The sequence below is a fragment of the Lysobacter sp. M2-1 genome, assembly GCF_022662495.1.
GTDB lineage: Bacteria > Pseudomonadota > Gammaproteobacteria > Xanthomonadales > Xanthomonadaceae > JAKPBU01.
On record NZ_JAKPBU010000012.1, the window covers coordinates 1 to 55316 of the forward strand.

The following is a 55316-nucleotide window of genomic DNA, read 5'->3' on the forward strand; positions in this document are numbered from 1 at the left end:
TTTCTTTTGGTTACTTTTCTTTACTCGCACCTGCGGTGCTCGCCCTTCGGGCCGGCTTCGCCGTTCGCGCCTTCGGCACAGTGCACCAGCAAAGAAAAGTAACTCGCCGGCAGGCGAAAGCTCTGCTTCTCTAGCGTCCGCGTTTCAGCATAAGTGCGGCTCGCAGCGTAATAACCATGCCGCGTAGGTAGCCTGGCGTGAAGTACTAACGTCCATGGGTCCCCGCCTCCGCGGGGATGACGGCTCTGGCAGCGCACTCCCTGGTTGCAATTGCCGGACAAGAGGTGATGGCCCTCCTATATGCCGCCCCCGGCCAAAGTAAGCAGGTAGCCTATTCCCATGACCCACTCCATCGACCACCTGCTCCAGATCATGGCCCGCCTGCGCGATCCCGAAGGCGGCTGCCCCTGGGATCTGCAGCAGACCTTCGCCAGCATCGCCCCGTACACCATCGAGGAAGCCTACGAGGTCGCCGACGCCATCGACCGCGGCGACCTGGAAGACCTGAAGGATGAACTCGGCGACCTGCTGCTGCAGGTCGTGTTCCATGCGCGCATGGCCGAGGAGCAGGGCGCGTTTGGATTCGGCGACGTGGTCGAGGCGATCGGCGACAAGATGACCCGCCGCCATCCGCACGTGTTCGCCGGCATGAGCGTGGCCGACAGCGATGCGCTCAACCGGATGTGGGATGCGGAAAAGAAGAAGGAGCGGATCGCCAAGCACGGCGACGCGCACGACAGTTCCGCGCTGGCCGGCATCGCGCGCGGCCTGCCCGAGTGGCAGCGCGCGGTGAAGCTGCAGAAGAAGGCGGCCACGGTCGGGTTCGACTGGCCATCGCACGCACAGGTGATCGACAAGCTGCACGAGGAAATCGAGGAAGTCCGCGCGGAATTCGCGACGCGTTCCGCTGCGCCGGACGACCCCGGCGTGCAGGAGCGGCTGGAAGAGGAGATTGGCGACCTGCTGTTCGTCGCCGCCAATCTGGCCCGCCATGCCAGGGTCGATCCCGGTGCGGCTCTGCGCCGCGCCAACCACAAGTTCGAGCGTCGCTTCCGTGCGATGGAGGCACTGGCCGCGGACGACGGCGTGCAGCTTGCCGACCTGGCGCTCGAGGCGCAGGATGGTTATTGGAACCGGGCCAAGGCCGCCGAATGCGATTGATGCTGGTCTGCAGAAGCGCCGCTTCGGCGCGACCGGCTTGTTCCCATTGGGATGACGTCGTAGCCAGGAGGCGCTCGCCGCGCGAGGAATTGCCATGAGCAGATTCGCCAGCTTCCGCGAGTTCTATCCCTTCTACCTGAGCGAGCATGCGAACCGGATCTCACGACGGCTGCATTTCATCGGCAGCTGCGGGGTGTTGCTATTGGTGGCACTGGCCATCGTGCGCGGCAATGCCTGGTGGCTGCTGGCGGCGCTGCTGTGCGGCTATGGGTTCGCTTGGGTGGGGCATTTCTTCTTCGAGAAGAACCGGCCGGCGACGTTCAAGCATCCGCTGTATTCGTTTATCGGGGACTGGGTGATGTTCAAGGACATCCTGCGCGGAAAGATTCCGTTCTAGCTGTCGAAGTTCGCAGGGCGCTCGCGCGGCATTGGGTGCGCCGCAGCGTGGCGATGATCGCGGGCGGGCGATCACCGGCGCCGGTGGCGCCGATACACCTACGAGCACGCGTGACTGGCGAATGTTATGGCCCCCCGTCTGGGGCCAAGGGCAGGAAAGCTGCGAACAAGCCCTCGTAAACCATGGGAAAGGCTCAGAAAACTGAACGCTCGGTGCCGCGCCCCTTCACGCAATTTCCACAGTTTCACCGGCACCCTTCACAAAGCTGAAGATTCTGGAAACTTCCATGCGCAATCCACAGGAGCCGGCGGGACTCGTCTTGATCGTCGAGGACAACCGCAACATCTCGGAAATGATCGGCGAATACCTCGAGAGCCGTGGCTTCGAGGTCGACTACGCTTCCGATGGCCTGGATGGCTACCGCCTCGCGTCGGAGAACACCTACGACGTGATCGTGCTGGACCTGATGCTGCCGCGGCTGGACGGCATCGAGGTCTGCAAGCGGCTGCGCGAGGAAGCGCGCAAATCCACGCCGGTGCTGATGCTCACCGCGCGCGACACGCTCGACGAAAAACTGACCGGGCTTTCGGCCGGCGCCGACGACTACCTGACCAAGCCCTTCGCGATCCAGGAACTCGAGGCGCGCTTGCGTGCGCTGATCCGTCGCGAACGTCGCCAGGTGGGCTCGGAAGTGCTGAAGGTCGCCGACCTGGTGCTGGATCCGGCGTCCTTGCGCGCCACCCGCGGCGGGACCGAGCTGCAGCTTTCGCCGATCGGGCTGAAGCTGCTGACCATCCTGATGCGCGAATCCCCGCGTGTGGTCAGCCGCCAGGAGATCGAGCGCGAGATCTGGGGCAACAGCCTGCCCGACTCGGACACCTTGCGCAGCCATCTGTACAACCTGCGCAAGACCATCGACAAGCCCTACGGCAAGCCACTGCTGCATACCGTGCAAAGTGCGGGCTATCGCATCGCCGACATCGAGCAGCCGCCCGCGTAGGGCGGCGGCGAAGGCGCAACTGCAATGGCCGGAGGTCTGTCGCGCAGGCTCAAGTCCGCCTTCATCCTGCAGGCGGTGATCGCGACCATCGTGATCGTGCTGGGCACCTTCGTGGCCGGTTCCATCGCGGTGGACCAGGTCACCCGGCGCTATATGCGCGAGGAAGCGGCCAGTTTCCTGCGCGAGCGCGCCGGGGATGCCAATGCGCAGTTGCCACACTCGACCATGCTCCAGGCCTACTGGACGGGCGATCCGCAATCGGCCGCGCGAGTGCCCGCCGAACTGCGCGCGCTGCAGCCCGGCCTGAGCATCGTGGGCGCCCAGCGCCAACACGTGCTGGTGCAGGACGGCCCCGGCGGGCGCCTGTATATCGTGTACCGGCATTCGCGGGTCGCCGGCTATGGTCTGTTGCTGGTGATCACCCCGCTGCTGCTGGCCGTGCTGGCCGTGGTACTGAGCACGCGCCTGACCTATCGCATCGCCAAGCGCGTGGTGGCGCCGGTCGACTGGCTGGCGCGCGAGGTCGCCCGCTGGGATCCGCGTGAGCCCGACACCCAGGCGCTGGCGCCGGACAAGCTGCCCGCTGATGCCGGACAGGAAACCCGGCAGCTCGCCGGCGCGTTGCAGCGCATGGCCGAGCGCACCCGCGCGTTCGTGCGCCGCGAGCGCGATTTCACCCGCGATGCCAGCCACGAGCTGCGCACGCCCCTGACGGTGATCCGCGTGGCCAGCGACATGCTGGCCGAAGATCCGGACCTTCCGACGCGCGCATCGCGCTCGCTGCAGCGGATCCAGCGCGCCGGTCGCGACATGGAGCAGGTGGTCGATGCGTTCCTGATCCTGGCCCGCGAATCCGAAGTGGAACCGCAGCGCGAGGATTTCGACGTGCGCGACGTGGTGTACGAGCAGGTCGAGCAGGTGCGTCCGCTGCTGGCCGGCAAGCCGGTGGAGCTGAGCGTGCTGGAATCCGCCTCGCCGCGTCTGCACGCATCGCCCCGGGTGCTCGGGGTGATGCTCGACAACCTGTTGCGCAACGCATGCACCTTCACCGAGCACGGCCGCATCGATGTGCGCATCGATCGTGATCGCGTCATCGTGCAGGACACCGGCATCGGCATGTCCGAGGAAACCCTGCGCCGCGCCTACGATCCGTTCTATCGTGCCGACTTGGAGAACCCGTCCGGCAAGGGCATGGGGCTGTCGATCGTGCGGCGCCTGGGCGAACGCTTCGACTGGCCGGTCAGCATCGAGAGCGAATCCGGACGCGGCACCACGGCGGTGATCCGGTTCGGCGGCTGAACCGACGCAGTATCCGGGCAGGTTCCGGCCGGATCGGTGTCAACGCCGCAAAGGGCGGTGCGTTAGCCTGCCTCGACCCCAGCCGCGCCTCCCACATGAGTACACCGCGATACCAGGGCCGCCGCGGCGGCATTCCACGCTTCGCACTCGCTCTGGCCGCAGTGGCAGTGGTAACCGCCGGTCTGTGGTGGTGGTCGAAGCGCGACGGGGCCGCTGCGGAAGGGCAGTACCGCACGGCTCGGGTCGAGCGCGGCGACATCCGCGTGGCGATCTCGTCGACCGGCACGCTGAGCGCGATTTCCACGGTCACCGTCGGCAGCCAGATCTCCGGCCAGGTCACCGAGGTGCGGGTCGACTTCAACACCCCGGTGAAGAAGGGCGAGGTGCTGGCGCGGATCGATCCGAGCACGTACGAGGCGCAGATCGCGCAAGGCTCGGCGCAGATCGCCGCCGCGCAGGCGACCCTGCGCCAGGCCCAGGCCACGCTGCGCAACGCGGATCTGGACTACCGGCGCAAGGCCGGCCTGGGCAGCCAGCAGCTGGTGTCGAAAGCGGACGTCGACCTTGCGCGCGCCGCGCGCGATCAGGCGCAGGCGCAGGTGAACTCGGCCCAGGCCCAGATCCGGCAGCAGACCGCTGCCACCCAGGGCACGCAGCTCAATCTCGAACGCACCGTGATCCGTTCGCCGGTGGACGGTGTCGTCCTCACCCGGACGATCGAACCCGGGCAAACGGTCGCCGCCAGCCTGCAGGCGCCGGAGCTGTTCACCATCGCCGAGGACCTGGCGAAGATGAAGATCGAGCTGGCGGTGGACGAGTCCGACATCGGCCAGATCAAGCAGGGACAGGCGGTGTCGTTCACCGCCGACGCCTTTCCCGACCGCCGGTTCCGCGGTGTCGTCGACCAGGTCCGGCTCTCGGCCACCACGACGAACAATGTGGTCACCTACCCGGTAGTGGTGACCGTCGACAACAGCGACGGCACGCTGCTGCCAGGGCTGACGGTCAATGCCGAGATCGAGGTCAGCAAGCGCAGCAACGTGTTGAAGGTCGCCAACGCTGCCCTGCGCTACAAGCCTGCCGACGACACGGTGGACGCGCAGGCCCAGCCGATAGGCCCCCCGGGAGGCGGCGGTGGCGGCATCACCGAAGACCTGGCGCGCGCGGCCGCAGGCATGCGGCTGACCGCGTCGCAGCAGGACGCCTTCGATGCCGCCGTCCAGGCCATCCAGCAGCGCCAGCTCGCCCGCCAAGGCCAGCCGCAGCAGGGCGGCAACGCGCTGTTCGGCGGCGGGCGCGGCATGGGCGGTCCACGCATCGTGATGGGTGAAAGTGGCGGCGACATGGCCGCGCAGATGCGGCAACGCATGGCCCAGCGCTTCCAGCAGGATTTCGCTGCGTTCCGCGCGTTGCTGGATGAAACCCAGCGCACGACCTGGGACGCCGCGCTCGGCGCTTTACTCAACGCGCGCCGGGCGCCCGTCTACAAGCTGGTCGACGGCACACCGCAGATGGCCATGGTGCGGATCGGCGCCTCGGACGGTACCGACACCGAAATCTCGGGCAATGTGCAGGAAGGCGACGAACTGGTGACGGGTGAGCGTGCTGCGCAGGCGGCCACGCCGGCAGCACCATGACGCGGGACGGCACGCCGGCCCCGGTCATCGAGACGCACGGCCTGGGCAAGGTCTACTCGGCGGGCACCCAGGCCGAGGTCGTGGCGCTCAGGGACGTGGACCTGCGCATCGCGCGTGGCGATTTCGTGGCGATCATGGGTCCGTCGGGCTCGGGAAAGTCGACGCTGATGAACCTCATCGGCTGTCTGGACACGCCCAGTTCCGGCAGCTACGCCTGCGACGGGATCGACGTGTCCACCCTGGATGCGGAAGCCCTGGCGCAGCTGCGCCGCGACAAGATCGGCTTCGTATTCCAGGGCTTCAACCTGCTGCCGCGCATGCATGCGCTGGACAACGTGGCGATGCCGCTGGGCTACGCGCGCATCCCGCCCGCGCAGCGCCAGGAACGCGCCCGCGCCGCGCTGGCATCGGTCGGACTGGCCGACCGCGCGACGCATCTGCCGAGCGAGCTGTCCGGCGGACAGCAGCAACGCGTGGCGATCGCGCGTGCACTGATCAACAACCCGCCGATCCTGCTGGCCGACGAGCCGACCGGGGCCTTGGACAGCAAGACGGGCGAGGAAATCCTGGCCCTGTTCAAGCGCCTGCGCGATGCGCAGCACACGGTGGTGATCATCACCCATGACAACGACGTGGCCGCGTATGCAGACCGGATTTTCGTGATGCGCGATGGCGAGTTGCATGCGCAGGAGGCGGGGTGATGTCTGCAGTCATTTGCGTGATAGGAAATCGGAAGCTTTCGCCTTTGGAAGCGGCGCCAGCGCATTCAACCGGACACCCGGAGGGCGGCCGGCATGGATGCCGGCCGTTTTCGGATCAAGCCATGGATGGCTTGTCCGAAAATGGCGACGGTACGACACGCGCCTTGAGCGATTTTGACTTCACGAGGAAGGTGCTTTCTTTTGGTTACTTTTCTTTGCACCAGCAAAGAAAAGTAACTCGCCGAAAGGCGAAAGCCTTTGACCTTCCTTCTGTCAGCGAACAAGATCAAACCCGTTTCGCCCTTGCGGGCGAGGTACTTTCTTTTGCTGGCCCAAAAGAAAGTACCCAAAGAAAACGGCCTTCCCCGACAGATCGCTCAAGGAGCGTGCGGTGCCGTCGCCATTTTCGGACTCGCCATCCATGGCTCGGTCCGAAAACGGCCGCCATCCATGGCGGCCGCCCTACGGGTGTCCGGGTGCAGCGGCGACTGCTGGTCTACGGAAAGTCAAGGTCAAGAGTGGCGGGCACGGCATGAGCTTCCTCGACATCCTCCGCACAGCCATCCTCGCCCTGCGCGGCAACTGGATGCGCAGCGCGCTGACCTCGCTGGGTGTGATCATCGGCATTGCCGCGGTGATCGTGATGGTGTCGGTCGGGCAGGGCACACAGGCCGAAATCGACAAGCTGGTCTCGGGGCTGGGCTCGCAGCGGCTCGACGTTTCGCCGGGCGGCGGTCGCGGGCCGGGCGGGGTGCGCATGAGTTCGAGCAGCTTCTTCACCCTGACCGAAGGCGATGCCGAGGCGATCCGCGAGGAAATCCCCGAAGTGCAGTACGTCGCCGGGGCGCTGCGCGGCAATACCCAGGTGGTGTACGCGGAGAACAATGCCTCGACCAGCTGGCAGGGCGTGGAGCCTGACTTCTTCGAGATCAACGGCTGGGTGCTGACCGATGGCGATGGGTTCGACGCACAGGATTACAGCAGCGCCGGCAAGGAAGTGATCCTCGGCGAGACGGTGCGGCGCACGCTGTTCGGCGATGAGAGCGGCGTCGGCCAGACGATCCGCCTGGGGCGCGTGCCCTTCACCGTAGTGGGGACGCTGGCGCCCAAGGGCCAGGGCGGCTTCGGCCAGGACCAGGACGACGTGGTGATGGTGCCTCTGGAGACCGCGCGCCGGCGCCTGCTCGGCGCCATGGGCCTGCCGCCGAGCACGGTGATGCAGATCGCGCTCACGGTGACCGACGCCAAGGACCTGGGCTATGTGCAGGGAGAGGTGGAAGCGCTGCTGCGCCAGCGGCACCGGATCAAGCCGGGCGAGGAGGACGACTTCAACGTGCGCAACATCAGCGAGATCGTCGCCACCCGCACCGCGACCACCAATCTGATGTCGAAGCTGCTGGGCGCGGTGGCGACCATCTGCCTGATCATCGGTGGCATCGGCATCATGAACATCATGCTGGTCTCGGTGACCGAGCGCATTCGCGAGATCGGCCTGCGCATGGCGGTGGGCGCGGGCCCGAACGATGTGCGCCGGCAGTTCCTGGCCGAGGCGATGCTGATTTCGCTGATCGGTGGCGTGATCGGCATCGGCATCGGCATCGTCGGTTCGTTGTTGGTCGGAAAGTTCAGCGAGCTGCCGATCGAGCTCAACGCACGCGTGGTCATGCTCGCCGCGGCCTTCTCGATCGGCACCGGGTTGTTCTTTGGGTATTACCCGGCGCGCAAGGCCTCGCTGCTCGACCCGATCGAGGCCCTGCGGCAGCAGTGACTTTGGGGGATGCGTCCCAAGGCCGCTGCGGCGGCTTGGGGGCGGTCGCCATGGAATGGCGTTCGCGGCGCGGTATCCTTGCGTTTTCCCGCGAGAAGCTCGCCATGCGCCTGATCGCTCTCTTTCTGCTGAGTCTCGCCATGACCACCGCAACCGCCCAGGACAAACCGACCGCGCTCGTCATCCATGGCGGGGCCGGCGTGATCGAGCGCGACGCGCTCAGCGACGCCGACGAAGCGGCGATCCGCGCCGATCTGGACCAGGCCCTGGATGCCGGCAACGCCATCCTCGCCAAGGGCGGCAGCGCGCTCGACGCGGTGACGGCGGCCGTGGTGGTGCTGGAGGAATCGCCGCGCTTCAATGCCGGCAAGGGCGCGGTGTTCAACGCCCAGGGCAGGCACGAGCTGGACGCTTCGATCATGGAAGGCCACACCCGCCGCGCGGGTGCGATCGCCAGCGTGCGCACGGTGCGCAACCCGATCCGCCTGGCGCGCAAGGTGATGGAGCAATCGCCGCACGTGATGCTGATCGAGGACGGCGCCGAGGCGTTCGCCGACGGCTTCAAGGACATCGAGCGCGTCGAGAACGGCTGGTTCGACACCGACAACCGGCGCGAGCAGCTGGAGCAGGCGCAAGCGCGCGAGAAGGCGGAAGCCGATGCGGGTACGCCCGCGGAAGACCTGCGCGGCAAGTATTTCGGCACGGTCGGTGCCGTCGCCCTGGATGCGCAGGGGCATATCGCGGTGGCCACGTCCACCGGCGGCATGACCAACAAGAAGTGGGGCCGGGTCGGCGATTCGCCGATCATCGGCGCCGGCACCTATGCCGACGCCAACTGCGGCGTGTCCGGCACCGGATGGGGCGAATACTTCATCCGCGCATCGGTCGCGCACGACATCTGCGCGCGCGTGGCGTACAAGGGCGACACCCTGCAACAGGCCGCCGACGAAGTGGTCATGAAGGTCGTGCCGGAGCTCGGCGGCGACGGTGGCGTGATCGCCCTCGATAAGGACGGCAATATCGCCATGCCGTTCAACACGTCCGGCATGTATCGCGGCTGGGTGAAGAAGGACGGCTCGCGCGGCACCGCGGTGTTCCTCGACGAGCAGTAGCCGGGTTGGGTCGTCACTCGCCGGCGCTTTCGACAATCCGCATGTCGCGCTCGGCGCTGTCGCCGAGGATCCGCAGGGCCTGCTGGTAGGCGGGGCTTTCGTAGGCCGAGACGGCCTGCGCGACGCTGTCGAACTCGATGATCGTGACCCGTTCGCGCAGCCCATGTTCGAACACGTGCGCGGGTAGGCCGCGGGCGAGGAAGCGGCCGCCGGCCGCGCGCATCGCCGGGCCGGCCATGGCCGCGTAGTCCTGCAGCTTCTGCGGGTCGTCGATGCGGCGGAAGCAGTTGATCCAGTAGGCCTTGGGCATGCGGCTCAGTCCAGGTAGGGCGCGACGATACCGCGCCAGAGTTGGTAGCCGGCGCGGTTCATGTGCAGCTGGTCTTCGATGAACAGTTCAGCGCGCGGCTGCCCATCCGCACCCAGCATGGGGGTGGCGACGTCGATGAATTCGACCTTGTGCAGCCGCGTCGCTTCGGCCCGCACCAGCGCATTGGCTTGCTGCTGTTTCGGCAATTGCTGCGCGCGCGACGGGCTGGGCTTGATCGCCAGGAAGGCGATCGGAGTGTCGGGCAGGTCGCGGCGCACGCGCGCGACGAACGCGCGGAAATCGTGCAGCACCTGCTGCGGGCTGCGTCCGGCGTTGATGTCGTTGTCGCCGGCATAGATCAGGATCATCCGCGGCTGGTAACGGACGGCGATCTGCTGCGCGTAATGCACCGAATCGCGCAACTGCGAGCCGCCGAACCCGCGATTGAGCAGGGGCTTGCCAGGGAAGTCCGTCGCCAGCGTGTCCCACATTCGCACCGATGAGCTGCCGGTGAAGACGAAGGCCTCCCGGGGCGGCTTCGAGGCGGCGTCCTTCGCATCGAAGCGCGCCATGTCCGTTGCCCATTCGGAAGAGGAGGGCGGATCGACTTGAACCGCAGCCTCCGCGGCCACACCGTTCGTGCTCGACGGTGCAGTGGCCGGATGTGGTGCGCTGGCACAGCTGAGGGTCAGCAACAGGATCAGGAAGCCAGGCAGCAGCGGGCGCAACGGCATCAGTGGCTCCTTGTTGGGTGTTCCGGGAGTGAACCAGCGCTTCCCGCGCATTGCAAATGCCTGGATTTGCCGCGTGCCGGGGAGAGTCGATGGCCGCGTGTGGCAAAATCACGGGGCTGCGGCCGCCGGCCGACCAGGGACTCCATGGCCAGACCCGACACCATCCGCATGTCCGTTTCGGTCCGGCCGACCCGTGCCGCCGTCATGGTCGCCGGACGCTGACATGGCCGATGAAATCGGACATCTGCCGCGTCGCCCCAGCCGCATTTTCAAAGCCACGATCTGGTCCCTGCAGGGCCTGCGTGCGGCCTGGCTGCATGAATCCTCGTTCCGCCTCGAGGTCTATCTGCTGATCGTACTGGCGCCCCTGGCGCTGTGGCTGGGACAGACCGGGGTGGAACGCGCGCTCCTGCTGGGCAGTTGCCTGCTGGTGCTGGGGATCGAATTGCTGAATTCGGCGATCGAAGCGGTGATCGAGCGTTACGGACCCGAGTTCCATGAACTCGCGGGGCGGGCCAAGGACATGGGCTCGGCCGCCGTGTTCGTGGTGATGTTGAACGTGCTGGTGGTGTGGGGCCTGATCCTCGTGCCGCGCTGGCTGTGACAAAGCGTGTATCTGACGAGACGAGAATCGAATGGACCTGAGTTTCCTGGCTTCCCCCGACGCGTGGCTCACCCTGGTCACCCTGAGTGCGCTGGAGATCGTGCTCGGCATTGACAACCTGGTGTTCATATCGATCGCGGTCGGACGGCTGCCAGAAGCCAGGCGCGCGGTCGCGCGCAAGATCGGCATCGCGGTGGCCTGCATCACCCGGATCGTGCTGCTGGTGATGCTGGCGTTCCTGGCGCGGATGGAACAGGACCTGTTCAGCGTCTTCGGCATGGGCATCTCGATCCGCGACCTGGTGCTGATCCTGGGCGGCATCTTCCTGCTGGTGAAGGGCACGCTGGAGATTCGCGAGCTGATTGGGGGCGGCGAGGATCACGATCCGCGGACCACCAAGAGTTCGCAGGTGTTCTGGGTGGTGATCGCGCAGATCGCGGTGATCGACATCGTGTTCTCGCTCGACTCGGTGATCACTGCGGTTGGAATCGCACAGCACATCCCGATCATGGTGTTCGCGATCCTGCTGGCGGTGGCGATCATGCTGCTGGCGGCCAATCCGCTGGGCAAGTTCATCGACGGCAACCCGACGGTGAAGATGCTGGCGCTGGCCTTCATCCTGCTGATCGGCGCGGTGCTGATCCTCGACGGCCTGAGCGTGCACGTGCCCAAGCCCTATATCTACTTCGCCATGGGCTTCTCGGTGCTGGTGGAATGGCTGAACCTGCTGATGCGCCGCAACGCGAGCAAGGCGCACATCCCCGGCGCCGGGGAGTGGTGAAATCCAGCGGTCTGCACATGCCGTTAACAGGGCGCTGCCGTCACAATGGCGCGTCCGTGTTCGCAAACCGTTTCCGGCCCGACTTCCAACCAGGAGTGCTTCCGATGCGCGCTTCAGTGATCTTGCGTGGCGCCGTGCTCGCGCTATTCGCGGTGCTGCTCAGCGGCTGTGGCTACAACCAGATCCAGCAGAAGGACGAGGCGGTCAAGGCCGGCTGGTCCGAGGTGCTCAACCAGTACAAGCGCCGCGCCGATCTGATCCCGAACCTGGTCAACACGGTCAAGGGCTACGCCGCGCACGAGGCGCAGGTGCTCACCGCCGTGACCGAGGCGCGCGCCAAGGTCAGCAATATCAACGTGAATGCCGACGATGCGGCCTCGCTCGCCCAGTACCAGGCCGCGCAGGGTGAGCTGAGCCAGGCGCTCGGGCGGCTGCTGATGGTCACGGAGAATTATCCGAACCTGAAGGCCGACGCCTCGTTCCTCAACCTGCAGACGCAGCTGGAAGGCACCGAGAACCGGATCACCGTGGCGCGCGGCCGCTATATCCAGCTGGTGCAGGACTACAACAGCTACATCCGCCAGTTCCCGGTGAATCTGACCGCGATGATGTTCGGCCACAAGCAGAAGCCGAACTTCACGGTCGAGAACGAAGCCCAGATCCAGGAAGCGCCGAACGTCGACTTCGGGACCACGCCGCCGCCGGCCGCGCAGCCCGAGCCGCAGCCCGAACCGCAGCCCGCGCCGGGCGGCTGACGCCGGTCCGCGGCATCGCTAAGGCCCCCTGGTGCGCCCGCCGATGCGCCGCTTGAGCCTGGCTGGAGCGTTCGCATGGTGCGTCCTGCTGTGTGCGGGCGTGTGGGTGCCGGCTTGGGCGCAACAGCTCGCGGCCATACCGCCGCTGGACTCGCCGGTGGTCGATACCACCGGCACGCTCGACGCGGCCAGCAAGCAACAGCTCGAGCAGCAGGCCCTGGCGCTGCAGCAGCGCAAGGGCAGCCAGTTGCAGATCCTGCTGGTGCCGAGCACCCAGCCCGAATCCATCGAGCAGTACACCCAGCGGGTATTCGACCAATGGAAGCTCGGCCGCAAGGGTGTGGATGACGCGGTGCTGCTGGTGGTGGCCAAGGACGATCGCGCGGTGCGGATCCAGCCCGGGTATGGGCTGGAAGGGGCGATACCGGATATCACGGCCGGTCGGGTCATCCGCGAATATCTGGCGCCGAAGTTCCGCCAGGGCGATTACGCCGGCGGCCTGATCGATGCCACCGCGCAGCTGGTGAAACTCATCGACGGCGAGCCGCTGCCCGAACCGATGACCCGGCAGGGTAGCGAGGGCGGTGAGGGCGGCGGCGAGGGCTGGCTGTTCGCGCTGTTCGCGGCTTTCATCGTGGCCCAGGTGGCGCGCGGCATCTTCGGGCGCCTGCCGGCGGGCTTGCGCGGGTTGCTCGGCGGCGGCGCCAGCGGTGCGATCGCCTGGCTGCTGTCGTCGGTGCTGCTGGTGGGTGGCCTGGGCGCGGTGATCGGCTTCCTGGTCGGCCTGATTTCGGGCGGAGGTGGCGGGCGCTACGCGCGTGATCGCGGCTGGGGCGGTTTCGGCAACGGCCCGTGGATCGGGACCGGCGGCGGGGGCGGTTGGGGCGGCGGTTCGTCGGGCGGCGGCTGGTCCGGCGGCGGCGGCATGAGCGGGGGCGGTGGCGCCTCCGGCAGCTGGTGAGGGCGTGGGAATGAGACTGCTGCGCCATCTGTTCGCGCGCCCGGCCCGGGCCACGTTCCCGGAAACCAGCCTGCAGCGCATTTCGGCCGCAGTCGCCGAGGGCGAGCTGCGGCATCGCGGCGAGGTGTGTTTCGCGGTGGAGGCTGCACTGGAGCTGCCTGCGCTCTGGGCCGGACGCGACGCCCGCGCCCGCGCTCATGAAGTTTTCGCCCAGCTGCGGGTCTGGGATACCGCCGCCAACAACGGGGTGCTGGTGTACCTGCTGCTGGCCGACCATCGCATCGAGATCGTCGCCGACCGCGGCCTGGATGGGCGGGTCAGCGACGAACAATGGCGCGGCGTGTGCCAGCTGATGGAGGAGCGGCTGCGCTCCGGCGATGCCGAAGACGCTGCGGTCGCCGGCATCGCGGCGGTCTCGGACCTGCTCGCGGAGCATTTCCCACGGGTCGCCGAAGACGTCGACCACAACGAGCTGCCCGATCTTCCGCACCTGCTGTAGGGCGGGCCCAGGCCCGCCTCGTCGGGACCGCGGCTTCGCCCTACGCAGCCGCCAGGCGTCGCTGCGCCGTCCTGCCCGACTTGCGTTGCGACCCGGCGTCGGTGCATCCATCGGCACGGCCGGAGCGGGGAATCCCGGTACACGGCGATGCCTTGAAACGGTGCGGATGCGCGAAGCAGTGCGCAGCACGGCACAATAGCGCGACGCATCCCATCGGCCCGGCCACGCATGATCCAGCTGCACCAGATCGACCCGATCGCCTTCCGCCTCGGGCCACTGCAAGTCCACTGGTACGGAATCATGTATCTGCTCGGCTTCGCCACCGCATGGTGGCTGGGGCGGCGCCGCATCCGCGCCGGCCGGCTGCCGGGCGTGGATGATCAGGGGTTCGGCGATCTGCTGTTCTACGGCATGCTCGGGGTGGTGCTGGGCGGACGGATCGGCTACGTCCTGTTCTACGCGTTCGGCGATTTCCTCGCCAATCCGCTGATGCTGTTCAAGGTGTGGGAAGGCGGCATGAGCTTCCACGGCGGCTTGCTGGGGGTGGCGGCGGCGGTGTTCTGGTGGGCGCGCAAGCGGCGATTGCACGTGTTCGACGTGATCGATTTCGTTGCGCCGCTGGTGCCGCCGGGCCTGGGTCTGGGCCGGCTCGGCAACTACATCGGCGGCGAGCTCTGGGGCAAGTACACCCAGGCCGGCTGGGGGGTAATCTTTCCGCGCGCGGAATCGACCCTGGCGGGCATGCCGCCAGCGCAGCTGCAGGCCCAGTACGCGAGCGGCGCGCTGGATGCGCTGGCGCGGCACCCCTCGCAGCTGTACCAGGCGGTGCTGGAAGGGCTGGTCATGTTCTGCGTGCTCTGGTGGTATTCGCGCAGGCCGCGCCCGCGCTATGCCGTCGCCGGCCTGTTCGCGCTGATGTACGGCTGCTTCCGCTTCCTGGTGGAATTCGTGCGCGTACCGGATGCGCAGCTGGGCGAGGGCGGTTACCTCGCCTTCGGCTGGCTGACCATGGGCCAGGTGCTGAGTACGCCGCTGATCCTGCTGGGACTGTACTGGCTGTGGCTGTCGCGGCGCTCACCCACGCTGCAACCAGCGGCGCCTTGACCGGAACCCGCGTGCGATGAAGCAGTACCTCGACCTGTTGCGTCACGTCCTCGAACACGGCACCGAGAAGGCCGACCGCACCGGCACCGGCACGCGCAGCGTGTTCGGATGGCAGATGCGTTTCGACCTCGAACAGGGTTTTCCGCTGGTCACGACCAAGAAGCTGCATCTGCGCTCGATCGTGCACGAGCTGCTGTGGTTCCTGAAGGGCGAAACCAACATCGCCTATCTCAGGGAACACAAGGTCGGTATCTGGGACGAGTGGGCGGATGCGGCCGGTGAGCTCGGCCCGGTGTACGGCAAGCAGTGGCGGCGCTGGGCGGCGGCCGACGGCACCGAGATCGACCAGATCCGGTGGGTGTTGGACGAAATCAGGCGCAATCCGGATTCGCGCCGGTTGATCGTGAGCGCCTGGAACGTAGCCGACCTGCCGCAGATGGCGCTGATGCCCTGCCATACGCTGTTCCAGTTCTATGTCGCCGACGGCCGGCTCAGCTGCCAGCTCTACCAGCGCAGCGGCGACATCTTCCTGGGCGTGCCGTTCAACATCGCCAGCTACGCGTTGCTGACGCATATGGTGGCGCAGGCCTGCGGGCTGCGAGTCGGCGATTTCGTGCACACGCTCGGCGACGCGCACCTGTATTCGAACCATTACAAACAGGCACGCGAACAGTTGTCGCGTGCACCGCGGGCGTTGCCGACGTTGCGGCTCAAGCCCGACGTGACCGACCTGTTCGCGTTCACCTACAACGACATCGCGTTCGAGGGCTACGATCCGCTGCCGGCGATCAAGGCGCCGGTCGCAGTGTGACCCCCGCATCCGCCAATCCTGCGCAGGCCGCGGCTTCGCTTTTGCTGAATGGTGGAAAAAGTCGCTGGACCCCCGCCTGCGCGGGGACGACGAATTCAGGATCCGGAGATCGTGGATGGCCGTCCGTTCGCTCGTATTGATCGCCGCACTCGATCGCGATTTCGCCATCGGCAGGGGCAACCAGCTTCCATGGCACCTGCCCGATGACCTGAAGCGCTTCAAGGCGCTCACGCTGGGCAGGCCGGTGCTGATGGGGCGCAAAACCGCCGAATCGCTTGGCCGGGCGCTGCCGAAACGCAGCAACCTGGTGCTGACCCGCTCGGGTCAGGTGCCGTTCGCGGGCATGCGCGCCGTCGCCTCGCTGGACGAGGCGCTCCGCTTCGCGGCCGACGAAGCCGGGGAGCTGTGCGTGATCGGCGGCGGCGACGTGTTCGCGCTGGCGCTGCCGATGGCCCTGCGCATGCACCTGACCCACGTCGACACGCGGGTGGATGGGGCCGACGCGTTCTTTCCGCGGTTCGATCCGGATGCGTGGATCGTCGAGGCGCGCGAACGCCACCCGGTGGATGCGGCGCATGCCTTTGCGTTCGAGTTCGTCGATTACGCGCGCGAGCCGTAGCCTGGACCACTTCCGGACCTCGCCGGCGGCGTAGCGCCGGCTCGGGATCAAGTCCGGGGACAGGTCTAGGTCGTGCGGCCGGGCACCTGGACGATGCGCAATTCTTCGCTGTCGAGCTGCAGCGCGGTGAGCTTGCCGCCCCACACCGCGCCGGTGTCGATCGCATGCACGCCATGGCCGATGAACAGGCCGAGCGTGCTCCAGTGGCCACAGACGATCTTCAGGTCGCGCTCGACCCGACCGGGGACTTCGTACCACGGGTACAGGCCGGGTTGCTGCGTTCCCGGCGCGCCTTTTTCCTCGAATGCGATGCGCCCTCGCGGGGAGCAGTAACGCAGCCGGGTGAAGATGTTGACGATCGCGCGCTCGCGATCGATTCCGGCCAGCTTGGGCGACCACGCCGGGCGGTCGCCGTACATGTTCTTGAGCAGGCGGCGATAGCCGTCGCCCTGCAACCGGGCTTCGATCTCGCGCGCATGCTTTTCGGCCAGCTGCGTCGTCCACTTCGGCGCCAGCCCGGCGTGGACCATCAGCCAGCCGAGCGCACGGTCGGCATGCGCCAGCTTCTGCATGCGCAGCCAGTCGAGCAGCTCGCGCGCATCCTCCGCGAACAGCACGCGCTGCAGGTCCGGATTGACCCGCTTCTGCTCCTCGGGCCTGCGCTCACCGATGGCGAGCAGCGACAGATCGTGGTTGCCGAGCACGACGATGCTGCGTTCGCGCAGCGAATGCACCAGGCGCAGCGTTTCCAGCGATTCGCCGCCACGGTTGACCAGATCGCCGCAGAACCACAGCTGATCGCGCGCCGGATCGAACGCAAGCCGCTCCAGCAGGCGCTGCGTCGCGCCGTAGCAGCCCTGGAGGTCACCGATTGCCCAGACAGCCACGTCAGGCCCAGTCCTAATGCAGCGTGCGCGGCACGGACAGGGTGAACGGCGGAATCGGCGCGTCGAAGCGGGTACCGTCGTCGCCGGCCATGTCGTAGCTCCCTTCCATGGTCCCGACCGATGTGCCCAGGACCGCGCCGGAGGTGTAGGTGAACTGCTCGCCCGGTTCCAGCCGCGGCTGTTCGCCGACCACGCCTTCGCCGCGCACTTCCTCGACCTTGCCGTTGGCGTCGGTGATGATCCAGTGCCGGTTCAGCAGCTGCGCGGGCAGCCGCCCGAGGTTGCGGATGCGGATGGTGTAGGCGAAGGCGTAGCGGTCCGCCTCCGGGTCGGACTGCTCGTCCAGGAATTGCGTGGCGATGCTGATCTCCAGCGCGTAGTCGGACTGCTCGTTCATGGGCACAGTGTATGCAATCGGTGTGAACTTCAGGCCAAGCCCGGCACTGCACGCACCGCATGGGGCGTGCATGTAGGACGCCTCAGGCGTGCGGTTCTGCGGGCTCCGGCTTCGGTGTGTCCGATAACCGCGCGAAATCCGTCACCGACAGCTGCTCGGCGCGCGCACCCGGATCGATACCGGCCCTTGCGAATCCGGCTTCGTCGCACACGCCCTTCAGCGCATTGCGCAGGGTCTTGCGCCGCTGGCCGAAACCCGCGCGGACGATGTCGGCGAAGCGTTTCGGGTCGGTGATCCCGGCCGCGTCCGGCGGACGCGGCACCAGCCGGACCACGGCCGAATCGACTTTCGGCGGCGGACGGAATGCGCCGGGAGGCACGTTCAACAAGGGCGTGACGCTGCAATATGCCTGCAGCATCACGCTCAGACGCCCGTAGATTTTGCTCCCGGGCGCGGCGGCCATGCGATCGACGACTTCCTTCTGCAGCATGAAATGCATGTCGCGGATCGTCGTCGCGTGATCGATCGCATGGAACAGAATCGGCGAGGACAGGTTGTAGGGCAGGTTGCCGACCAGTCGCAGCTTGCCGTCGGCGGGCGCCAGTTCGCGCGCCAGCGCGGTGAAATCCACGTCCAGCACGTCGGCGGAAATGATCCGCAGCCGGCCATGCGCGCGTGCCGCCTCGCTTAGCGGCGCGATCAGGTCGCGATCGAATTCGATGGCGGTCAGTTCGCCGTGGCGATCGAGCAGAGGAAACGTGATCGCGCCCTGGCCGGGCCCGATCTCGACCAGACAGTCGCCGGGCTGGGGATCCACCGCCTGCACGATCCTCGCGACGATGCCGCGCTCGTGCAGAAAGTGCTGGCCTAGCGACTTCTTGGCCGGTTCGGTGAACGCCATCGGTGGTCTCAGAGCAGCCGCGTGCCGAGCGGCACGTCTGCGTCGGGCACGCACAGCACCACCGCGTCGTTGGCGTCATGAAAACCTGTAATCAGGCATTCCGACATCACCGGACCGATCTGCTTGCGAGGAAAGTTGACGACGCCCACGACCAGGCGGCCGACCAATTCTTCGGCCGTATAGCGCGCCGTGATCTGCGCGCTCGACTTGCGCACACCGATGTCCGCGCCGAAATCTACCCGCAGCACATAGGCCGGCTTGCGGGCCTGGGGAAACGGCTCGGCCGACAGCACCCGGCCGACGCGCAGCTCCACCTTCATGAAATCGTCCCAGGCGATCTCCGGCATGTCATGGTCTCCGCTCATGCGCGCATCGAGGCGCGGGCGATGGCCATCCGCGCGCAGGTGTCGATAGCGGCGAACAGGCTGGAAGGATCGGCGGTCCCGCGGCCAGCGAGGTCCAACGCCGTGCCGTGATCGACCGCGACCCGCGGGTAGGGCAGGCCCAGGGTGATGTTCACCGCCTGCTCGAAGCCGCTGTACTTGAGCACCGGCAGGCCCTGGTCGTGGTACATCGCGAGCACCGCGTCGCATTCGCGCAGCTTCGCCGGGAGGAAGGCGGTATCCGCCGGAAGCGGGCCGAGCAATCGCATGCCGGCATCGCGCAGCGCGGCGATGACCGGTTCGATCACGTCGATCTCCTCACGGCCCAGATGCCCGGCTTCGCCCGCGTGCGGGTTAAGGCCCAGCACGGCGATGCGCGGGGTGTCGATGCCGAAGTCGTCGCGCAGTGCCGCGTGCACGATCTGCAGCGTGCGCCGCAGGGATGACGCGTCGATCGCGTCGGCTACTGCGCGCAGCGGCAGATGGGTCGTGGCCAGCGCGACGCGCACGATGTCGTTGGCCAGCATCATCACCACTTCGCAGCCGGCCTGCTCGGCCAGCAGCTCGGTGGTGCCGGTATAGGGGATGCCGCCCTGGTTGATGGTGGCCTTGTGCACCGGGCCGGTCACGAGGCCGTCGCAGATGCCGTCCAGGCAGGCCTGCGCGCCGGCGCGCAGCGCGGCGACCACGGACACCGCATTGGCAGGATCGGGCGCGCCGAAGGTGTGAACGCCCGGGTGCGGAAATGGGACTGCCTGGAAGGCCGGCAGCGCGACACCGATCGCATGCGCGGCGCGTTCGATCGCGCTGCCGTCGCCGTAGACGACCAGTTCGGCATCGACGTTGCGCGCCAGGGCGCGCGCGCAGAGTTCCGGACCGACGCCGGCCGGTTCGCCCGGCACCAGCGCCAGCCGCGGGCGTCGCATATCAGCCGCCGCTTGGGGGCGGAGCCGGGGCCGGTGCAGGAGGCGCGGCGGGCGCGGGAGCAGCAGGGGGAGCCGTGTTCGCCGGGGTGGCGCCGGCCCCGCTGCGGACGTCGACGAAGGCCTCGCCGCGCATCTCGCGCAGGAATCGCGTCCATTCTTCCTCGAGCTTGCGCTGGCCGATGGTCTCGCGGACCTGTGCCCGTCGATTCTCATCGCCGGTATTGGTCTGGCGTTCGGCTACCCGCTGCACGATGTGCCATCCGGCTTCGGTCTTGAACGGTGCCGACACCTGCCCGTCCTGAAGCCCTGCGACCTGGGTGCCGAACTCGGCCCCGAACTGGTCCTGGGTGAACCAGCCAAGATCGCCGCCCCGCGCCGCCGTCGCCTTGTCCTCGGAGTTCTCGGTTGCGATCGCGGTGAAGTCCGCACCGCCTTCGATCCGTGCACGCAGGGTATCGATCTTGGCCTTCGCGGCGCTTTCGTCCACGCCTTCGCCCGTTCGCACCAGGATGTGCCGCGCCTGGTACTGGGTGACCGTGGACGGCGCAGCCTGCGAGGCGTCACGGGTTTCGACCAGCTTGAGCAGCTGGAACCCGCTCGGCCCTCGTGTCGGGCCAATCACCTGGCCCGGCTGCATGCTGCTGATCGTGGCGGCGAATGCCGTCGGGATCTCGCTGAGGCTGCGCCAGCCCAGATCGCCGCCCTCCAGCGCATTCTGGCTGTCGGAATAGCGCACCGCGGCGGCCGCGAAGTCCATCTCGCCCTTGTCGATCAGCGCCTTGATGCCTTCGATCTTCTGTTGGCCTGTGGCGATCTGCTCGGGCGTAGCGTTCTCCGGCAGTGCGACCAGGATGTGGGCGAGGCGGTATTGGGCGCTGCCTGCTGCCTGCTGGCTGGAGAGCGCGGCGTCGACTTCGGCGTCGCTCACGCTGATCCGGCTCTGCGCGAAACTCTGGCGCAGACGCTGGATGACCAGTTCATCGCGCAGCGAGCTGCGGAAGTCGGCGAACGACCCACCCTCGCGCGCGACCTGCTGGCGCAGCTGGTCCAGGCTCATGTTGTTCTGCTGGGCGATCCTGTTGATCGCCGCGTCCACTTCCTCATCGCTGACGCGCAGGCCGGTTTCAGCCGCGCGCGCCACCTGCAGCCGGACCATGACCAGGCGCTCCAGGACTTGTCGTTCCAGGATATCGCGAGGCGGAAGCTGGTCCTGGCGATTCGCGTACTGGGTCAGGATATTGCGCGTGGCCCGGTCGAGTTCGCTCTGCAGGATCACGTCTTCATTGACCACCGCCGCGATCCGGTCGAGGGGCTGCGCCTGGACTGATGCGCAGAGCAGCACGCCGGAAACCAGCGCGGAGACAAGCAGTTTCTTCATAGGGTCGTGGGATCTTGCAGGCTGTCGTCGTCGCCGGCCCGCGCTTCGGGCGGCGGAACGAGGTAGAGGTCCTCGCGGTCGTAACCGAGGATAGCACGGCGCAGGCGGCCTTCCGTGTCGGGTCCGGCCGAGCCCAGGCCCTTGAGCTCGATCTCCAGCTGGATGGCATCGTTCAGTTCGCCGGTCCGGTTGCGCATGTAGCGACGTGCGACCAGGCGCGCTGCGAGGCAGCAGCTGTCCCACTGCACGCCGAAGATGCCTTCCAGCAGCGTTGGTTCGATGTCCCGCGCCGGATCGTCCAGAAGCGAATAGTAGTAACGGCCCACCAGACTCCAGGCCGGGGTCAGCGGGTAAAGGAACGACAGGTCCACCTGTTTGAGCAGGTCGACGCCGGTGGAAGGGTTTCTGCGATAACGATAGCCCAGGTTGACGATGCCCTCGTCCCCGATCAGATAGCGGGTGCGGATGCTGGCCAGGTTGCTGCGGCTGAACTGCGGATCCCACTGGTAGGAAGCGCCGATGGTCCAGCGGTCGTTCACCGCGTAGTTCGCATCGGCCACCCAGGCGGACTTGCCGCGCTCGATGCCCGGGTCCGCAAGGCTGAGCCCGACCCGCGAGTCGTCGAAGTACCTGATCTGGCCGATGCTGGCGGTCAGTTTCTCGCGTCCATCGGCCTGCCGGATCAGGCGGCTCGTCAGGGCCAGGGTGAGCTGGTTGGCGTCAGCCTGCCGGTCCGCGCCGCTGAAGCGGTTGTCCCGGAACAACTGTCCCCAGCTGAAGGTCATCCCGGAGGTATCGAACAGCGGCAACGCGTCCTGGTCGCGATAGGGTGCGTTGAGATAGAACAGGCGTGGTTCCAGCGTCTGCAGAAAACCGGTGCCGCCGATACTGGTCTCGCGATCGAAGAACAGACCGGCGTCGAGCGAGGCGATCGGCAAGCTCCGTGAAGGGCTGTCATCGCGGAGGCTGTCCACCAGCGCGCCGGTAATCGGAGTTGTCGTTCCCGCAACAGCATCGACCGCGCGGGCGTACGCGATAGAGTCGCTCATGCCGTCGTCCAGCTGGTAGCCGGTATAGCGCCAGGCCAGGGTCGGCTTGACGAACCAGCTCGCTCCTTCGAGCGGCATGCTGACGAAAGGCTTGAGGTCTATGCGGCTCCCACCCGGCCGCAGTTCGTAGTCGAGCACGGTGCCGTCCGCCAAGGTCTGCGCGATGCCTGTGTCGTCGATATGCTGGAAGCGCACGGCCTCGGCATCGACGCCCGCTGCGAACCAGCGACCCAGCGGTTGCTCCCAACGCGCAAATGCGCGCGGCAAACGGTCGTAGGGAAGCTGGTACTCGCGGATGGTGTAATCGGCGAGCTGCTTATGGTCGGCCATCAGTCCCGCACCCCAGTAACGGCCCCGTCCGTACACGCCGATGTCGCTGGAGATGGAATAGGACGTGACCCCGTCGAGCGTGCTGCTGAAATCCTCGAGGTAGCGGGGATCGCTGATCCAATTAAGGTTGGTGCGTGCCTGCCACGCTGGGCTGATGTTCTGGAATCCCCTGAAGCCGAATCTGCCGCGGTCGTCCTTGCGCCGGTTGTCCAGGTCGTAGCCGTGTTCCAGGAACTCAGCCAGTTCCTCGTCCTTCTTGTCGTCGGTCAATCCGTCCGAGGGCAGGTACGACAGATCCAGGGTTCCTCTGCCCGTGGGCGTGAGATAGCGGAATTCGTTGCTCAGCATGAGGCCGCGGTTGGTCATCAGCCGCGGCGAGAGCGTGTCGTCGTAGTTGGGCGCCAGGTTGAAGTAGATCGGCTGCCGCCAGTCGAATCCGTTGCGGCTGTTCATGCTGATGCTCGGGTAGAGCAGGCCCGTGCGGCGCCGGTCGTCCAGCGGGAAGGGAAACCACGGTACGTACAACACCGGCACCTTGCCCACCCGGAGCACGGCATTGCGCGCGACGCCTGTGCCTTCCGCGGTGTCGACGTCGATGCGGTCCGCCTGCAGCTCCCACATGCGCTGGCTCGGCGGGCAGGTCGAATAGGTCGAGTCGTAGAGGGATCCCTGCGTACCCTGCAGCTGGATCTGCTCGGCGCCGCCGTTACCGCGTTGCTCGGTCAGCTGGTAGCGCACGTTCTGGATGTTGTGGCTATCGGCTTCCTGGTCGCCTTCGGCGCTGTCGGCGACCAGCCGCATACCCGCGTCCTGGTAACGCACGTTGCCCTTGGCGGTGTACCGGTTGGTGGCGCTGTCGAAGGTCAGGTTGTCCGTGCCCAGGAACTGGTCGCCGCGGGTCAGCGCGACGTTGCCGCTGAAGGTGGTGGCCAGGCCTTCGGTGCCGGTGACCGCATCGCCCAGGATGTCGGTGGGCAGTTGAGCGCGCTGATCGGGCGAGGTTTCGCTGGTACCGGTGTCGCCGAACGCAGGCACCGCATCCTCGATCGGGCACAGCCTCCACTCGTCCGAGCGCTCGTTCGTCTGGGCTTGGGCCTGGAGCGACAGCGCAATGCACAGGGGTAGCGGCAGCAACGCGAGGGATCGGCGCACGCGGCGTTATTCCGGTCGAAAAGCGGCCGTTAGCTTGCCCCATCCCTTGCCCTGGGGCAATGCGAAGGGGAGGGCCCCAGATCGGCCGGTGCGAACGATGCGTCGGCGCCGAGCATCCCCTGAAACGCCGCCTGAACGAAGCGATCGGCTCAGCCCTTGAGCGCGGCCACGTGAGCCACGCTGCACTCGGCCAGCGCCTGCAGATCGTACCCGCCTTCCAGCGCAGAGATCACGCGTCCGGCCGCATGCCGGTTCGCGAGCAGCACCAGCTCGGCCGTCAGCCAGCCGAAGTCGTCGGCATCGAGCTGCATCTGCGCGAGTGGATCGCGCCAATGCGCATCGAAACCGGCGGAGACCAGCAGCAGTTGCGGACGGAACTCGTCGATCGCCGGCAGCAGGGCCTGCTCCCATGTTTCGCGGAAGCGCCGGCTGCCGGCGCCCGGCGACAGGGGCGCATTGCGGATATTGCCTGCGCCACGATCGCCCGCGCTTCCCGTCCCGGGATAGAGCGGCGACTGGTGCGAGCTCAGGTACATCACCCGGGGTTCGTGCTGGAAAACATCCTGTGTCCCGTTGCCGTGGTGCACGTCGAAATCGACGATCGCCACGCGTGCAAGCCCGTGCCGCGCCAGCGCATGCGCCGCGGCAACGGCGATGTTGTTGAACAGGCAGAACCCCATCGCCGTGTCGGCAGTGGCGTGATGGCCGGGCGGCCGCACTGCGCAGAACGCGCGGACGGCTTCGCCGCTGCATGCGGCGTCGACCGCCGCGACCAAGGCGCCGGCGGCGCGCAGTGCGGCTTCGGCGGATTGCGGCGAGAGCATGGTGTCGGGATCGAGCGCGACGATGCGGTCGCGCTGAGGCGCCAGGACGGCCTCGAGCAGTGCCGGGGAGTGCACGCGCAGCAGTTGTTCGCGCCCGGCACGCGGTGCCGATTGCCAGTCGAGGTCGTCGAACGCGGCGCGCAGCGCTTCGATCACGGTGGTGAGCCGCGGCGGCCGTTCCACATGCCCTGGCCCGGTGTCGTGCGCCAGGCACGCCTCGTGGGTGTAGATGCGCACGCTCATCTCGCCTGCGAGCCGGTGCTCAACGGTGGCGGCGTTCGTGCTTCCACAGCACTTCGCCCAGGCCTTCGGCGCGGGCCAGCACCCGTGCCAGCACGAACAGCAAATCCGACAGCCGGTTGAGATAACGCACCGCCTGCGGCCGCACCGGATCGTGGTGCGATAGGGTGACGGTCTCGCGCTCGGCGCGGCGCACGATCGTGCGGGCCATGTGACAGCGCGCTGCCGCTTCACCCCCGCCCGGCAGGATGAAATCCTTCAATGCGGGCAGGTCGGCGTTGTAGCGATCCAACTGCTGCTCCAGCCGGTCCACATCCTCGTCCTGGATCGCGGCATGGCCGGGAATGCAAAGTTCGCCACCGAGATCGAACAGTTGGTGCTGCACCGAGGTCAGCAGCTCGCGTGCGTCGGCCGGCATCTCGCTGGCCAGCAACAGGCCGATCGCGGAATTGGCCTCGTCGACGGTGCCGTACGCGGTGACCCGAGCCGAATCCTTCGCCACCCGCGTGCCGTCACCGAGCCCGGTCGTGCCGTCATCGCCGGTGCGGGTGTAGATCTTCGAGAGGCGGTTGCCCATGAGGCGTACGGAATTGGGAATGAGCAGCGGGAAGCCGAAAACCTTTGGCGTCGACAATTCCCTATCCGCGATTCTCCATCCCCGTCTTCGTTACACCGTCTGCGCGCGCAGCATCGGGAGCTGGCGGCGCAGCAGTGCGAAACCGCCGAACAGCAGCGCCGAATAGAACAGCGTGCCGAGCACGGTCCACTGGAAGAACGGGATGCCCGCGGCATAGGCGGCCACAAGGCCGGCGCCGTTCTGCGGATACATGGTCGAACCGAGCCACGCGCCGAAGTTGGTGACCAGGAAGAACAGCGCCGAACCGAGCAGCGAGTAGCCCAGCACCCTCGCGCCGCCGACCTTGCCGCGCAGGCCGAAACCGAGCACCGTGGAAACGGCGATGCAGCCGTAGACCAGCCAGAAGCTGGTGCTGGCGAAGTAGTTGGCGAACGAATAGCTGCCGCCGTTGAGCGCAGCCAGCACCACGTCCGAGATCAGCATCGCCGCCAGCGGAACCAGCACCGCCCAGGCGCGCGAGGCGAAGTAGGCGCCGCCGAACAGGGCGATCGCCTCGACTGGCGAGAAATTCGGCGGATGCGGCAGCAGGCGGCTCATGGCCGCGGCCACGATCATGGCCACCAGCACCCATGGGCCGGGCGCGATACTGCGGTTCGATTCGAAGCGGTTCATCTGGTCCGAACGAAAGAACGGAAGGAGCCGCTAGCATAGCGCAATGACCCCAGCCAGCCCCGAGATCGCTGCCTCGCACGAAGTCGTCATCGTCGGCGGCGGGCTGGTCGGCGCCAGCCTGGCGATCGCGCTCGACCGGATCGGCGTGGACACCGCATTGGTGGAGGCGACGCCGGCAGGCGCACTACCGCCGGTCTTCGACCAGCGCAACCTGAGCTTCGCCGAGGCCAGCGTCAACGCGCTCACCGCCCTGGGCGTCATGCAGAAGCTGCGTGCGCCGACCGGACCGATCCGTCGGATCCATGTCAGCCGCATGCGTGAGCTGGGACGGGTGATACTCGACGCCGCAGCTTACGGTCGCGAAACCTTCGGACAGGTCGTCGTCGCGCGCGATTTCGGCGAGGCGCTCGAAGCCCGGCTGCTCGAATGCTGGCGCCTGTCGCGTTACCGCCCGGCGCGCTTCGCGGGTTTCGTCGCTGCGAGCGGTTCCAGGGGGCGGGTGATGCGGATCGAGGATGACGCAGGATCGCGCCTGATAGCGGCGCGCCTGGTCGTCGCCGCAGACGGTACCCGCAGCGGGGTGCGTGCCGACCTGGGCATCGCAGCTCGGGAATCGAGCTACGACCAGATCCTGTTCGTCGCCCGGGTGCGCACCGGGCGCCCGCCCGACGGCATTGCGTATGAGCGCTTCGGCAACGACGGCCCGACCGCCCTGCTGCCGCGCGGCGACCGTCACTTCGGCGTCGTCCATGCAGTGGCGGCACATGAGGCCGACGCCGTGGCCATGCTGGACGAGTCCGGTTTCCTGCAGCGACTGCAGATGGTCTTCGGCTGGCGCGCAGGCCGGTTTCTCGCCTGCGGTCCGCGCAACGCCTATCCGGCGATCCGGCTCGTGGCCGAACGCACCATCGCGCCCGGCGCGGTGCTGGTGGGCAATGCCGCGCAGACGCTGCATCCGATCGGAGCGCAGGGCTTCAACCTCGGGCTGCGCGATGCGTTAACGCTTGCCGAGCTGGTGGATGGCGAGGGCATCGATGCGATCGATGACGGCCTGCTGCAGCGCTACGCGCAGCGTCGCAGCGAGGATCGCGCGCGCACCTTGGCGTTCTCCGACGGATTGGCGCGGCTGACCGCGAACGACGCACCGTTCGCATCCGCCGTGCGCGCGCTGGGCCTGTTCGCGGCGGACCGGATGCCGGCATTGCAGGCGTCTCTGGTGGGCGGTGCGATGGGCTTTCGCGGCGACGTGCCGGCGCTTTGCCGATCGGGCGATGTCCGATGAGCCGGCGATCGCGGCTCGATTGCGCGGTGGTCGGTGGCGGCGTGGTCGGCAGCGCCTGCGCGCTGGCGCTCGCGCGGGCAGGTTTGCAGGTCACCCTGGTCGAAGCGGCCCAACCGCAGGCCTGGTCGTCGCAGCATCGCGACCTGCGGGTGTACGCCTTTGCACCCGACAATGCCGCGCTGCTGGACGCGCTCGACGTGTGGGAGTCGGTGCGCAATGCGCGCGCGCAGCCGTACCGGCGCATGCGGGTCTGGGATGCAGCGGGCGGCGGTGAACTGAGCTTCGATGCCGACGCCCTGGGCCGTCGCGAACTGGGCTGGATCGTCGAGCATGGACTGCTGGCGGATCGTCTTTGGCACGCGCTGGCGCGCGCAGGTGTGGATCTGCGTTGCCCGGCGCGGGTCGAGGACTGCCAGCAGGACGATGATGGCGTGCGCCTGACGCTTGATGATGGCGGCCACATCGACGCCCGGCTCGCGGTCGCGGCCGATGGGGGCGACTCCAGTCTGCGCCGGCTGCTCGGCATCGAAGTGGCTGCGCGCGACTACGAACAACAGGGCGTGGTGTGCTACGTCGCGAGCGAGCGGCCGCACGAGGCAACGGCGTGGCAGCGCTTCCTGCCGGGTGGGCCGCTGGCCCTGCTGCCATTCGCCGACGGCGACTGTTCGATCGTCTGGAGCCTGCCGGAGGCCGAGGCCACGCGTGTGCTGTCCATGGACGACGCGGCATTTTCGCGGGAGCTCGATGTCGCGTCCGACCTGCGACTGGGGCGCCTGCAGCCGACTTCGCGCCGCGCGGCGTTTCCGCTGCGGCGTCAGCTGGCAAAGGACTACGTGCGCGGGCGGGTGCTGCTGCTGGGCGATGCGGCCCACGTGGTGCATCCGCTGGCCGGGCAGGGCGTCAATCTGGGGCTTCGCGACGTAAACGCATTGGCAGCGTCGATCCACGCCGCGCAGGCGCGTCGTGCGGACTTCGCCGCGCCGCAGCGCCTGGCACGCTGGGCGCGGCAGCGACGCAGCGAGAATGCGATGGCGACCTATGCCTTCGAAGGCATCCACCGCCTTTACACCCATCCCGGCATGGCGGCGACCCTGCTCCGTGGCCATCTGCTGGGCGCGGCCAATCGGCTGCCGCCTGTGGCGGCCATGCTATGGCGGCGGGCATCCGGAACACGCTCGGGGGAAGTGGGCTGACGGATGCGGAGCCAGTTGCAAATGAACAAAAAAGCCCCGCTCGCGGGGCTTTTTCCCAACAGCAACGTTTGAGCGTCAGGGCGTGGCTGGGGCCGGGATGGTCACGGTTTTGCCGCTGGGCACGGAGCGAATGGTGACCGTACCCTGGGCCTGGACGCCTGCCTGCACCGGAGCGGGCGCTGACGCGTTTGCAGCACCCACGGCCGCTGCAGCAGCTTGTTCGGCCGTGGCCGCGGCGGTTCCGGCTGCCGCAGCGGCATCGGTCGCGGCACCGGTCGCAGCCTGCGATGCAGCGACCGCATCGGACGCAGCAGCAGTGCCGGCATCGACCGCCGCCTGAGCGGCGTTCGCGGTCTCGGCGGCGCTGGCGGCAGCATTGGCACTGGCCTGCGCATCCACCGCAGCCTGGCCGGCGACGTCGGCGTTCGCCGCGGCCTGTGCCTCACCTTCCACGGTGGTCGCGCCCGCCAGCTGGGTGACGGCAGCGGCGGCGGCCTGCTGCGCAGCCTGGGCGTCAGTGCTTGCCTGCTGTGCGTTTTCCGCCGCAGCTTCGGCATTCTCATCGACAGTCTGCGTGGCCTGTTCCTGCGGGGTGACCTGAGCGGTGTCCTGCGCGAAGGCAGCGCCGGCCAGGCTCATGGCGGCCAGCACGGCCAGGGCAAGTGGACGGATCGATAGATGCTGGGTCATTGCGGATGCCTCATCGGGGGAGCGGCGCACGCTAGCCCCATGCGGATCAACCCCGCGTAAACCGCCGCAACGCGGGCTGAACGTGTCCCGGTGATCGCGTCAGGACGTCACGGGAAGGCAGATGGCCTCAGTCGTCGAGCCAGCGCAGCATCTCCTGGTAGTCGAGCGTGCGGTTTCCGTCGCTATCGAGGGCGACATACGCACGTAACAGGTACTTGTCGCCGCTCGCCTCGCGACGGCTGATGGCACCGTCATGATCGATGTCCATTGCATCGAACATCGCGCGATGGTCGCGGGCGGGTGGTGCAGGAAGGTGCGAGGTTACGGTGGTGGTATTGCCCTGCGCGTCGGGCAGGGTGGCGGTGCCGGTCACGGGTGACGCGGCGTTCGGGAGGGGTTGAGGCGTTGCAACTGGGATGGACTGGGGTGCTGTAGCCGGGGCAGGCGGGGGTGTTGGGGTCTGCTGTGCAGCAACATTGCCTATCGACCCGATAGCCAGCGCGACCGCAGCAAGGCATATGGTCTTCATCGCTGTCGTCCGGTGTGGGGACGCGCGTACCGTAATCCGGCGGTGGTCAATCCACCGTCAACCTGGCGGATCTGAACGCGGGCTTGCGGCGGGTCCGGAAGTGTGGGCCTGACGCTGCGGCAAGGACACGTATCGCGCGTGTCCGCCGGTTGCTCAATACCTCTGGCCGCCGCTTGCCCCGTACTGGCGCAGCACGGTACAGGCGGCCGCACGTGCGAGGTCGCGCACCACCTCGATGCCGCGCCGGTTGAGTTCGCCGACCCAGTCGGCCGGAAGCGGGCCTTCGTCGAATTCGGTCAGCGCCATCACGTCCTCGCTGCGCGCGCCGATCAGGAGCCGGTCGATGCCGGCCCAGATCGTCGCACCGTAGCATTGGCAGCAGGGCTGCGACGAGGTCGCCAGCGTGAAGTGCCCCAGCCGGTTGCCGGCTTCGTCCATGTTGAGACGGGCACGCTGCAATCGCTGCTGGGCAAGCATGTAGGCCATGTTCTCGGCGTGCGCGAGCGTGCATGTCAGCGGAAGCACGCGGTTGACGCCGACCGACACGATGCGGTCGTCGCCGTCGAACACCGCCGCGCCGAAAGGACCGCCGCTGCCGGCATCGATATTGTGGGCAGACAGTTCAATCGCTAGCGCGACCTTGTCCTCGTCGCTGGCATAGCGTCGCGTCGTGTCGACCGCGTCGTGGATCCAGACGGGCAGGGTGAGGTGGATCTGCGCCTTGAGCATCACTGGGCGACGGGCTGCACACTGCCGTCGGCGGATTCGCACTTGCCCGCGTTGCAGCTGCACGCGGAGATCTCCCGGAACCCGCAGACCGATGCCATGCCGGTCTTCGCGCATTGCGCGCGTACGCCTTCCGGGTCGGTCGGGCTGTTCTTGTTGACGCAGGCCGGGTAGTAGCCGCAGCAGTTGCCGACATCCTTCACCGTGCAGTCGGCATCGGTCCTGCAGCTGGCGTCGATCACGACTGTTCCGCCCTTCACCCGCTGCGGCGGGAGCGGATCGCTCATGCGCGGCGGCTTCGCCGGTTTGACTGCCGGAGTCTGCGGCGCGGTTGCCTGGGCCTGCGGCGCCGCGTCACTGTTTCCCGCCTGTTGGTTCGGCGCGGCGCAGGCGCCCAGCACCAGCGCGAGTACGGTCGCAATAGCATGGCAACGCAACCCGGGCATGTTCATCCTCCCTTCTGGGTCCAGGTATCGCGCAGGGTGACGCTGCGGTTGAACACGGGCGCATCACTGCGGTGGTCGTGGCGGTCGGCGACGAAATAGCCGATCCGCTCGAACTGGAACGACTGCTCCGGCGCAGCTTGCGCCGCGGCGGGCTCGACGTAGCCGGTGACGGTCCGGCGCGATTCCGGATTGAGGTAGTCGGTGTAGGTCTTGCCATCTTCCTCGTTGTCGGGGTCGGCCACGGTGAAGAGCCGGTCGTAGAGGCGGATCTCGGCCGCCACCGCGTGCCGGGCGCTGACCCAGTGGATCGTGCCCTTGATCTTGCGGTTGGCGCCTTCCATGCCCGGGCGCGAGTCCGGATCGAGTTCGCCGACCACCTCGATCACAGTGTCGCCGGCCTTCACCACATCGGTGCAGCGGAAGATGCCGGCGCCACGCAGGCGCACCTCGCCGCCCACGGTCAGGCGCTTGAAGCCTTTGGGCGGCACTTCCTCGAAGTCCTCGCGTTCGATCCACAGCTGGCGGGAGAACGGCACCTGGCGGACCCCGAACGCATCGTCCTTCGGATGGTTGGGGAAATGCAGGGATTCCTCGTGCGCCTCGGGCAGATTGGTGATGGTCAGCTTCAGCGGGTCGATCACGGCCATGCGCCGCGGCGCCGCGGCGTCCAGGTCGTCGCGCAGCGCGCCTTCCAGGATCGAGATATCGAGCAATGAGTTCTGCTTGCTGATGCCGACCCGGTCGACCATCAACCGCAGCGCCGAGGGCGTGTAGCCGCGGCGGCGGATGCCCTGCAGGGTCGGCATGCGCGGATCGTCCCAGCCATCGACCAGGCCGCCCTCGACCAATGCGAGCAGCTTGCGCTTGCTCATCACCAGGTAATTGAAGTTCAGGCGCGAGAACTCGATCTGACGCGGTTTGGCGGCTTCGAACGGCAGGCCCCGGTCGGTCAGCGGCTTCACCAGTTCCGGGGAATGTGCCAGATCGACCTTGTCCACGCACCAGTCGTACAGCGGGCGGTGGTCCTCGAACTCCAGCGTGCACAGCGAATGGGTGATGCCCTCCACTGCATCACTGAGCGAGTGGGCGAAGTCGTACATCGGATAGATCGGCCAGGCATCGCCGGTGTTCTGGTGGGTCACGTGCTTGATCCGGTACAGCGCCGGATCGCGCAGGTTGATGTTGCCCGCGGCCATGTCGATCTTCGCGCGCAGGGTGCGCGCGCCATCCGGGAATTCGCCTGCGCGCATGCGCCGGAACAGATCCAGGTTCTCGTCGACGCCGCGGTCCCGGAACGGCGAATTGCGCCCCGGTTCGGTCAGGGTGCCGCGATATTCGCGCACCTGCTCGGCGCTCAGGTCGCAGACGAAGGCGTCGCCCTGGCGGATCAGCTTCTCGGCGGCCAGGTACAGCACCTCGAAGTAGTCCGACGCGTGGCGCAGCGCGTGCCAGTCGAAGCCGAGCCAGTGCACGTCCTCCTGGATCGCGCGCACGTACTCCGGGTCTTCCCGGGACGGATTGGTGTCGTCCAGGCGCAGGTTGCAGTCGCCGCCGAACTCGGCGGCGATGCCGAAGTCCAGGCAGATCGCCTTGGCGTGGCCGATGTGCAGATAACCGTTGGGCTCGGGCGGGAAGCGGGTACGGACGGCCTGCTGCCTGCCGCTGGCCAGGTCGTCGCGCACGATCTGGCGGATGAAATCCTGGCGCACGGATTCGGGTTTTCCGGCGTCGGGGATCACGGGCGTGGGTATGGCGGATTCAGGCAGCGACATGGGGAGTGAATAGGGAAAACCATCAGTCTATCCGAGCGCCTCTTCCCCGCTTGACCGCGCTTCGGCGCGGGGGGCGATCGATATTGTGATGGTAATCACACCATGCTTGTATAACTGGCACGGTTTGTGTGTCGGTTGTCTCCCAAGCATGGGCGCGCCGTCCTGAGGGGGAAGGACATGCCGGACCCGGGAAAAACCCACACAGGCAGCAGTTTGCGCCCGCTGTGGAACGCTGCCCGCGTTGCCGGGGCCTGGGCGTGATGGTGCGCGAAACCGAGTCCTGGCAATGGCTGGCAGAGGGCGTGCCCGCGCTGGCGATGGCGCTGCTGCTGGGGTTGTTCGCGCTGGTCATCGTCCTGCTGGCGCGCCCCGGCGACTGGGGTACGCAGGCCGTCCGGCTGATGCCGGCGTCCGACGCACGGGAATCGACTGGCGCGACCCTGCCGGTTTCCGGTCGCAGCGACGCGCATGCCGTAGCGCGTCTGCAGTTAGAGAACGTTCCACGACAACCTGGGGAACCCAGGCGCATGGTGTGGCTCGCACGCGAGCCGGTGGCTGCGGTCTGGCTGCAGGGTCCGGGCTGGCGCAGCCCGCCCCGGAGATTCTTCGCGCCCGATGCGGACGAGGGCCTCGTCCCGGGCGCCTATCTGTTTCCGCTTCCGGATTCGGCCGGCGGTGAGATCGAACTGCACGCCAGCGGCGATGTCGCGGTGGCACTGAAGCCCCACCTGATCGGGGAAGACGACGCGATCCGCCTGACCCAGCGGACGGTCGCGCTGAGCATGCTGGTCTACGCCGGGACTTTCAGCCTGGCGCTGGTGGCAGTAGCGCTGTCATGGACCGTGCGCGAGCGCTACTTCCTGAGCCTGGCCACCGCCGCGATCCTGTCCGGGTTGGTGTTCGGGGCCTGCAACGGTCACCTGTACACCGTGCCTGGCCTGCGGTTGCTGGGCGGGCTGGGCGAACGCGGGCTGTGGGGCCTGTCATTGGCCTGCACCGCAGCGGTACTGGCGCTGGTGTCGCAGGTCGCCGATCGGCAACGCTCGAACCAGCAGCGCTTGATACAGGGCATGGTCCTCGTGCTTGCGATTTCCGCCATGGTGCTGATGGCCGGGGTTGCGCAGCTCGCCCCATGGGGCCCGTACATCGTGCAAGCCGGGCTGACGCTGGCCGGTGCCGCTGCGTTGTTCGCGCTCTCCGGTGCGGTGTGGCAACGAATCCCGATGGCGCTGCCTGCGCTGGCCCTGTCGTTGCTCACGCTGACGGCACTGGCGGCACGCCTGATGTTGCAGGAGAGCGTCGGCGCAGTGGTGGCGTGGACGCGCTACGGCTACCAGCTCGCATTGCTCGCCTTGCTGGTGGTATTGGGGCTGGGCTTGATCGCGCGCATCGGCTCGTATCGCGAGCAGCGCGACCGGGAACGCAATGCGCGGGTCGCGTCGGAACGCCGCATGCAGCGCGAGGCTGGCCGGACCGCGCTCACGCGCGTGCTGCAGGCGCGGCTGCGCGAACTGGCGCCCGCGGACGTGGAATGGACCGCGTTCCGCCTGATGCTCGAGCACCTGCTTCCGCACGTCACGGCGGTGAGCGCCGCGGTGATCGCGCACGGTTACCACGGTCGCGACGTCCTGGTGACCGAGCCGATCGACGACCGTCGCCTGGTCGAAGGCCTGGAAGGCACGCGCCTGCTGATGCTCAAGCGCCAGTCCCTGTCCGGGCGGCCGCTGCAGCACGCGCTGGCCGGCGACGCCCGGCGCACGATCGAAGCGGTCGTGCCGGTTGCGGTGGGCGCCCAAGGCTGGGGCGCGTTGTTGCTGCAGCGCGTCGGAGGCGCGGAATTCGACGACGACGAGCTCGCCACCGCGGCCGAATTCGTGCGTCTGACGGTGCTGCATGCGAACGAGGCGGTGGCGACCCAGGCGCTCAAGCGCACCGCCGAGCTGGACGGGCTGACCGGAACGCTGAACCGGCGCAGCATCGACCAGTGGCTCGCACGCGAGTCGGGCCGCCGGCACGGCGAGCGCACGTTGTCGCTGCTGTTCATCGATATCGACCATTTCAAGCGCATCAACGACCTGCACGGCCACGCCTGCGGCGACCATTGTCTGCGCACGATCGCCGCGGCGCTGCGCACGGGTCTGCGCGCGCAGGACGTGCTCGGCCGCTACGGTGGCGAGGAGTTCATCGCCCTGCTGCCCGACTGCGACGTCGCGACGGCGCGCGGGATCGCAGAAGCCCTGCGGATCAGCGTGGAGGACTGCGTGGTGGAATGGCAGGGCAGCCGGCTGCGCCTGTCGGTCAGCGTCGGCGTGGCCACCCGCGCGCCGGGCGAACAGCCCGCCGCCCTGGTCGACCGCGCGGACCGGGCGCTGTACGTGGCCAAGCGAGAGGGGCGCAATCGCATTTCGGTCGGTCCGGCGGTTTTCCCCGGCTGAGCAATCCGTAAGCTGGGGGGATGTCCGCACCCACTCCCGGCGCCGGTTCGAGCGCCGACACCCGCGCCCTGCTTGCGATGCTCGCCGGTGCCGCGCTCATCGGCACCAACGCCTTGATGGTGCGGGCATCGCAGGTGCCGCCGACGATCTCGGCGTTCTGGCGGATGCTGTTCGCCGGCCTGTTCCTGTGCCTGCTGGTCGGCCTGCGCGGCCAGTGGCGAGCGTTGCCGCGTCGCGTCTGGGTCTGGTGCCTGCTGCCGGCGGTGGCGTTCGCCGCCGACCTGTGGCTTTGGCATCGCAGCATCCTGCTGGTCGGCCCCGGCCTGGCGACCCTGCTGGGCAATGCGCAGGTGTTCTTCATGGCGCTGGCTGGCGCCCTGCTGTTCGGGGAACGGGTCGGCCCGCGATTCCTGCTCGGGCTGGCGTTGACAATCGTCGGCCTGTGGCTGCTGCTGGGGCAGGGCTGGTCCAGCCTGCCCCAGGAATACCGTTGGGGCGTCTGGCTGGGGCTGGCCACGGGCCTGTGCTACGCGGTGTACAACGTCAGCCTGCGCACGACCCAGCGGCGCGCGGCGGACGCGGACTCGCAGATCGAGGTCGCGCAGATCCTGGCGCTGGCGTCGCTGGGCAGCGCGGGTGTGCTTGCCGTCGCGGGCGTGGCCGAGGGCGCTTCGTTCGTCATTCCGGGGGTGCGATCGCTGCTGGCCCTGCTGGCCCTGGCGGTGTTCGGGCACGGACTGGCGTGGATCCTGATCTCGAAGGCCATGGGGCGGCTGCCGATCGCGCTGGTCGGCCTGTTGCTGCTGCTGCAGCCGGTCATCGCCTTCCTGCTCGACGTGGTCCTGCTGGACCGCGCGACCATGCCGCGGGAATGGGTCGGTCTGGCAGTCAGTCTGGCGGGCATCTTCGTCTCCGGCCTGAAGGGACGCGAACGGCTGCCCGCACAGCCGGCGTGAGCGCGCGTTGTACCGCTCTGCGCGGTTGATCCGCCAGCCGCAGGCCGCATAACAGGGGAAACCTTCCGGGAGTACTCCATGTTCGGCATTGGCGCCTACAAGCAACGCATGGTCGACCCGGCCCGCGCACTGCCGGGTCGCACCACGGAAATGCCGCTGCGCAACGTGCACCACGTGCACGGTCGGCCGCTGCGCGGCGACTCCGGAGATGGGTCGAAGGCAAGCTTCCCCGGCTTGCAGAAGGTGCAGTTCGGCATGGGCTGCTTCTGGGGCGCCGAGCGCAAGTTCTGGTCACTGCCCGGCGTGATCACCACCGCGGTCGGTTATGCGGGGGGCTATACGCCGAATGCGACCTATCGCGAAGTCTGCAGCGGCGAGACCGGGCATGCGGAAGTGGTGCTGGTGGTGTACGACGAGGCGCAAACCTCGTTCGACACCCTGCTCAAGACGTTCTGGGAGAACCACGATCCGACCCAGGGCATGCGCCAGGGCAACGACACCGGCACCCAATACCGTTCGGCGATCTATTGCGACACGCAGGTGCAATACGATGCGGCCATCGCCAGCCGCGATGCGTACCAGCGCAAGTTGCGCGACGCGGGGCTGGGCGAGATCACCACCGAGATCGTGTTTCCCGCGCCGCCGTTCTACTATGCGGAAGACGAGCACCAGCAGTACCTGTCGAAGAACCCCGCCGGCTACTGCGGGCTTGGCGGGACCGGGGTGAGTTGTCCGGTGGGCGTCTCGCTCGAATCCTGATCACCGGTCGCGTTCCGGTCAGCAGCCGGACGCGCCCGCGGCGGACAACAATCGGCCGGGTGTACATCTACTCCGCAACGATGCGGCAGGCGTAGATCAGTTCGCACGCGCCCGCGCCCATGTCGTCGCGGGTCAGCGAGCTGCGCCATTTCCAGCCGTCGTCCGCGATCACTTCGACCAGCCAGCCGTCGATGCGTACCCGCTGCCCGTTGCGTACCCGGCGCAACGCACCGGCTGCGGCCGGATCGGCCGGGATGATGTGCATGTTGGCGCTCGACTTCGCGATCTCGCGCGACGGGATCGGCGGGCTGTCGCGCCAGCGGTAGTGGTACCAGCGCCCGCGCTGCTCGATGTCGAGCCTGGCCAGGACCTCCTCGTCGCGCATCCGGCCCCAGCCCAGGGCCAGGTCGGTCGGCGAGAAATCGGCTTCGCGTCCATAGGCATAGTCGCGACGCGACAGCACCCGCGCGTCGATGCTGAAACCGGCTAGCGGATTGAGCCTGGCCGATTCGATGGTCACCGCTGGAAACGCGGCGGGCAGCGGCGACTGCAGTGGCTCGCCGCCATCGCCTGCGCGCGGTGGCGGCGGACATAGCGGGTTCGCACCCGGGGCACCGACACCCACCGCCGCGGAAACGGCGCGCACCTCCGGCGCGGGCGGGACGCGGGGGGACAGCGGCGAATACCACCATCCGGCTGCTCCGGCCAGCACGCCAAGGATCACCCAGCCGCGCAGGCCCATGCTCAGGCCGCGTCGTCGAAGTCGGCGGGCGGCGCACCGTCGCACGCGCGATCGTGCGTCGCTTCGGTGCGTGTGCGATCGGCTTCGATGTCCACGCGCTCCGCCCCGTGGCGTGGCCCGCTGGTCAGTGCCACGGATGCAGCCGCAGCGCGACAGGGGGGCAACACAATTTATGGCCGGAAGTCTGCATTTATCTTGCCTGGTTGTCCTCGCGGTCCGGACTGTTCCGGGGTCGCGACGCCAGCGACTGTGCCAGCGAATCGCAGAACCGGCAAAGCCGGGGCGATTGGTCTTTGCTGCGCCGGGTCCACGCCTGGGCTATGGTCGTCCGGCCATAGACGGAAACCAAACGCATGAACTCCCGCTGCCTGCTGCTGTTCCTGCTGTGCGCCACCGCGCCCGCGCTCTCGGCGCAGCCCCCGAGAGCCGGCAAATGGGCCGAAGAATCCGCGGCAATCGAACGCGTGATCCGCGAGATGCAGGGCGCCTGGAACCGCGGCGATTTCCGCGGCTACATGCAGGGATTCCAGAATCCCGGCGTGGTGTTCGTGTCGAAGGGGCGCTTTCAGCGCGACTGGCAGGGCACGCTCGACCACTACATATCGGACTACGGCGCATCCGCCGACACTCGTGGCACGCTGTGCTTCTATGACATCCGCATCCAGCCGCTGGCGGCCGATGCCGCGCAGCTGATCAGCCGCTACCGCCTGCTGCGCCCTGAACAGCCGCAGTACGGCATCAACACCCGGCTGATGCGCAAGATCGACGGGCGCTGGGTGATCGCGCTCAATCACGTCTCGGCAGTGGACACCCCCGACCCAACCGATACTGCGCTGCATGCGGCTTGCGACGGCAAGGCGGCAAAGCACGAGTGACGGGGCGCCTATTCGCTGCGCCTGAGCAGATCGACCAGTTCCTGCTTCCAGAACTTCGCCCAGGTGTGCGTGCCGTGGCCGCGTGTCTCCGGTGACTGCGGGATCAGGACATACCGGGTCGTGCGCAGCTGCGGCAGCGCGCGTTCGGCCAGCCCCAGTTCCGGCGGGTTGATGAAATCGTCGGCGGAATTGATCCAGGTCATCGGTGCAACGATCTTCGCCAGCCCGGAGGAGGGATCGTAGTTGCGCGAGGCGTCGAGCTGGTAGAGGAAGTCGTTGGCGTCGCGGCGCGCGAGATCCTGAGCAATGCGCTCTTCGAAGTAGCGATCGACCGAGTCCCGATCGGGATACTGCGCCTGCATGTACCAGGGCGCCGCGCCCGCCAGCAGGGTGAGGCTCGACGCGGTGCGCATGCCCTGTAGCGGGGGCTGGGCGTAGTCGCCCTGCTGCCACGCCGGATCGGCCCGGAGCGCATCCATCGCCGCCTTGCGCCACAGCCGGTTGCGACCGGCGATCTGCGCCGGCTGGCATGCCATCGGCATGAACGCGCGCGCGGCCTGCGGATGCTTCTGCGCCCACACGAAGATGTGCATGCAGCCCATCGAGGTGCCGAACATCAGCCGCAATCGCTCCACACCGAGGCCATCGGCCAGCAACCGGCGCTGCGCCTCGACCATGTCGTCGTAGTCGTACTTCGGAAAGCGCATGCGCAGGCCGTCGCTCGGCTTCGACGAGCCGCCGTGGCCGATGTTGTCGGGCAGGATGATGTAGTAGCGCGATGTATCCAGCGGTTGGCCGGGGCCGAACAGCTCGTCGGCGAACTGCGGCTGCAGGAACTGCGCACCGGAGCCTCCGGTGCCGTGCAGGATCATCACCGCGTTGTCGACCCGCCCCCGGGCGTCCTTGCGCGGCACGCCCAGCGTGCGGTAGTGCATCCGTAGCTCGGGAAGTCTTTCGCCGGAGCCAAAGCGGAAGTCGCGCACGATGAAGTCGCCTTCCTTGACCTCGGAGGCCTGGGTGACTGCGTGCGCGGCGGGCGCGACGAGCAGGGCGCAACCCAGCAGCAGATGGATCAGAGGACGCAAGGCAGTTCTCCCTCGATGGCGTAGTGGGACGATTCCGGGCGAGCGCCCGTGGGCGAAGTCAGGCGGCGGCGCGAACCCCTCAACGTGTTGCTTTCCAGCCCGGTCCCCGCACCACCCGCCCGGGCGTCGCGCCGGTGTGTGCGCCATCGCGTACCACGCGCACACCGTTGATCCAGACCTGGCGTACCCCCGTCGCGTACTGCATGGGCTTGGCGAAGCTGGCATGGTCCTGGATGGTGGCCGGATCGAATACGACGATGTCCGCATGGCAGCCCGGATCCAGGCAGCCGCGGCTGGCGAGTTTCCAGTTGCGCGCGGGCAGCGCGGTGACGCGGCGTACCGCTTCCTGCACGCTCAACAACTGTTCCTCGCGCACGTATCGAGCGAACAGGCGGGCGAAATTGCCGTAGGCACGTGGGTGGGTGCTGCCTTTCAGGAACACGCCTTCCGGGGCTTCCGATGCGCCATCCGAGCCCAGGCTGACCCAGGGCTGGCGCAGGCCCAGGCGCACGTTGTCCTCGCTCATCGAGAAGAACACCACGCCAACACGCGATTCGTCCCCGGCGATGAGATCGACGATGGTCGTGGCCAGATCGGTGCCGCGCTGCTCGGCCACCTCGGCCAGCGTGCGGCCGGTCAGCGGCTTGAGCGATTCGGAGCGGAACTGCACCAGCAGCGTGCGCCGCAGCGCATCGAGTTCGGCAGGGTTGCGCCTGGCGATTTCGGCCTTGACGTCCGTGATCGCCCTGCCGCGCTGCACCGGGTCCTTCAGCCGCGCGATACGCTCACCCGCGCCGCCCTCGCGGACCCATTTGGGCAGCTGCGTATCCAGGCCGGTGGAACTGGCGGGGTACAGGTACATGTCCGCGGTCACCGGTTGCCCGGCTTCGCGCGCGGCTTCGATGCGGGCGATCGCCTGCGCCATCTTCGGCCAGTTGCGCACGCCGCTGGCCTTGAGGTGGTAGGCCTCGGCGTGCACGCCGGCGGCGCGGCCGATGGCGATCAGCTCATCGATCGATTCGAGTAGCTTCTCGCCTTCGTCGCGGATGTGGGAGATGTAGCCGCCGCCGGATTCGCCGGCTGCCTTCGCAAGCGCGACGAGTTCCGAGGTCTCGGCGTTGGTCGCCGGTTCGTAGATCAACGACGAGCCCACGCCCAGCGCGCCTTCGCGCATCGCCTGCCGCACCAGCGCCTGCATGCGCGCCACCTCTTCCGCCGTGGCCGCACGCGGCGCGTTGCCGATCACGTTCTGGCGCACAGTGGTGGCACCCACGAACGAGGCAACGTTGGGCGTCACCCCCTTGCGTTCCAGGTGCTCGAGATAGCCCCCGAACGAGTCCCAGGTGATGTCGTAACGGATGTCATCCTGCAGCTGAAGCATCTCGGTCTTCATCGCCGGGGTCAGCGGTCCGCCCGAAGTGCCTTCGCCGAAGATTTCCAGGGTGACCCCTTGCAGCGTGTCGCTCATGCCGCGGCCGTCCTCGATCAGCGCGTCGCCGGCCCACGACAGGACGTTGATGAAGCCCGGTGCGACGGCGAGGCCGTGTGCGTCGACGATCTCATTCGCGTCCGCGGGCGCGCCGGGTGCCAACAGTTCGACGACGCGGTCGCCGCGTATCGCCACGTCGACCCGCTTCGGCGCCTCGCCGCTGCCGTCGTAAACCACGCCGTTGCGGATCAGCAGGTCGTAGGGCTTTGCGGTGGGGGCCGGAGATGGCGCCGAAGCGCAGGCGGCCAGCAGAACGCTGGCGAGCAGGATAGGAGTGCGCATCGCGTGCCCCGTTGAAGCCAGGGGCTGATGCTAGCGCCAAGCGGCGAACCGGGGCTGGGGCGCGCTGGGCGGGTTTGCCGGTACGGTCGCGCCCGGCGTCAAGCGCGCCGTGCGGGTGCCGGCGTTTTCCGGGTGCGGCCCGGCCCGGCGGGATGCTGTTCCCGACTGGGTAGGAACAAATCTGCCGGCAGCTCCTGGAACACCTGTGCCAGCTTCAGCAGGAAGTCGCCCATCGCCGAACTGCGACGCCAGACCATCGCGATCCTGCGGCTGGGGCGCGAATCGCTGAAGCGCAGAAGGTGGATATTGTCCGAGCGTGCAACCGGAGGCTTGATCGCGAGCGTCGGCAGCAGGGTGACGCCGACGTTGGCGGCCACCATCTGGCGCAGGGTTTCCAGGCTGGTGGCCTGGAACCCGCTCTTCTCGCCGGCTCCGGCCAACTGGCACACGTCCAGCGCCTGGTCGCGCAGACAGTGGCCGTCTTCGAGCAGCAGCAGCTTCTGCTGCGAGAGGTCCTTCAGCGCAAGCGAAGACGCTTTCGCCAGCGGATGGCCCTCCGGCACGGCCAGCAGGAACGGTTCCTCGAACAGGAATTCGGCGTGCAGCTGGTCGTCGTGCAGAGGCAGCGCCAGCAGTGCCGCATCGAGCCGGCCCTCGCGCAGGCGGGATAGCAGCACATCGCTTTTTTCCTCGACCAGCAACAGCTCCAGCTGGGGGAACCGCGCGCGGATGCCGGGCACGACATGCGGCAGCAGGTACGGGCCGAGGGTGGGGAACATGCCGAGCCTTACGGTGCCGGCTTCCGGATCCTGGCTGCGGCGCGCGGCCTCCTTCATCTGCTCCACGTCGGCCACGATCTTGCGTGCGCGATCGGCGATGTCGCGGCCGGCGGGCGTGAGCATGACCTTGCGCGGCGCGCGTTCGACCACGGCCACGCCCAGTTCCTCTTCCAGTTTCCGGATCTGGGTCGAGAGCGTGGGCTGGCTGACGAAGCAGGCCGCAGCCGCCTTGCCGAAATGCCTGTGGTCGGCCAGGGCCACCAGGTAACGCAGGTCGCGCAGGTTCATTTCAATAGTTTATTCCTATCGGGCACATAAGAACAATTGAATTGTCATATTTATGTTGCGCTGCAATAATCGCAGTGTGGGCGGTGACCGCGCCCAGAACCTTTCCCCCATCCACCTCAAGGAGCTGCAATGCTGACCGTCGGCGACAAGCTGCCGGCCTTCAAGTTGAAGGCCACCGTCTCGAACGACCTGAACAACGCGTTCGTGGACATCGACAACGACACCTACAAGGGCAAGTGGCTGGTGCTGTTCTTCTACCCGAAGGACTTCACCTTCGTCTGCCCGACCGAGCTGACCGGGTTCGCCCGACTCGACCAGGCGTTCAAGGACCGCGACGCCCAGCTGCTGACCGGCTCCACCGACAGCGAGTTCGTGCACCACGCCTGGCGCACCCACCACAAGGACCTGAGCACCCTGCCGTTCCCGATGCTGGCCGACATCAAGCGCGAACTGGTGACCGCGCTGGGCGTGCTGGACAAGGAAGAGGGCGTGGCCCAGCGCGCGACCTTCATCGTCGATCCGCACGGCGTGATCCAGTTCGTGTACGTGACCTCCGGCTCGGTTGGTCGCAACCCGGACGAAGTGCTCCGGGTGCTCGACGCGCTGCAGACCGACGAACTGTGCCCCTGCAACTGGAAGGCCGGCGAGGAAGTGCTCAAGGCCGCCTGACGCCATCACCCCTTCCGCGCACGCGGAAAGGGCAGAGCTTGGGCAACCTGCGGACAGCAACACAGCGTCGCGACTCCCTCCCTCGCACGGCGCACGGTCCGCGGGTATCGCCCCGAAGGCGGCTTCGGCCGCCTTCGTTTTGTCCGCGACAGCGCGGCCCCCGATTCTGCCGCGCATAGCCTTCGAGCGTTGCGTTTCCGCGCGGGCCCAGCCATGGGCTCGTCCCTGGCGCCCAACGTTCCCGCCGTGGGCCAGCGGAATCGCTGGACGGCGCTTCGCCATCTCAACTGGAGACTCCATGTCCCTCACCGAACTGCGCAACACCCTTCCCGACTACGCCAAGGACCTCAGGCTCAACCTCGACTCGGTCCTGGGCGAAACCGGCTCGCCCGGCATCGATGGCAAGCAGATCCGCGTGATAGCGCTGGCCTCGGCGATCGCCTCGCGCCACGCCCCGCTGGTCGCCGCCATCGAGGCCTTCGCCACCGAGCAGCTATCGCCCGAGGAGATCAACGGGGCGAAGGCCGCCGCCGCGATCATGGCGATGAACAATGTCTATTACCGCGCCACGCACCTGATCGAAAACGACGAGTACGCGACGCTGCGCGCCGGCCTGCGCATGAACGTGATGGCCAGTCCGGGCATCGACAAGATCACCTTCGAGCTGGCTTCGCTGGCGGTCTCCGCGATCAACGGCTGCGGCATGTGCATGGCCTCGCACGAGAAGACCATCCGCAAGCACGAGGTGAGCGCGCAGGGTGTGCAGAGCGCCCTGAAGATCGCCGCGGTGATCCATGCGGTCGCGGTGACTGCAGAACTGGCGTAAGGCGGACCCGCGACCAGGCGGCAGAGTCCAGCCGGCATGGCCCCGGTGTGACACGACGGGCAGGACCTTCGGCCGATTCCGCGGGTCCGGGTGGATCGGTATGCTCCGGCGCTTTGCCCTGGAGTTCCGACGCGATGACCGCGATTCACCGCCTGCCCGCCAAGCACATGCTGGCCGCTTCCCTGCTCGTTGCTGCCGGCCTGGTGCACGCCCAGGAGGTGCCGAAAGGACCGTTGCCGCGCACTGTCGTGCCCGATCTGGTGCAGTTGGAACTCAGGCTCGATCCGAAGCAGGCGGAGTTCAGCGGCCGCACCCGCATCCAGGCCAGGGTCGCGCAGGCCACCGATGTGGTCTGGATGCACGGGCGCGGGCTGAAAATCGGCAAAGCCGAGGCGACGTTGGCCGACGGCCGCAAGATCGCGCTGCGCGCAAGCGATGCGGATGTGTCCGGCGTGCTCAGACTGCAGGCCGCCGAACAGATCCCTGCCGGCGAAGCCACCATCGACATCGAGTACGACGCGCGCTTCGGCGAGCTGCAGGGCGCCTATCGGGTGAAGCCCGATGGCAACGATTACATCGTCACCCAGATGGAACCGCTGGGCGCGCGCAACACCTTTCCGGGCTTCGACGAACCCAGCTTCAAGCAGCCCTGGGAGATCAGCCTGATCGTGCCCGAGGACGACGTCGCGGTCGCCAACAGCGCCGAGGCGAAGACCGAGCGCCTGGGCAATGGCTGGAAGAAGGTGACGTTCAACCGCACCGAAGCGCTGCCGAGCTATCTGATCGCCTTCGCCGTCGGTCCGTGGGATGTCCCAGCCGGCCCCGACATTCCCGCCAGCGGCGTGCGTAGCGCGCCGGTGAAGCTGCGTGGCATCGCGGCCAAGGGGCAGGGCGGACGCATGCGCTACTCGCTTGCCAATACCGGGGTGATCGTCACCGCGCTGGAGGACTACTTCGGAACCCCGTATCCGTTCGACAAGCTCGACAACCTTGCCGCGCCGGATTTCTGGGCGGGCGCGATGGAGAACGCCGGCCTGATCGTCTACCGCGACAGCCTGATGTTCCCCGATGAAAACTCGCCGGTCGGCCAGCGCCAGGCGTTCTGGGGCGTGAGCGCGCACGAACTGGCGCACCAGTGGTTCGGCGATCTGGTCACGATGAAGTGGTGGGACGACCTGTGGCTCAACGAGGGCTTCGCCACCTGGATGGGCAACAAGATCCACGGCCAGCTGCAGCCGCAGGCGCATACCGACCGCAGGCTGCTGGAAGGCGCGATCGAGGCGATGGGCGCCGACAGCCTGGCCAGTTCGCGCCGCGTGCATGAGCCGATCAGCGACTTCACCCAGATCCAGTCGGCCTTCGACGGCATCACCTACCAGAAGGGCGGCGCCACGCTGAGCATGTTCGAGCAGTACATCGGCGCCGACAGGTTCCGCGACGGTATCCGCACCTATCTGAAGACGCATGCGCGCGGCAATGCCACCAGCGCCGACCTGATCGCGGCGGTCGCGGCGCAGGGCACGGATCCGGCGGCGATCGAATCGGCGTTCAAGAGCTACATCGATCAGGCCGGCGTTCCCTTCCTGAAGATCGATCTCGAATGCGGCGCCGGCAAGCCCGCGCTGATCGTGCACCAGCAGCGCTATCTGCCGCTGGGGTCCGCTGCGAACGCCAGCCAGACCTGGGGCGTGCCGCTCGCGGTGCGCTATCGCGACGGCGATACCGTACGCGAGGAAAAGGCCATCCTGAGCGGTGCGCAGTCGCGCTTCGAGCTTGAGCAGGCGCAGTCCTGCCCGGCCTGGGTCATGCCCAATGCACATGGCAACGGCTACTACCGCTTCTCGCTGACGCCGGCGCTGCAGGACAAGCTGTCCGGCGCCTTCGCCGAGCTCGACGAGCGCGAACAGCGCATGTACGCCGATTCGGTCACCGCCGCCTACGGCGCGGGCCAGCTCACTCCGTCGCAACTGCTGCAGGCGCTGCCGCAATTCACGACTGCCAAGGTACGCCAGACCGTCATCGCGGGCATGGACAGCATCGGCTGGATGGAGGAATACCTGCTCCACGACGAGGCGCAGCGCGCCGCATTCCGGGCGCAGGCCGCAGCGCTGTACCGGCCGCGACTGGACGCGCTTGGTCTGGTCCCACGCGAGGGCGAAGAAGAAGACCGGCGCCTGCTGCGCAACAGTCTGATCAACGCGTTCGCCTTCGACTTCAAGGATCAGAAGACCCGCGAGTACCTGAAATCGCAGGGCGACAAGGTCCTCGGCCTAGGTCGCGACGGCGTGCAGGGCGATGGCCGTCTGCACAAGGACGCAGTGCCGCAGGAGCTGCGCGGCGCCGCGATCGCAGTGGCAGTGGCGGAAGGTGGCGCGCAGGCGTTCGATCTGGCGGAGCGGCATTTCCGCGCGGAGCAGGATCCCACCCTGCGCGGACAGCTGCTCGGCGCCATGGGGCGGGTGCAGGATCCCGCGCTCGCCGAACGCGCGCGTGGCTTCGTGTTCGAGGACGGCCTGCTGCGCCGCAACGAGATCTTCGGCGCGGTCGGCGGCCAGGTCGAGCATGAAGCGCTGCGCCCGGCGGTTCGCGAGTGGATCGATGAGCACTTCACCACGCTGGAGGCGAAGCTGTCGCCCGCCGGCGCCGCGCTGATCCACCTGTATTCGGCAGGCATGTGCAGCAGCGCGGATGCCGCCGAACTGGAATCGAAGTTCGCCGCGCGCATGGCGAAGATCGAGGGCGGGCCGCTGGAACTCAAGCAGCAGGTCGAGGGCATCAGGCTGTGCGAAGCGCAGTTGCGGGCACGCCACGGACAGCCACTGGAGTTCGCGCGGCGCTGAGCGTTCGACCCCGTGGGAGGGGCTTCGGCCGCGAATGCCTTTGACCTTGCTCGTATCGGCTCCAAACGCATTCGCGAGCAAGCTCGTTCCCACGGGAGGGTTTCATGGCATCCGCTAGGATGGCCGCCATGAAGCCTCCGACATCGGCGACGCCAGAATCGCTGCTCGCGTCCGCGTCGCTGCGGATCGATCGCGTCGACGCCGAATGGCTGTTGCTGCATGCCCTGCAGCAGCCGCACGGCTGGCTGTTCGCACATCGCAACGATCCGCTCGATCCAGTGGTGGCCAGCGCATTCGACACCCTGGTCCGGCGGCGCATGGTCGGTGAGCCAGTGGCCTATCTCACCGGAACGCGCGGGTTCTGGTCGCTGGCGCTGGAAGTCGATCCGGCGGTGCTGATCCCGCGTCCGGAAACCGAATTGCTGGTGGAACTGGCACTGGACCGCCTGTCGGCACGCGAGCCGCTCCGCGTCGCCGATCTGGGCACCGGAAGCGGCGCAATCGCGCTGGCCATCGCCCACGAACGACCGCTTGCACGGGTGGTTGGCGTGGACGCCAGCGTCGCCGCGCTGGAACTGGCCGGACGCAATGCCCGCCGCCTGGATCTGCCGAATGTCGCGTTCCGCGCCGGCGACTGGTGCGAGCCGCTGCACGGCGAGCATTACGACCTGGTGGCGAGCAATCCGCCTTACATCGCTACCGGCGATCCGCACCTGTCGCGCGGCGACCTGCGTTTCGAGCCAGCCATGGCGCTGGCATCGGGCATCGACGGCCTGGACGCGATCCGCCGCATCGTGCGCGATGCGCCCGCGCACCTGGCGCCGCACGGCTGGTTGCTGCTCGAACACGGCTGGGAGCAGGGCGCGGCAGTGCGCGCGCTGATGCAAGAAGCGGGATTATGCGACATCGCCACGCACCAGGATCTGGAGCACCGCGATCGCGTCACCCTGGGACGCAGTCGCAGCTAGGCGCGCCGCTTCGGCAGCTGGAACATTCAATGGGCAATGGGAGCGCCGATGCGGCGCTCCCCGCAAGGGCCTCGCACCCGAATCGCTAGACTGGGGCTTTCCGCACCGGACTGGACCATGCTGCGCGAGCTGTATCCCGAGATCGAACCCTACGCCACCGGCACATTGCAGGTCGACGCCCGCCACACCCTGTACTACGAGCAATGCGGCAATCCCGATGGCAAGCCGGTGGTGCTGCTGCACGGCGGGCCGGGCGCGGGCAGCAATGCGAAGATGCGCCGTTTCCACGACCCGGCGAAGTACCGGATCGTGCTGTTCGACCAGCGCGGCGCCGGCCGCTCCAGGCCGCATGCCGACCTGGTCGACAACACCACCTGGGACCTGGTCGCCGACATCGAGCAGCTGCGCGCATTGCTGGGCATCGAACGCTGGCAGGTATTCGGCGGTTCCTGGGGCTCGACCCTGGCGCTGGCCTATGCCCAGACCCACCCACAGCGCGTCGCCGAACTGGTCCTGCGCGGCATCTTCATGCTGCGGCGCTGGGAACTGGAGTGGTTCTACCAGCAGGGCGCCTCGCGCCTGTTCCCCGATGCCTGGGAGCATTACCTGGCGCCGATTCCCCAGGCCGAGCGGGGCGACCTGATCGCGGCCTACCACCGGCGCCTGACCAGCGACGACGAAGCCATCCGACTCGAAGCGGCGCGGGCGTGGAGCATCTGGGAAGGCGGTACCAGCTATCTGCACATCGACCCGAATTACGCGACCAGCCACGGCGATCCGAAGTTCGCGCTGGCTTTCGCGCGCATCGAGAACCATTACTTCGTCAACCGCGGCTTTTTCGAAGTCGAGGACCAGCTGCTGCGCGACGCGCACAGGATCGCCGACATCCCGGGAGTGATCGTGCACGGGCGCTACGATGTGGTCTGCCCGATCCAGAGCGCCTGGGAGCTGCACAAGGCTTGGCCGAAGGCAGAACTCATCGTCAGCCCGGCCTCGGGACACTCCGCCTTCGAAGCGGAAAACGTGGATGCCCTGGTGCGCACGACCGACCGGTTCGCCTGAGTCGCCATTTTTCCCTTTCCCGGACAACACAGATGAGCGAAGACGACGCGATCGTGGTCAAGGACAGCAACGGCACCCGCCTGAGCGACGGCGATTCGGTGACCGTGATCAAGGACCTCAAGGTCAAGGGCACATCGGTCACGCTCAAGCGCGGCACCCTGGCCCGGAACATCCGGCTGACCGACGATGCGGCCCTGATCGAATGCAACGTCGACAAGGTCAAGGGCCTGGTGCTGCGCACCGAGTTCGTCAAGAAGGCCTGAGCTCCTACGGTCGCTCCTGCGCTAGGCCGGCCTACACCACGATCGGCTCGTCGGCGCGGCTGCCGTCGGGGTTGTGCTCGATCATCCACAGTCCGGCCCAGAGCTTGAGGTCCAGCTCGAAGCCCTCGGCGTGCTTGCGCATCAGCCAGGCCGGCGCCTGGTGGCGCGGTACGGCATGCACGGTGATGTCCTCGCTGCCGACACCGCCGCCTGCCCCCACCTGTTTCAGGTTGCGGGCGCGGACGAAGGCGATGCGTTCGTTGCTCATGCCCGACGAGGTCGGGCCGATGAGCAGGACATCGACCGTGCCCGGTTCCCAGCCGGTTTCCTCGATCAGCTCGCGGCGCGCGGCGTCTTCTAGGGTGTCATGGTCGTGGTCGTCGCCCACCAGGCCGGCCGGCATCTCGATGGTGCGCGCGCCCAGCGGCACGCGGAACTGCTCGACGAACAGGACCGCGTCGTCCGGGGTCACCGCGATCACGATCACCGCCATTCCCTGGCCGTGGGTGCGCTCGCACGATTCCCAGCGGCCGCGGCGGACCAGGCGCAGCCAGTCGCCTTCGTACAGGATGGTGCGATCGTCGTTCATGCCCCGATGCTAACCGGCGCCGGTGGCAGAAGCATGCGTGGACGCCGATGCATCAGGTCGAATCCACCGGAATGGTCCATTCGATCCCGGCCGCCGCATGCAGCCGGCGCCGCGTCATCGGTCCGAAGCCGACACCTTCGGCCAGAGTCGTCAGCATGCCCGCGTCGGCCGTCTGCCGCGCAAACGGTGCGGCGCCCTCGGGCAACGGTGCATCCAGCGCCACCGTGGTCAGCTGTCGCCAGAGCAATGCATGTTCGCGCTGCTCGCGCAGGCGCCCGGCCATCTGCGCCGCACCGCGCAGGCGCAGGAAGGCCACCTCATCGACCCGTGCGATCAGGGTATCCAGATCGCCGAAGTGCGCCAGCAGCACCGCGGCGGATTTGGCGCCGATGCCGCTGATCCCGGGGATGTTGTCGATCGCGTCGCCGGCCAGCGCCAGGTAATCGGCGATCTGGTGGGCGTGCACGCCGTGCCGGGCCTTGACGCCATCGGATCCCCAGCGCTGGCCGCGGCCGAAATCGTACTGTTCGTCGTGTTCGCCCAGCAGCTGCGACAGGTCCTTGTCGGCCGACACCACCACGCCGCGGAAGCCCTGCGGACGGACCGCGTGCAGCGCGCTGCCGATCAGGTCGTCGGCTTCGTACTCGCTGTGCCCCAGCGTATGCAGCCCCAGGGCCTGGCACAGCGCCTTGACGTAGGCGAACTGGCGCTTGAGCTCTTCCGGCGCCGGTGGCCGGTTGGCCTTGTACTGCGGGTACAGGGTGTTGCGGAAGCAGGAGTCGAGCGCTTCGTCGAAGGCAACGACGATGTGCTGGGGGCGTTCGCGTTCCAGCAGTTCCAGCAGGAAGCGGGCGAAGCCGTGCACCGCGTTGACCGGCCAGCCGTCGGCGTCGTGCCACTGGTCGGGCATCGAATGCCAGGCGCGGAACACGTATAGCGAGGCATCGACCAGGTGCAGGGTGGGGCGACTCATCCCGGCATTGTAGGAGGCCACCCGGCGAAACGACCCGGCGGCGCCTATTGCACCACGTCGCTGAGCAGTTCGCGGGGGTCGGGACGTTCGCGTTCGGGCGCTTCGAGCCTGGCCGTGCCGATGTGGATGAACCCGGCGATGCGCTCGTGCTCGCCCAGCCCCAGCCGTTGCAGGAACTCGGCGTCGTAGGCGGGCCACCCGGTCAGCCACTGGGCGCCGAAACCGTGCGCCTGCGCGGCCTGCAGCAGCCCGAAGCAGACGCAGGCTGCGCTCGAGAATCGTTCCGACTCGGGGATCTTCTCGTCCGGCCCCAGCCTGGCCACCACCGCGATCACCAGCGGGGCGTGGTTGAACCGGTTGCGATCCTTTTCGATCGCGCCGGACCCGGCCTGGGGATCGCGCTGCAGGCTGCGGGCGGCGAGAAATTCGCCCAGCGTGGCGCGGGCGGGGCCTGCGATGCGGATGAACCGGAACGGGACCCGCTTGCCATGATCGGGGACCCGCACGGCGGATCCGAGTATCTCCAGCAGGGTATCCGGGTCCGGCCCGGGCTCGCCGAGCTGCCGGGCTGGGACCGAACGCCGGTCGAGGAGTTCCAACGATGCCATCGGGTGTCCTTTGCGATGCCGGTCACAGACGGGGCCTGATTCTTCTGTGATCGTAGTGACGGGGATACTCACATTGTTGCGCACCATGACCGTATCGGACGACATTGGTCAGCCGGGCTCCGGCCAGCCGAAGACCGCCGCCGCGCGCGATCCGCGCGCGCTGTTCGACGAGCTCAGGCGCGATTCGGCTGACCAGCTTGCGAATATGTTCGACGGCTTCTTCGAGGCGGTCGAGGAGCAGGCCAGGCTGGCCTGGCTGGGCAACACCGCTTCGCGCTCGCGGCAGCTGGACTGCGAGGCCGCGGGCGCCGTGCGCGAGCGCGCGGACCGTTTCCTGACCAACTACCGGGAACGCATCGAACGCAATTTCGACCGCTGGCAGCGGATGGAGATCGCGGTCGTCGATACCCGCGCCCTGAGCCTGATGTCGGAAAACCAGCTGCAGATGCAGCTGATGGCGCAGTCCATGAGCGCCGAACTGATGCGACAGGTGGCCGGCGCGTTCGAGGCGTTGGATGGGCGGATGACCAATCTGGCGCTTTCGCTGGGCGCGACCCAGCGCATGCCGGGTCCGTTGCGGCCCGCGGCCATCATCGATGCCTTCATCGCCAGCTTCCGCAGCGACGATCTCAGCTACGACCTGCGGTCGATGGTGTTCCGGCATTACGAAAAGCGTCTGATGCCGACTTTGTCCTTCCTGTACGCCCGGCTCAACAGCCGCCTGGCGGAGGCGGGCCTGTCCTCGCAGGTCCATGACCCGCGACACGCCGTTCCGTTCGGCGCGACGCCCGAAGCGCCTCCCGCCACCGGCGCCTGGGTGCCGGATGGTGGCGTGGTCGAGTTCGCCCGACCGCGACCGATCGCCGCGCCACAGGCGCCTGCACCGGCCAACGAATCGCCGCCCGCCGGGCGCCCGGCGCCGCAGCCAGCGGAAGGCATGCCGATGCGTTATCGCGATATCGTGCGCGATCGCCTGCGCGAATGGCGCAACAACGTGGGTATCGCGACCGCCGAGCCGCGGGGTGCAGGCTCGGTGCTGGGCACCGCCGAAGTGCGCAGCGTCGCCAACCTGCTGCAGGGCGACGACCCGGGCGCCTTCGCGCGCGTGCTGGACGGCGCCGACACTCGGGGCATGCCGGTGGCGATCCGCGAATCGCTGGCGCAAGGCGCCCGCCAGCTTGGCCTTGCCTCCGGCCCGCTGCATTTCGCGCCGGACGAGGAAGACGCGATCGACCTGGTCGGCATGCTGTTCCAGTCGATCGGAGACAGCAGCCTGCTCGCGGAGGGAGCGGCCAGCCTCTACGGCCGGCTGGTGATGCCGTATCTGCGCCTGGCGCTGACCGACGACAGTCTGTTCAACCGGCGCACGCATCCCGCGCGCCGGTTGCTGGACGCGCTCACCGAGGCCTGCGAAGCCGATCCGGACGACACCGGGTACGAGCGCGAGAACATCGCCTTCGCGTCGCAGGTGGTCGAGCGCCTGGTGACCGGCTACCGCGAAGAGCTGGAGATCTTCGTGCTGGCCGCGGACGAGCTGCAGCAGTTCCAGGAGCAGCGGCGTCGGCGCGCGGAGTTGGCCGAACGCCGTGCCGCCGAAGCGTTGCACGGGCGCGAACGCCTGCTGCAGGCGCGCGCCGCGAGCGCCGAGCACGTGGCGGCGATGCTTGCGCGCCCGTTGAGCGCGGCGTTCGCCGGTTTCTTCGACAGTCAGTGGCGGCATGCGCTCGAGCAGGCCTTCCTGCGTGATGGCGTGACGTCGTCGCGCTGGACCGAACTGCGCAGCTTCGGCGAAAACCTGGCGGTGCTCGACCGGGACGCGGCGCAGGCCCTGCACGGCGAACTGGCTGCGCGCTGGCTGGCAATTGAGCCGGAGGTGTCGGCATGTTGCCGGGTGGCCGGCCTCGACCAGGGCGGCACCGATCAGGTGCTGGCGCGCATGATCTTCGCACTCGCCCATCCCGACACGCCGCGCGCCGCGTCCGAGCCAGGTACGTCCGACAGCGTGGAGGAAGGGGCGGCCGGTCAACTGGCTTCGCTGCAGATCATCGGAGGCACGGCCACCGTACCGCACGACCCTGCCACGGCCGCACGCATGCGGCGCCTGCGCGTGGATCAGGCGATGGGCCTGGTGGACGAGCAGGGACGCGAGTCCTACGCCAGGGTGGCCTGGATCAGCCCGCTGACAGGGCGGCTGCTGGTGGTCAACCGCCGCGGCCAGCGCAAGCTGGTGGTGTCTCCCGAGCAGCTCGCCTCCCTGGTCGATGCCGGGCGCGTGGTACTGCGCACGACCGAGGCGCCGTGCGATCTGGCGATGAAGCGGCTCTGGCAGCAACTCAACCAGGCGCAGGCTGCGCCGATGGCCGCCATCGCCTGATCCGCATCGACAAATCCGCGCAGACAACGCGGACGCCGCCGATTCGCTAGGATGGCGCGATCCGATTCGTAGGAGCGCTGGATGGCGGTCACCATTGGCATCGCGCGCGAGGACGCGCCAGGCGAGCGGCGCGTGGCCGCAACCCCGGAGACCTGCAAGAAGCTGGCCGCGGCCGGCGTGCAGGTCCTGATCGAGCGCGATGCTGGCGTGGCCGCGGGCTTCCCGGACCAGGGCTATACCGACGCGGGCGCGCAGCTGGTCGCAGACGCGCACGCCGCACTCTCCGGCGCCGACCTGGTGCTGTGCGTGCAGCCGCCGTCGACCGAACGCATCGCGATGATGAAGCCGGGCGCCGCCCTGGTCGGCAGCCTGCAACCGCAAGCCGACGAAGCGCGTGCCGAAGCCCTGCGTTCGCGCCAGATCGTGGCGTTCCCGCTGGAACGCCTGCCGCGTACGACCCGCGCGCAGGCGATGGACATCCTCAGTTCGCAGGCGGGCATGGCTGGCTACAAGGCGGTGCTGATCGCGGCCCAGCTGACACCGCGGTTCTTTCCGATGCTCACCACCGCCGCCGGCACCATTCGCCCATCCAAAGTCCTGATCGTGGGCGCCGGCGTGGCCGGGCTGCAGGCGATCGCCACTGCCAGGCGTCTCGGCGCGCAGGTGGAAGGCTTCGATGTGCGCCCGGAAACGCGCGAGCAGATCGAATCGCTGGGCGGCAAGTTCCTGGACCTGGGCGTGAGCGCCTCGGGCGAAGGCGGCTACGCGCGCCCCCTCACCGACGAGGAACGCGCCGAACAGCAGCGCCGGCTGGCAGAGCACCTGAAGAACGTCGATGTGATCGTCTGTACCGCCGCGGTACCCGGTCGTCCGGCGCCGAAGATCATCAGCGCGGCCATGGTCGCGGGGATGAAGCCGGGCAGCGTGATCGTGGACCTGGCGGCCGAAACCGGCGGCAACTGCGAACTGACCCAGCCCGGCCAGACCATCGAACACGAAGGCGTCACCATTGCCGGTCCACTGAACCTGGCCTCGCAGGGGGCGCTGCATGCCAGCGAGATGTATGCGCGCAACCTTTACAACTTCACCAGCCTGTTGCTGAAGGACGGCGCCATCGCCTACGACTGGGACGACGAGCTGCTGGCCAGGACAGTCTGGCCGGAACGTGATGCACCGGTTGCGGTGGCGGGCCAGGCGTAAAGCGTTCGGTCAGTGCGCTCGGCGTCCGGTCAGATCCGGCCTGGCGCCGGGAGCAATGAACCCTGAATGCCCCGCCCGGCCCGACTATCGGTCCGGCCGCCGCCAGCGTTCCGGCACGTGTTCCCGCATCCATGCCTTGCGCTGATCGGGCGTCATCGACTGCCATTGCTGCTTGAGCGTCTCGCGCTGCTCCGGCGTCATTTTGCGCATCGCGTGGTAGAGGGCGAAGGTTTCGTGGCGCTGTTGCCGGGGCATCGAGCGGGTGCGCTCGAACAGCACCTGCATCTCGGCGCGCTTGGCCGGGCCCATGCGTTCCCAGCGATCCATCCCACGGTGCGCGCGACCGCGCTGTTCGGGGGGCATGGCGTGCCAGCGCCGGGCGCGCTCGGCCATGCGCGCGCGTTCGTCCGGATGGCTGTTCCAGCGCTCGCGCAGCGGCGCGATCAGCTCGTCGCGCTGGGCGGGGGTGAGCTGTTCCCATGCGGGCAGCGATTCGGCCGTGGTTTGCTTGGCTGCCTGCGCGTGGGCACCGGAAGGAAGCAGGGCGGCTGCACACAGCAGCGCGGCGAATGCGGACTTCATCGTCGTTACTCCATCGCCAGCAGGTCGGCATCGTCCGATGCCAGCCATGCATAGAAATCGGGGTC

56 protein-coding genes and 2 pseudogenes (1 of these 58 running past the window's edge) are annotated in these 55316 nt (G+C 67.8%); 31 read left to right on the plus strand and 27 right to left on the minus strand.

All coding sequences use genetic code 11. From position 1 onward, the window contains the following. Positions 1-339: 339 nt before the first annotated feature. The 9 genes from mazG (at position 340) to MC375_RS17225 (ending at position 9075) form a co-directional block, all read left to right on the plus strand. Complete coding sequence (gene mazG / locus MC375_RS17185; protein WP_242104659.1) at positions 340-1161, plus strand: nucleoside triphosphate pyrophosphohydrolase; 822 nt, start codon at positions 340-342, stop codon at positions 1159-1161. Between the two features lie 94 nt (positions 1162-1255). Continuing rightward, positions 1256-1558: a DUF962 domain-containing protein gene (locus tag MC375_RS17190; protein WP_242104660.1), complete on the plus strand. Its 303-nt coding sequence runs from the start codon at positions 1256-1258 to the stop codon at positions 1556-1558. Positions 1559-1844: 286 nt separating this feature from the next. Continuing rightward, on the plus strand, positions 1845-2558 hold the full coding sequence (locus tag MC375_RS17195) for a response regulator transcription factor (protein WP_242104661.1): 714 nt from the start codon (positions 1845-1847) through the stop codon (positions 2556-2558). Between the two features lie 24 nt (positions 2559-2582). Beyond that, complete coding sequence (locus MC375_RS17200) at positions 2583-3857, plus strand: HAMP domain-containing sensor histidine kinase (RefSeq protein WP_242104662.1); 1275 nt, start codon at positions 2583-2585, stop codon at positions 3855-3857. 95 nt (positions 3858-3952) lie between these two features. Next, positions 3953-5494 carry an efflux RND transporter periplasmic adaptor subunit gene (locus MC375_RS17205; protein ID WP_242104663.1) on the plus strand — a complete coding sequence of 514 codons (1542 nt, stop codon included), beginning with the start codon at positions 3953-3955 and terminating at the stop codon, positions 5492-5494. Beyond that, on the plus strand, positions 5491-6195 hold the full coding sequence (locus tag MC375_RS17210; RefSeq protein WP_242104664.1) for an ABC transporter ATP-binding protein: 705 nt from the start codon (positions 5491-5493) through the stop codon (positions 6193-6195). The genes MC375_RS17205 and MC375_RS17210 overlap by 4 nt, the downstream gene beginning before the upstream one ends. Before the next feature lie 122 nt (positions 6196-6317). Further along, on the plus strand, positions 6318-6731 hold the full coding sequence (locus MC375_RS17215; protein ID WP_242104665.1) for a hypothetical protein: 414 nt from the start codon (positions 6318-6320) through the stop codon (positions 6729-6731). After that, positions 6728-7963, plus strand: a complete 1236-nt coding sequence (locus MC375_RS17220; RefSeq protein WP_242104666.1) for an ABC transporter permease — start codon at positions 6728-6730, stop codon at positions 7961-7963. The genes MC375_RS17215 and MC375_RS17220 overlap by 4 nt, the downstream gene beginning before the upstream one ends. A gap of 104 nt (positions 7964-8067) precedes the next feature. After that, positions 8068-9075 carry an isoaspartyl peptidase/L-asparaginase gene (locus MC375_RS17225; protein WP_242104667.1) on the plus strand — a complete coding sequence of 336 codons (1008 nt, stop codon included), beginning with the start codon at positions 8068-8070 and terminating at the stop codon, positions 9073-9075. Positions 9076-9088: 13 nt separating this feature from the next. Here MC375_RS17225 and MC375_RS17230 read toward each other — a convergent pair whose 3' ends face one another. Next, positions 9089-9385 (minus strand): DUF1330 domain-containing protein, encoded by a 297-nt coding sequence (locus MC375_RS17230; RefSeq protein WP_242104668.1) that lies wholly within the window; start codon positions 9383-9385, stop codon positions 9089-9091. Positions 9386-9390: 5 nt separating this feature from the next. Next, complete coding sequence (locus MC375_RS17235) at positions 9391-10119, minus strand: SGNH/GDSL hydrolase family protein (RefSeq protein WP_242104669.1); 729 nt, start codon at positions 10117-10119, stop codon at positions 9391-9393. A 223-nt stretch (positions 10120-10342) separates the two neighbouring features. Between MC375_RS17235 and MC375_RS17240 the strand changes: the two genes are divergently transcribed. From MC375_RS17240 to MC375_RS17275, 8 genes are all read left to right on the plus strand, one after another. Beyond that, complete coding sequence (locus MC375_RS17240; protein WP_242104670.1) at positions 10343-10723, plus strand: diacylglycerol kinase; 381 nt, start codon at positions 10343-10345, stop codon at positions 10721-10723. A gap of 31 nt (positions 10724-10754) precedes the next feature. After that, a complete protein-coding gene (locus MC375_RS17245; protein ID WP_242104671.1) occupies positions 10755-11504 on the plus strand; it encodes a TerC family protein in 750 nt (249 codons plus the stop codon). Between the two features lie 104 nt (positions 11505-11608). Continuing rightward, on the plus strand, positions 11609-12259 hold the full coding sequence (locus MC375_RS17250) for a LemA family protein (protein ID WP_242104672.1): 651 nt from the start codon (positions 11609-11611) through the stop codon (positions 12257-12259). A 43-nt stretch (positions 12260-12302) separates the two neighbouring features. Then, entirely contained in the window at positions 12303-13220 is a 918-nt protein-coding gene (locus MC375_RS17255; protein ID WP_242104673.1) for a TPM domain-containing protein, read from the plus strand. 10 nt (positions 13221-13230) lie between these two features. After that, positions 13231-13719, plus strand: coding sequence for a TPM domain-containing protein (locus MC375_RS17260; RefSeq protein WP_242104674.1), 489 nt, complete (start codon positions 13231-13233; stop codon positions 13717-13719). Between the two features lie 228 nt (positions 13720-13947). After that, positions 13948-14823, plus strand: a complete 876-nt coding sequence (gene lgt / locus MC375_RS17265; protein WP_242104675.1) for a prolipoprotein diacylglyceryl transferase — start codon at positions 13948-13950, stop codon at positions 14821-14823. A 16-nt stretch (positions 14824-14839) separates the two neighbouring features. Next, positions 14840-15634 carry a thymidylate synthase gene (locus MC375_RS17270; protein WP_242104676.1) on the plus strand — a complete coding sequence of 265 codons (795 nt, stop codon included), beginning with the start codon at positions 14840-14842 and terminating at the stop codon, positions 15632-15634. Between the two features lie 115 nt (positions 15635-15749). After that, positions 15750-16253, plus strand: a complete 504-nt coding sequence (locus MC375_RS17275; protein ID WP_242104677.1) for a dihydrofolate reductase — start codon at positions 15750-15752, stop codon at positions 16251-16253. Between the two features lie 77 nt (positions 16254-16330). On the opposite strand, the pseudogene MC375_RS17280 reads toward MC375_RS17275, so the two are convergent. From MC375_RS17280 to MC375_RS17325, 10 genes and pseudogenes are all read right to left on the minus strand, one after another. Next, positions 16331-17140 (minus strand): annotated as a pseudogene (locus MC375_RS17280) (symmetrical bis(5'-nucleosyl)-tetraphosphatase); the annotation flags it as partial. 13 nt (positions 17141-17153) lie between these two features. Continuing rightward, positions 17154-17537, minus strand: a complete 384-nt coding sequence (gene apaG / locus MC375_RS17285; protein WP_242104678.1) for a Co2+/Mg2+ efflux protein ApaG — start codon at positions 17535-17537, stop codon at positions 17154-17156. A gap of 82 nt (positions 17538-17619) precedes the next feature. Next, positions 17620-18438 carry a 16S rRNA (adenine(1518)-N(6)/adenine(1519)-N(6))-dimethyltransferase RsmA gene (rsmA, locus tag MC375_RS17290; RefSeq protein ID WP_242104679.1) on the minus strand — a complete coding sequence of 273 codons (819 nt, stop codon included), beginning with the start codon at positions 18436-18438 and terminating at the stop codon, positions 17620-17622. Positions 18439-18446: 8 nt separating this feature from the next. Continuing rightward, entirely contained in the window at positions 18447-18785 is a 339-nt protein-coding gene (locus tag MC375_RS17295; RefSeq protein WP_242104680.1) for a tRNA-binding protein, read from the minus strand. 14 nt (positions 18786-18799) lie between these two features. Next, the gene (gene pdxA / locus MC375_RS17300) at positions 18800-19747 is read right to left on the minus strand and encodes a 4-hydroxythreonine-4-phosphate dehydrogenase PdxA (RefSeq protein WP_242104681.1); all 948 of its coding nucleotides are present in this window, start codon (positions 19745-19747) and stop codon (positions 18800-18802) included. 1 nt (position 19748) lies between these two features. Then, on the minus strand, positions 19749-21125 hold the full coding sequence (locus tag MC375_RS17305; RefSeq protein WP_242104682.1) for a peptidylprolyl isomerase: 1377 nt from the start codon (positions 21123-21125) through the stop codon (positions 19749-19751). Next, complete coding sequence (gene lptD, locus MC375_RS17310) at positions 21122-23656, minus strand: LPS assembly protein LptD (protein WP_242104683.1); 2535 nt, start codon at positions 23654-23656, stop codon at positions 21122-21124. The genes MC375_RS17305 and lptD overlap by 4 nt, the downstream gene beginning before the upstream one ends. A 149-nt stretch (positions 23657-23805) precedes the next feature. Then, positions 23806-24717: a histone deacetylase family protein gene (locus tag MC375_RS17315; RefSeq protein WP_242104736.1), complete on the minus strand. Its 912-nt coding sequence runs from the start codon at positions 24715-24717 to the stop codon at positions 23806-23808. Positions 24718-24742: 25 nt separating this feature from the next. Beyond that, the gene (locus MC375_RS17320; RefSeq protein WP_242104737.1) at positions 24743-25297 is read right to left on the minus strand and encodes a cob(I)yrinic acid a,c-diamide adenosyltransferase; all 555 of its coding nucleotides are present in this window, start codon (positions 25295-25297) and stop codon (positions 24743-24745) included. Positions 25298-25387: 90 nt separating this feature from the next. After that, entirely contained in the window at positions 25388-25969 is a 582-nt protein-coding gene (locus tag MC375_RS17325; RefSeq protein WP_242104684.1) for a DUF6580 family putative transport protein, read from the minus strand. 64 nt (positions 25970-26033) lie between these two features. Between MC375_RS17325 and ubiH the strand changes: the two genes are divergently transcribed. Both ubiH and MC375_RS17335 read left to right on the plus strand, forming a co-directional pair. Then, the gene (gene ubiH, locus MC375_RS17330; RefSeq protein ID WP_242104738.1) at positions 26034-27251 is read left to right on the plus strand and encodes a 2-octaprenyl-6-methoxyphenyl hydroxylase; all 1218 of its coding nucleotides are present in this window, start codon (positions 26034-26036) and stop codon (positions 27249-27251) included. Beyond that, a complete protein-coding gene (locus tag MC375_RS17335) occupies positions 27248-28444 on the plus strand; it encodes an FAD-dependent oxidoreductase (RefSeq protein WP_242104685.1) in 1197 nt (398 codons plus the stop codon). Before ubiH ends, MC375_RS17335 begins: the two co-directional genes overlap by 4 nt. 75 nt (positions 28445-28519) lie before the next feature. Here MC375_RS17335 and MC375_RS17340 read toward each other — a convergent pair whose 3' ends face one another. The 5 genes from MC375_RS17340 to MC375_RS17360 form a co-directional block, all read right to left on the minus strand. Further along, positions 28520-29134, minus strand: coding sequence for a hypothetical protein (locus MC375_RS17340; RefSeq protein ID WP_242104686.1), 615 nt, complete (start codon positions 29132-29134; stop codon positions 28520-28522). 127 nt (positions 29135-29261) lie between these two features. Continuing rightward, a complete protein-coding gene (locus tag MC375_RS17345; RefSeq protein WP_242104687.1) occupies positions 29262-29507 on the minus strand; it encodes a hypothetical protein in 246 nt (81 codons plus the stop codon). A 309-nt stretch (positions 29508-29816) separates the two neighbouring features. Continuing rightward, positions 29817-30392, minus strand: coding sequence for a nucleoside deaminase (locus tag MC375_RS17350; RefSeq protein ID WP_242104688.1), 576 nt, complete (start codon positions 30390-30392; stop codon positions 29817-29819). After that, entirely contained in the window at positions 30392-30835 is a 444-nt protein-coding gene (locus MC375_RS17830; RefSeq protein ID WP_345779300.1) for a hypothetical protein, read from the minus strand. The genes MC375_RS17350 and MC375_RS17830 overlap by 1 nt, the downstream gene beginning before the upstream one ends. Positions 30836-30837: 2 nt before the next feature. After that, positions 30838-32607 (minus strand): glutamine--tRNA ligase/YqeY domain fusion protein, encoded by a 1770-nt coding sequence (locus MC375_RS17360; protein WP_242104690.1) that lies wholly within the window; start codon positions 32605-32607, stop codon positions 30838-30840. Between the two features lie 260 nt (positions 32608-32867). On the opposite strand from MC375_RS17360, the gene MC375_RS17365 reads away from it, so the two are divergent. The 3 genes from MC375_RS17365 (at position 32868) to msrA (ending at position 36757) form a co-directional block, all read left to right on the plus strand. After that, positions 32868-35042: a GGDEF domain-containing protein gene (locus MC375_RS17365; protein WP_242104739.1), complete on the plus strand. Its 2175-nt coding sequence runs from the start codon at positions 32868-32870 to the stop codon at positions 35040-35042. A 20-nt stretch (positions 35043-35062) separates the two neighbouring features. Continuing rightward, entirely contained in the window at positions 35063-35998 is a 936-nt protein-coding gene (locus MC375_RS17370) for a DMT family transporter (RefSeq protein ID WP_242104691.1), read from the plus strand. A gap of 78 nt (positions 35999-36076) precedes the next feature. Then, positions 36077-36757: a peptide-methionine (S)-S-oxide reductase MsrA gene (msrA, locus tag MC375_RS17375; protein ID WP_242104692.1), complete on the plus strand. Its 681-nt coding sequence runs from the start codon at positions 36077-36079 to the stop codon at positions 36755-36757. A 67-nt stretch (positions 36758-36824) separates the two neighbouring features. Here the strand turns inward: msrA and MC375_RS17380 are convergent, their stop codons facing one another. Both MC375_RS17380 and MC375_RS17750 read right to left on the minus strand, forming a co-directional pair. Next, a complete protein-coding gene (locus MC375_RS17380) occupies positions 36825-37499 on the minus strand; it encodes a hypothetical protein (protein ID WP_242104693.1) in 675 nt (224 codons plus the stop codon). 2 nt (positions 37500-37501) lie between these two features. Beyond that, positions 37502-37633 (minus strand): hypothetical protein, encoded by a 132-nt coding sequence (locus MC375_RS17750; protein WP_277929562.1) that lies wholly within the window; start codon positions 37631-37633, stop codon positions 37502-37504. Positions 37634-37852: 219 nt separating this feature from the next. On the opposite strand from MC375_RS17750, the gene MC375_RS17385 reads away from it, so the two are divergent. Continuing rightward, positions 37853-38374, plus strand: coding sequence for a nuclear transport factor 2 family protein (locus tag MC375_RS17385; RefSeq protein ID WP_242104694.1), 522 nt, complete (start codon positions 37853-37855; stop codon positions 38372-38374). A gap of 8 nt (positions 38375-38382) precedes the next feature. Here MC375_RS17385 and MC375_RS17390 read toward each other — a convergent pair whose 3' ends face one another. From MC375_RS17390 to MC375_RS17400, 3 genes are all read right to left on the minus strand, one after another. Then, positions 38383-39459 (minus strand): alpha/beta fold hydrolase, encoded by a 1077-nt coding sequence (locus MC375_RS17390; RefSeq protein WP_242104695.1) that lies wholly within the window; start codon positions 39457-39459, stop codon positions 38383-38385. A 79-nt stretch (positions 39460-39538) separates the two neighbouring features. After that, positions 39539-41230, minus strand: a complete 1692-nt coding sequence (locus MC375_RS17395) for a D-aminoacylase (protein WP_242104696.1) — start codon at positions 41228-41230, stop codon at positions 39539-39541. A gap of 98 nt (positions 41231-41328) precedes the next feature. Then, positions 41329-42297: a LysR substrate-binding domain-containing protein gene (locus tag MC375_RS17400; protein ID WP_242104697.1), complete on the minus strand. Its 969-nt coding sequence runs from the start codon at positions 42295-42297 to the stop codon at positions 41329-41331. A 129-nt stretch (positions 42298-42426) separates the two neighbouring features. Between MC375_RS17400 and MC375_RS17405 the strand changes: the two genes are divergently transcribed. The 6 genes and pseudogenes from MC375_RS17405 to MC375_RS17430 all read left to right on the plus strand — a co-directional run. Next, complete coding sequence (locus MC375_RS17405) at positions 42427-42966, plus strand: peroxiredoxin (protein ID WP_242104698.1); 540 nt, start codon at positions 42427-42429, stop codon at positions 42964-42966. 298 nt (positions 42967-43264) lie between these two features. Beyond that, on the plus strand, positions 43265-43792 hold the full coding sequence (locus tag MC375_RS17410; protein ID WP_242104699.1) for a carboxymuconolactone decarboxylase family protein: 528 nt from the start codon (positions 43265-43267) through the stop codon (positions 43790-43792). A gap of 134 nt (positions 43793-43926) precedes the next feature. Next, a complete protein-coding gene (locus MC375_RS17415; RefSeq protein WP_242104700.1) occupies positions 43927-46632 on the plus strand; it encodes a M1 family metallopeptidase in 2706 nt (901 codons plus the stop codon). Between the two features lie 128 nt (positions 46633-46760). Further along, a complete protein-coding gene (gene prmC, locus MC375_RS17420; RefSeq protein ID WP_242104701.1) occupies positions 46761-47600 on the plus strand; it encodes a peptide chain release factor N(5)-glutamine methyltransferase in 840 nt (279 codons plus the stop codon). 120 nt (positions 47601-47720) lie between these two features. Further along, entirely contained in the window at positions 47721-48662 is a 942-nt protein-coding gene (pip, locus tag MC375_RS17425; RefSeq protein ID WP_242104740.1) for a prolyl aminopeptidase, read from the plus strand. Between the two features lie 53 nt (positions 48663-48715). Beyond that, positions 48716-48925, plus strand: a pseudogene (locus MC375_RS17430) (alkylphosphonate utilization protein); the annotation flags it as partial. 31 nt (positions 48926-48956) lie between these two features. Here the strand turns inward: MC375_RS17430 and MC375_RS17435 are convergent. Genes MC375_RS17435 through MC375_RS17445 form a run of 3 tightly spaced genes read right to left on the minus strand, consistent with a single transcriptional unit; the run spans position 48957 to position 51095 of the window. Then, positions 48957-49514, minus strand: a complete 558-nt coding sequence (locus MC375_RS17435) for an NUDIX hydrolase (protein ID WP_242104702.1) — start codon at positions 49512-49514, stop codon at positions 48957-48959. 52 nt (positions 49515-49566) lie between these two features. Next, positions 49567-50487 carry a 5'-3' exonuclease H3TH domain-containing protein gene (locus MC375_RS17440; RefSeq protein WP_242104703.1) on the minus strand — a complete coding sequence of 307 codons (921 nt, stop codon included), beginning with the start codon at positions 50485-50487 and terminating at the stop codon, positions 49567-49569. Between the two features lie 44 nt (positions 50488-50531). Continuing rightward, a complete protein-coding gene (locus tag MC375_RS17445; RefSeq protein WP_242104704.1) occupies positions 50532-51095 on the minus strand; it encodes a nitroreductase in 564 nt (187 codons plus the stop codon). 85 nt (positions 51096-51180) lie between these two features. Here MC375_RS17445 and MC375_RS17450 point away from each other — a divergent pair, with 85 nt between their 5' ends. Both MC375_RS17450 and MC375_RS17455 read left to right on the plus strand, forming a co-directional pair. Then, positions 51181-53469 carry a DUF1631 family protein gene (locus MC375_RS17450; protein ID WP_242104705.1) on the plus strand — a complete coding sequence of 763 codons (2289 nt, stop codon included), beginning with the start codon at positions 51181-51183 and terminating at the stop codon, positions 53467-53469. A gap of 81 nt (positions 53470-53550) precedes the next feature. Beyond that, positions 53551-54669, plus strand: a complete 1119-nt coding sequence (locus MC375_RS17455; protein WP_242104706.1) for a Re/Si-specific NAD(P)(+) transhydrogenase subunit alpha — start codon at positions 53551-53553, stop codon at positions 54667-54669. A gap of 84 nt (positions 54670-54753) precedes the next feature. On the opposite strand, the gene MC375_RS17460 is transcribed toward MC375_RS17455, so the two are convergent. Further along, positions 54754-55251, minus strand: a complete 498-nt coding sequence (locus MC375_RS17460) for a DUF3106 domain-containing protein (protein WP_242104707.1) — start codon at positions 55249-55251, stop codon at positions 54754-54756. 5 nt (positions 55252-55256) lie between these two features. Then, a protein-coding gene (locus tag MC375_RS17465) for a hypothetical protein (RefSeq protein WP_242104708.1) crosses the window boundary here: on the minus strand, positions 55257-55316 show its end. 330 nt of this gene lie beyond the right edge of the window; 60 of the gene's 390 nt are visible here — the last part of the coding sequence; its start codon lies beyond the right edge, outside the window; it ends in the stop codon at positions 55257-55259.

Coding starts and splice junctions, on each gene's coding strand:
- MC375_RS17225 (WP_242104667.1), top strand. CDS start 8,068: ATGCGCCTGATCGCTCTCTTTCTGCTGAGTCTCGCCATGACCACCGCA.
- MC375_RS17270 (WP_242104676.1), top strand. CDS start 14,840: ATGAAGCAGTACCTCGACCTGTTGCGTCACGTCCTCGAACACGGCACC.
- MC375_RS17255 (WP_242104673.1), top strand. CDS start 12,303: ATGCGCCGCTTGAGCCTGGCTGGAGCGTTCGCATGGTGCGTCCTGCTG.
- MC375_RS17350 (WP_242104688.1), bottom strand. CDS start 30,392: ATGCTCAAGGCGCAGATCCACCTCACCCTGCCCGTCTGGATCCACGAC.
- MC375_RS17365 (WP_242104739.1), top strand. CDS start 32,868: ATGGTGCGCGAAACCGAGTCCTGGCAATGGCTGGCAGAGGGCGTGCCC.
- MC375_RS17340 (WP_242104686.1), bottom strand. CDS start 29,134: ATGACCCAGCATCTATCGATCCGTCCACTTGCCCTGGCCGTGCTGGCC.
- MC375_RS17295 (WP_242104680.1), bottom strand. CDS start 18,785: ATGCCGGAGATCGCCTGGGACGATTTCATGAAGGTGGAGCTGCGCGTC.
- MC375_RS17405 (WP_242104698.1), top strand. CDS start 42,427: ATGCTGACCGTCGGCGACAAGCTGCCGGCCTTCAAGTTGAAGGCCACC.
- MC375_RS17230 (WP_242104668.1), bottom strand. CDS start 9,385: ATGCCCAAGGCCTACTGGATCAACTGCTTCCGCCGCATCGACGACCCG.
- MC375_RS17440 (WP_242104703.1), bottom strand. CDS start 50,487: ATGAGTCGCCCCACCCTGCACCTGGTCGATGCCTCGCTATACGTGTTC.
- apaG (WP_242104678.1), bottom strand. CDS start 17,537: ATGAACGAGCAGTCCGACTACGCGCTGGAGATCAGCATCGCCACGCAA.
- lgt (WP_242104675.1), top strand. CDS start 13,948: ATGATCCAGCTGCACCAGATCGACCCGATCGCCTTCCGCCTCGGGCCA.
- MC375_RS17205 (WP_242104663.1), top strand. CDS start 3,953: ATGAGTACACCGCGATACCAGGGCCGCCGCGGCGGCATTCCACGCTTC.
- MC375_RS17320 (WP_242104737.1), bottom strand. CDS start 25,297: ATGGGCAACCGCCTCTCGAAGATCTACACCCGCACCGGCGATGACGGC.
- MC375_RS17445 (WP_242104704.1), bottom strand. CDS start 51,095: ATGGCATCGTTGGAACTCCTCGACCGGCGTTCGGTCCCAGCCCGGCAG.
- MC375_RS17435 (WP_242104702.1), bottom strand. CDS start 49,514: ATGAACGACGATCGCACCATCCTGTACGAAGGCGACTGGCTGCGCCTG.
- MC375_RS17235 (WP_242104669.1), bottom strand. CDS start 10,119: ATGCCGTTGCGCCCGCTGCTGCCTGGCTTCCTGATCCTGTTGCTGACC.
- mazG (WP_242104659.1), top strand. CDS start 340: ATGACCCACTCCATCGACCACCTGCTCCAGATCATGGCCCGCCTGCGC.
- MC375_RS17400 (WP_242104697.1), bottom strand. CDS start 42,297: ATGAACCTGCGCGACCTGCGTTACCTGGTGGCCCTGGCCGACCACAGG.
- MC375_RS17415 (WP_242104700.1), top strand. CDS start 43,927: ATGACCGCGATTCACCGCCTGCCCGCCAAGCACATGCTGGCCGCTTCC.
- MC375_RS17210 (WP_242104664.1), top strand. CDS start 5,491: ATGACGCGGGACGGCACGCCGGCCCCGGTCATCGAGACGCACGGCCTG.
- MC375_RS17240 (WP_242104670.1), top strand. CDS start 10,343: ATGGCCGATGAAATCGGACATCTGCCGCGTCGCCCCAGCCGCATTTTC.
- MC375_RS17195 (WP_242104661.1), top strand. CDS start 1,845: ATGCGCAATCCACAGGAGCCGGCGGGACTCGTCTTGATCGTCGAGGAC.
- MC375_RS17220 (WP_242104666.1), top strand. CDS start 6,728: ATGAGCTTCCTCGACATCCTCCGCACAGCCATCCTCGCCCTGCGCGGC.
- msrA (WP_242104692.1), top strand. CDS start 36,077: ATGTTCGGCATTGGCGCCTACAAGCAACGCATGGTCGACCCGGCCCGC.
- MC375_RS17360 (WP_242104690.1), bottom strand. CDS start 32,607: ATGTCGCTGCCTGAATCCGCCATACCCACGCCCGTGATCCCCGACGCC.
- MC375_RS17370 (WP_242104691.1), top strand. CDS start 35,063: ATGTCCGCACCCACTCCCGGCGCCGGTTCGAGCGCCGACACCCGCGCC.
- MC375_RS17200 (WP_242104662.1), top strand. CDS start 2,583: ATGGCCGGAGGTCTGTCGCGCAGGCTCAAGTCCGCCTTCATCCTGCAG.
- MC375_RS17410 (WP_242104699.1), top strand. CDS start 43,265: ATGTCCCTCACCGAACTGCGCAACACCCTTCCCGACTACGCCAAGGAC.
- pdxA (WP_242104681.1), bottom strand. CDS start 19,747: ATGCGACGCCCGCGGCTGGCGCTGGTGCCGGGCGAACCGGCCGGCGTC.
- MC375_RS17190 (WP_242104660.1), top strand. CDS start 1,256: ATGAGCAGATTCGCCAGCTTCCGCGAGTTCTATCCCTTCTACCTGAGC.
- MC375_RS17245 (WP_242104671.1), top strand. CDS start 10,755: ATGGACCTGAGTTTCCTGGCTTCCCCCGACGCGTGGCTCACCCTGGTC.
- MC375_RS17260 (WP_242104674.1), top strand. CDS start 13,231: ATGAGACTGCTGCGCCATCTGTTCGCGCGCCCGGCCCGGGCCACGTTC.
- MC375_RS17215 (WP_242104665.1), top strand. CDS start 6,318: ATGGATGGCTTGTCCGAAAATGGCGACGGTACGACACGCGCCTTGAGC.
- MC375_RS17325 (WP_242104684.1), bottom strand. CDS start 25,969: ATGAACCGCTTCGAATCGAACCGCAGTATCGCGCCCGGCCCATGGGTG.
- MC375_RS17385 (WP_242104694.1), top strand. CDS start 37,853: ATGAACTCCCGCTGCCTGCTGCTGTTCCTGCTGTGCGCCACCGCGCCC.
- MC375_RS17830 (WP_345779300.1), bottom strand. CDS start 30,835: ATGCCCGGGTTGCGTTGCCATGCTATTGCGACCGTACTCGCGCTGGTG.
- MC375_RS17305 (WP_242104682.1), bottom strand. CDS start 21,125: ATGAAGAAACTGCTTGTCTCCGCGCTGGTTTCCGGCGTGCTGCTCTGC.
- MC375_RS17335 (WP_242104685.1), top strand. CDS start 27,248: ATGAGCCGGCGATCGCGGCTCGATTGCGCGGTGGTCGGTGGCGGCGTG.
- rsmA (WP_242104679.1), bottom strand. CDS start 18,438: ATGGCGTTCACCGAACCGGCCAAGAAGTCGCTAGGCCAGCACTTTCTG.
- MC375_RS17450 (WP_242104705.1), top strand. CDS start 51,181: ATGACCGTATCGGACGACATTGGTCAGCCGGGCTCCGGCCAGCCGAAG.
- MC375_RS17455 (WP_242104706.1), top strand. CDS start 53,551: ATGGCGGTCACCATTGGCATCGCGCGCGAGGACGCGCCAGGCGAGCGG.
- MC375_RS17460 (WP_242104707.1), bottom strand. CDS start 55,251: ATGAAGTCCGCATTCGCCGCGCTGCTGTGTGCAGCCGCCCTGCTTCCT.
- MC375_RS17250 (WP_242104672.1), top strand. CDS start 11,609: ATGCGCGCTTCAGTGATCTTGCGTGGCGCCGTGCTCGCGCTATTCGCG.
- MC375_RS17395 (WP_242104696.1), bottom strand. CDS start 41,230: ATGCGCACTCCTATCCTGCTCGCCAGCGTTCTGCTGGCCGCCTGCGCT.
- prmC (WP_242104701.1), top strand. CDS start 46,761: ATGAAGCCTCCGACATCGGCGACGCCAGAATCGCTGCTCGCGTCCGCG.
- MC375_RS17380 (WP_242104693.1), bottom strand. CDS start 37,499: ATGGGCCTGCGCGGCTGGGTGATCCTTGGCGTGCTGGCCGGAGCAGCC.
- MC375_RS17275 (WP_242104677.1), top strand. CDS start 15,750: ATGGCCGTCCGTTCGCTCGTATTGATCGCCGCACTCGATCGCGATTTC.